47 protein-coding genes and 2 tRNA genes (2 of these 49 only partly in view) are annotated in these 57,671 nt (G+C 61.3%); 35 read left to right on the top strand and 14 right to left on the bottom strand.

Annotated elements, in window-relative coordinates; genetic code table 11:
* The 4 genes from parE to HCF10_RS11620 form a co-directional block, all read left to right on the top strand.
* A protein-coding gene (gene parE, locus HCF10_RS11635; protein ID WP_027604917.1) for a DNA topoisomerase IV subunit B crosses the window boundary here: on the top strand, positions 1-1,585 show its 3' portion. The gene continues 320 nt to the left of window position 1, outside the view; the window shows 1,585 of its 1,905 coding nt (coding positions 321-1,905); its start codon lies beyond the left edge, outside the window; the stop codon is at positions 1,583-1,585.
* Positions 1,585-2,580, top strand: coding sequence for an esterase-like activity of phytase family protein (locus tag HCF10_RS11630; RefSeq protein WP_145336007.1), 996 nt, complete (start codon positions 1,585-1,587; stop codon positions 2,578-2,580). Before parE ends, HCF10_RS11630 begins: the two co-directional genes overlap by 1 nt.
* Positions 2,581-2,653: 73 nt before the next feature.
* Positions 2,654-4,918 carry a DNA topoisomerase IV subunit A gene (parC, locus tag HCF10_RS11625; protein WP_131696780.1) on the top strand — a complete coding sequence of 755 codons (2,265 nt, stop codon included), beginning with the start codon at positions 2,654-2,656 and terminating at the stop codon, positions 4,916-4,918.
* Between the two features lie 173 nt (positions 4,919-5,091).
* Positions 5,092-5,802, top strand: a complete 711-nt coding sequence (locus HCF10_RS11620) for a PqiC family protein (protein ID WP_167655553.1) — start codon at positions 5,092-5,094, stop codon at positions 5,800-5,802.
* A 179-nt stretch (positions 5,803-5,981) separates the two neighbouring features.
* On the opposite strand, the gene HCF10_RS11615 is transcribed toward HCF10_RS11620, so the two are convergent.
* On the bottom strand, positions 5,982-7,514 hold the full coding sequence (locus HCF10_RS11615; protein WP_167655552.1) for an AhpA/YtjB family protein: 1,533 nt from the start codon (positions 7,512-7,514) through the stop codon (positions 5,982-5,984).
* 133 nt (positions 7,515-7,647) lie between these two features.
* Between HCF10_RS11615 and serB the strand changes: the two genes are divergently transcribed.
* Positions 7,648-8,862: a phosphoserine phosphatase SerB gene (gene serB, locus HCF10_RS11610; protein WP_053139356.1), complete on the top strand. Its 1,215-nt coding sequence runs from the start codon at positions 7,648-7,650 to the stop codon at positions 8,860-8,862.
* Between the two features lie 110 nt (positions 8,863-8,972).
* On the opposite strand, the gene asd is transcribed toward serB, so the two are convergent.
* Genes asd through HCF10_RS11595 form a run of 3 tightly spaced genes read right to left on the bottom strand, consistent with a single transcriptional unit; the run spans position 8,973 to position 12,258 of the window.
* Complete coding sequence (asd, locus tag HCF10_RS11605; protein ID WP_131696777.1) at positions 8,973-9,833, bottom strand: archaetidylserine decarboxylase; 861 nt, start codon at positions 9,831-9,833, stop codon at positions 8,973-8,975.
* A gap of 16 nt (positions 9,834-9,849) precedes the next feature.
* Complete coding sequence (locus tag HCF10_RS11600) at positions 9,850-10,665, bottom strand: rhodanese-like domain-containing protein (protein ID WP_131696776.1); 816 nt, start codon at positions 10,663-10,665, stop codon at positions 9,850-9,852.
* 57 nt (positions 10,666-10,722) lie between these two features.
* A complete protein-coding gene (locus tag HCF10_RS11595; RefSeq protein ID WP_167655551.1) occupies positions 10,723-12,258 on the bottom strand; it encodes an HDOD domain-containing protein in 1,536 nt (511 codons plus the stop codon).
* Positions 12,259-12,425: 167 nt separating this feature from the next.
* Here HCF10_RS11595 and motA point away from each other — a divergent pair, with 167 nt between their 5' ends.
* Positions 12,426-13,277 (top strand): flagellar motor stator protein MotA, encoded by an 852-nt coding sequence (motA, locus tag HCF10_RS11590; RefSeq protein ID WP_099583685.1) that lies wholly within the window; start codon positions 12,426-12,428, stop codon positions 13,275-13,277.
* Positions 13,278-13,280: 3 nt separating this feature from the next.
* Positions 13,281-14,303: a flagellar motor protein MotB gene (gene motB, locus HCF10_RS11585; protein ID WP_167655550.1), complete on the top strand. Its 1,023-nt coding sequence runs from the start codon at positions 13,281-13,283 to the stop codon at positions 14,301-14,303.
* Between the two features lie 49 nt (positions 14,304-14,352).
* On the opposite strand, the gene rsgA is transcribed toward motB, so the two are convergent.
* On the bottom strand, positions 14,353-15,384 hold the full coding sequence (gene rsgA / locus HCF10_RS11580; protein WP_053139368.1) for a small ribosomal subunit biogenesis GTPase RsgA: 1,032 nt from the start codon (positions 15,382-15,384) through the stop codon (positions 14,353-14,355).
* A gap of 108 nt (positions 15,385-15,492) precedes the next feature.
* On the opposite strand from rsgA, the gene orn reads away from it, so the two are divergent.
* Positions 15,493-16,035, top strand: a complete 543-nt coding sequence (gene orn / locus HCF10_RS11575) for an oligoribonuclease (protein ID WP_010213620.1) — start codon at positions 15,493-15,495, stop codon at positions 16,033-16,035.
* 182 nt (positions 16,036-16,217) lie between these two features.
* Entirely contained in the window at positions 16,218-16,835 is a 618-nt protein-coding gene (locus tag HCF10_RS11570) for a trimeric intracellular cation channel family protein (RefSeq protein WP_184745712.1), read from the top strand.
* Here HCF10_RS11570 and queG read toward each other — a convergent pair.
* Entirely contained in the window at positions 16,832-17,896 is a 1,065-nt protein-coding gene (gene queG / locus HCF10_RS11565) for a tRNA epoxyqueuosine(34) reductase QueG (RefSeq protein ID WP_131696773.1), read from the bottom strand. The genes HCF10_RS11570 and queG overlap by 4 nt on opposite strands.
* Before the next feature lie 63 nt (positions 17,897-17,959).
* Between queG and HCF10_RS11560 the strand changes: the two genes are divergently transcribed.
* From HCF10_RS11560 to HCF10_RS11505, 12 genes are all read left to right on the top strand, one after another.
* Positions 17,960-18,820 (top strand): NAD(P)H-hydrate dehydratase, encoded by an 861-nt coding sequence (locus HCF10_RS11560; protein ID WP_167655548.1) that lies wholly within the window; start codon positions 17,960-17,962, stop codon positions 18,818-18,820.
* Positions 18,808-19,278 carry a tRNA (adenosine(37)-N6)-threonylcarbamoyltransferase complex ATPase subunit type 1 TsaE gene (gene tsaE, locus HCF10_RS11555; RefSeq protein WP_131696771.1) on the top strand — a complete coding sequence of 157 codons (471 nt, stop codon included), beginning with the start codon at positions 18,808-18,810 and terminating at the stop codon, positions 19,276-19,278. The genes HCF10_RS11560 and tsaE overlap by 13 nt, the downstream gene beginning before the upstream one ends.
* Positions 19,279-19,293: 15 nt before the next feature.
* Positions 19,294-20,715 carry an N-acetylmuramoyl-L-alanine amidase gene (locus HCF10_RS11550; RefSeq protein ID WP_131696770.1) on the top strand — a complete coding sequence of 474 codons (1,422 nt, stop codon included), beginning with the start codon at positions 19,294-19,296 and terminating at the stop codon, positions 20,713-20,715.
* On the top strand, positions 20,715-22,628 hold the full coding sequence (gene mutL, locus HCF10_RS11545; protein ID WP_131696769.1) for a DNA mismatch repair endonuclease MutL: 1,914 nt from the start codon (positions 20,715-20,717) through the stop codon (positions 22,626-22,628). The genes HCF10_RS11550 and mutL overlap by 1 nt, the downstream gene beginning before the upstream one ends.
* Positions 22,628-23,599 (top strand): tRNA (adenosine(37)-N6)-dimethylallyltransferase MiaA, encoded by a 972-nt coding sequence (gene miaA / locus HCF10_RS11540; protein WP_053139381.1) that lies wholly within the window; start codon positions 22,628-22,630, stop codon positions 23,597-23,599. The genes mutL and miaA overlap by 1 nt, the downstream gene beginning before the upstream one ends.
* Positions 23,600-23,693: 94 nt before the next feature.
* Positions 23,694-23,954 carry an RNA chaperone Hfq gene (hfq, locus tag HCF10_RS11535; protein ID WP_003171355.1) on the top strand — a complete coding sequence of 87 codons (261 nt, stop codon included), beginning with the start codon at positions 23,694-23,696 and terminating at the stop codon, positions 23,952-23,954.
* Positions 23,955-23,966: 12 nt separating this feature from the next.
* Positions 23,967-25,268 (top strand): ribosome rescue GTPase HflX, encoded by a 1,302-nt coding sequence (hflX, locus tag HCF10_RS11530; protein ID WP_027604899.1) that lies wholly within the window; start codon positions 23,967-23,969, stop codon positions 25,266-25,268.
* Positions 25,269-25,364: 96 nt separating this feature from the next.
* Entirely contained in the window at positions 25,365-26,540 is a 1,176-nt protein-coding gene (gene hflK, locus HCF10_RS11525; protein WP_131696767.1) for an FtsH protease activity modulator HflK, read from the top strand.
* Positions 26,540-27,406, top strand: coding sequence for a protease modulator HflC (hflC, locus tag HCF10_RS11520; RefSeq protein ID WP_122538372.1), 867 nt, complete (start codon positions 26,540-26,542; stop codon positions 27,404-27,406). The genes hflK and hflC overlap by 1 nt, the downstream gene beginning before the upstream one ends.
* A gap of 293 nt (positions 27,407-27,699) precedes the next feature.
* Complete coding sequence (locus HCF10_RS11515; RefSeq protein WP_053139387.1) at positions 27,700-28,887, top strand: ATP phosphoribosyltransferase regulatory subunit; 1,188 nt, start codon at positions 27,700-27,702, stop codon at positions 28,885-28,887.
* Between the two features lie 54 nt (positions 28,888-28,941).
* Complete coding sequence (locus HCF10_RS11510) at positions 28,942-30,231, top strand: adenylosuccinate synthase (protein WP_027604896.1); 1,290 nt, start codon at positions 28,942-28,944, stop codon at positions 30,229-30,231.
* Between the two features lie 139 nt (positions 30,232-30,370).
* On the top strand, positions 30,371-32,305 hold the full coding sequence (locus HCF10_RS11505) for a methyl-accepting chemotaxis protein (protein WP_167655547.1): 1,935 nt from the start codon (positions 30,371-30,373) through the stop codon (positions 32,303-32,305).
* 93 nt (positions 32,306-32,398) lie between these two features.
* Here HCF10_RS11505 and HCF10_RS11500 read toward each other — a convergent pair whose 3' ends face one another.
* The 4 genes from HCF10_RS11500 to HCF10_RS11485 form a co-directional block, all read right to left on the bottom strand.
* Entirely contained in the window at positions 32,399-33,964 is a 1,566-nt protein-coding gene (locus HCF10_RS11500; RefSeq protein ID WP_131696764.1) for an ABC transporter permease, read from the bottom strand.
* On the bottom strand, positions 33,964-34,989 hold the full coding sequence (locus tag HCF10_RS11495) for an extracellular solute-binding protein (RefSeq protein ID WP_145336016.1): 1,026 nt from the start codon (positions 34,987-34,989) through the stop codon (positions 33,964-33,966). Before HCF10_RS11495 ends, HCF10_RS11500 begins: the two co-directional genes overlap by 1 nt.
* A gap of 144 nt (positions 34,990-35,133) precedes the next feature.
* A tRNA-Leu gene (locus HCF10_RS11490) sits at positions 35,134-35,220 on the bottom strand.
* Positions 35,221-35,374: 154 nt separating this feature from the next.
* Positions 35,375-35,461 (bottom strand) — tRNA-Leu (locus HCF10_RS11485).
* Between the two features lie 224 nt (positions 35,462-35,685).
* Between HCF10_RS11485 and rnr the strand changes: the two genes are divergently transcribed.
* The 13 genes from rnr to HCF10_RS11420 all read left to right on the top strand — a co-directional run bounded on the left by rnr (position 35,686) and on the right by HCF10_RS11420 (position 53,954).
* The gene (rnr, locus tag HCF10_RS11480; protein ID WP_131696762.1) at positions 35,686-38,319 is read left to right on the top strand and encodes a ribonuclease R; all 2,634 of its coding nucleotides are present in this window, start codon (positions 35,686-35,688) and stop codon (positions 38,317-38,319) included.
* Positions 38,316-39,071 (top strand): 23S rRNA (guanosine(2251)-2'-O)-methyltransferase RlmB, encoded by a 756-nt coding sequence (gene rlmB / locus HCF10_RS11475; protein WP_131696761.1) that lies wholly within the window; start codon positions 38,316-38,318, stop codon positions 39,069-39,071. Before rnr ends, rlmB begins: the two co-directional genes overlap by 4 nt.
* A gap of 311 nt (positions 39,072-39,382) precedes the next feature.
* Entirely contained in the window at positions 39,383-39,805 is a 423-nt protein-coding gene (gene rpsF, locus HCF10_RS11470; RefSeq protein WP_003171371.1) for a 30S ribosomal protein S6, read from the top strand.
* Between the two features lie 29 nt (positions 39,806-39,834).
* On the top strand, positions 39,835-40,065 hold the full coding sequence (gene rpsR, locus HCF10_RS11465; protein ID WP_003171373.1) for a 30S ribosomal protein S18: 231 nt from the start codon (positions 39,835-39,837) through the stop codon (positions 40,063-40,065).
* 36 nt (positions 40,066-40,101) lie between these two features.
* A complete protein-coding gene (locus HCF10_RS11460) occupies positions 40,102-40,995 on the top strand; it encodes a hypothetical protein (protein WP_131696760.1) in 894 nt (297 codons plus the stop codon).
* An 18-nt stretch (positions 40,996-41,013) separates the two neighbouring features.
* Positions 41,014-41,460 carry a 50S ribosomal protein L9 gene (rplI, locus tag HCF10_RS11455; protein WP_003171376.1) on the top strand — a complete coding sequence of 149 codons (447 nt, stop codon included), beginning with the start codon at positions 41,014-41,016 and terminating at the stop codon, positions 41,458-41,460.
* A gap of 110 nt (positions 41,461-41,570) precedes the next feature.
* Entirely contained in the window at positions 41,571-42,968 is a 1,398-nt protein-coding gene (dnaB, locus tag HCF10_RS11450; protein WP_017526410.1) for a replicative DNA helicase, read from the top strand.
* Positions 42,969-43,064: 96 nt separating this feature from the next.
* Positions 43,065-45,368 carry a YgiQ family radical SAM protein gene (locus tag HCF10_RS11445; protein ID WP_131696759.1) on the top strand — a complete coding sequence of 768 codons (2,304 nt, stop codon included), beginning with the start codon at positions 43,065-43,067 and terminating at the stop codon, positions 45,366-45,368.
* 211 nt (positions 45,369-45,579) lie between these two features.
* Positions 45,580-46,497, top strand: coding sequence for an NAD synthetase (locus HCF10_RS11440; RefSeq protein WP_131696758.1), 918 nt, complete (start codon positions 45,580-45,582; stop codon positions 46,495-46,497).
* Complete coding sequence (locus tag HCF10_RS11435; protein ID WP_145336021.1) at positions 46,497-46,940, top strand: hypothetical protein; 444 nt, start codon at positions 46,497-46,499, stop codon at positions 46,938-46,940. Before HCF10_RS11440 ends, HCF10_RS11435 begins: the two co-directional genes overlap by 1 nt.
* 187 nt (positions 46,941-47,127) lie before the next feature.
* Entirely contained in the window at positions 47,128-50,418 is a 3,291-nt protein-coding gene (locus HCF10_RS11430) for a transglutaminase family protein (protein WP_167655546.1), read from the top strand.
* Between the two features lie 159 nt (positions 50,419-50,577).
* The gene (locus HCF10_RS11425) at positions 50,578-53,064 is read left to right on the top strand and encodes a circularly permuted type 2 ATP-grasp protein (protein ID WP_167655545.1); all 2,487 of its coding nucleotides are present in this window, start codon (positions 50,578-50,580) and stop codon (positions 53,062-53,064) included.
* Positions 53,064-53,954 carry a transglutaminase family protein gene (locus HCF10_RS11420; protein WP_131696754.1) on the top strand — a complete coding sequence of 297 codons (891 nt, stop codon included), beginning with the start codon at positions 53,064-53,066 and terminating at the stop codon, positions 53,952-53,954. The genes HCF10_RS11425 and HCF10_RS11420 overlap by 1 nt, the downstream gene beginning before the upstream one ends.
* A gap of 31 nt (positions 53,955-53,985) precedes the next feature.
* Here HCF10_RS11420 and HCF10_RS11415 read toward each other — a convergent pair whose 3' ends face one another.
* Positions 53,986-54,168: a hypothetical protein gene (locus HCF10_RS11415; RefSeq protein ID WP_092490350.1), complete on the bottom strand. Its 183-nt coding sequence runs from the start codon at positions 54,166-54,168 to the stop codon at positions 53,986-53,988.
* 331 nt (positions 54,169-54,499) lie between these two features.
* Here HCF10_RS11415 and azu point away from each other — a divergent pair, with 331 nt between their 5' ends.
* Positions 54,500-54,946: an azurin gene (azu, locus tag HCF10_RS11410; protein WP_090400850.1), complete on the top strand. Its 447-nt coding sequence runs from the start codon at positions 54,500-54,502 to the stop codon at positions 54,944-54,946.
* A gap of 75 nt (positions 54,947-55,021) precedes the next feature.
* On the opposite strand, the gene nadE is transcribed toward azu, so the two are convergent.
* From nadE to HCF10_RS11395, 3 genes are all read right to left on the bottom strand, one after another.
* On the bottom strand, positions 55,022-55,849 hold the full coding sequence (gene nadE / locus HCF10_RS11405) for an ammonia-dependent NAD(+) synthetase (RefSeq protein ID WP_131696753.1): 828 nt from the start codon (positions 55,847-55,849) through the stop codon (positions 55,022-55,024).
* 3 nt (positions 55,850-55,852) lie between these two features.
* Positions 55,853-57,067 carry a nicotinate phosphoribosyltransferase gene (gene pncB / locus HCF10_RS11400; RefSeq protein WP_116627318.1) on the bottom strand — a complete coding sequence of 405 codons (1,215 nt, stop codon included), beginning with the start codon at positions 57,065-57,067 and terminating at the stop codon, positions 55,853-55,855.
* Positions 57,068-57,274: 207 nt separating this feature from the next.
* On the bottom strand, positions 57,275-57,671 hold the 3' portion of the coding sequence (locus HCF10_RS11395) for a LysR family transcriptional regulator (RefSeq protein WP_131696752.1). Its footprint extends 494 nt past the window's final position; the window shows 397 of its 891 coding nt (coding positions 495-891); the start codon falls outside the window, past its right edge — the gene reads right to left on this strand; its stop codon occupies positions 57,275-57,277.

Here is a 57,671-nt window from a genome sequence, read left to right as displayed (position 1 = left end):
GAACTACCAGTTCTCCGGTGGCTTGCACGGTGTGGGTATTTCCGTGGTCAACGCCCTGTCCACGCTGGTACGGGTCAAGGTCAAGCGCGACGGCAACGAGTACGAGATGACCTTCGCCGATGGCTACAAAGCCACCGACCTGCAGGTGATCGGCACCGTTGGCAAACGCAACACCGGCACCAGCGTGTACTTCGCGCCGGACCCTAAATACTTCGACTCGCCGAAATTCTCCATCAGCCGCCTCAAGCACGTGCTCAAGGCCAAGGCCGTGTTGTGCCCGGGCCTGTTGGTGACCTTTGAAGACAAAGGCACTGGCGAAAAGGTCGAGTGGCACTACGAAGACGGTCTGCGTTCCTACCTTGAAGACTCCGTCAGTGATTTCGAACGCCTGCCCAACGAGCCGTTCTGCGGCAGCCTGGCCGGCAACAAGGAAGCCGTCGACTGGGCGCTGCTGTGGTTGCCCGAAGGCGGCGACAGCGTGCAGGAAAGCTACGTCAACCTGATCCCCACCGCCCAGGGCGGCACCCACGTCAACGGTTTGCGCCAGGGCTTGCTGGATGCCATGCGCGAATTCTGTGAATACCGCAGCCTGCTGCCGCGTGGCGTGAAGCTGGCGCCGGAAGACGTGTGGGAGCGCATTGCGTTCGTACTGTCGATGAAAATGCAGGAGCCGCAGTTCTCCGGCCAGACCAAGGAGCGCCTGTCGTCCCGCGAAGCGGCGGCATTTGTTTCCGGTGTGGTCAAGGATGCCTTCAGCCTGTGGCTCAACGAGCACCCGGAACTGGGCCTGGCCCTGGCGGAACTGGCAATCAACAACGCCGGCCGTCGCCTCAAGGCCAGCAAGAAAGTCGAGCGCAAGCGCATCACCCAGGGTCCGGCATTGCCCGGCAAGCTGGCCGATTGCGCCGGGCAGGACCCGATGCGCTCCGAACTGTTCCTGGTCGAAGGTGACTCCGCCGGTGGTTCCGCCAAGCAGGCGCGGGACAAGGAATTCCAGGCGATCCTGCCGTTGCGCGGCAAGATCCTCAATACCTGGGAAGTCGATGGCAGCGAAGTCCTTGCCAGTCAGGAAGTGCACAACATCGCGGTGGCCATCGGCGTCGACCCGGGCGCGGCGGACATGAGCCAGTTGCGCTACGGCAAGATCTGCATCCTCGCCGACGCCGACTCCGACGGCCTGCACATCGCGACCCTGCTGTGCGCGTTGTTCGTGCAGCACTTCCGCCCGTTGGTGGATGCCGGTCACGTCTACGTCGCCATGCCGCCGCTGTACCGTATCGACCTGGGCAAGGAGATTTTCTACGCCCTTGACGAAGCGGAGCGCGATGGCATCCTCGACCGCCTGGTCGCCGAGAAGAAACGCGGCAAGCCGCAGGTCACGCGATTCAAGGGCCTGGGTGAAATGAACCCGCCGCAACTGCGTGAAACCACCATGGACCCCAACACCCGGCGCCTGGTGCAGTTGACCCTGGAAGACTTCGCCGCTACCTCGGAAATGATGGACATGCTGCTGGCGAAGAAACGCGCACCGGACCGCAAGTCCTGGCTGGAATCCAAAGGCAACCTCGCCGAGGTTCTGGGCTGATGCGCACAGGTTTCGCCCTGGCGATCCTGATGTTGAGCGGGCTGGCAGCGACTCAGGTCGCCGCCGCGCCCGTGGCTGAGCTCAAGCTGGTGTCCGAACACCCGGTGGACGGCATGCGCGGCGGTAACCTGTCGGGCCTGGCGCAGTGTGGCAAGGAGTTGTGGACGGTTTCCGACCGCGATGACGACCAGATCTATCGTCTCGATACCCGTGCGCCGACCTGGCAAGCCGAAGCGGTAAGCATCGATGTACCGCCGGTGCCGGAATCCGGGCTGCCCTGGGGGCTGCGTTCGCGCACCAAGGCTGCGTCGTTCATTCGCGGCGGCGACCTGGATTTTGAAGGCATCACCTGCGATGCCGCCGGCAATCGCTATATTGTCAGCGAAGCCCATGCGGCGGTGCTGCAAGTGCCGGTGAACGGTGCGCCTGAATGGTTGAAGATCGCCCCGGGCATGGTGCGTGAAGCACGGGCCAGTGGCATGTTGCTGCACTTCAATGCGTTGTTCGAAGGCCTGGCAATCAACCCCGGGGGTAATCAGATCTGGCTGGCTGCGGAGCGTGAGCGGCGCGGCCTCATCTCCATCAAGCGTCCGCAAAGCCTGTGGGATTGCGATGGCCCTTGCGTATTGCTGAGCGAGGCCGGCCAGGAGATGCAGCCGGCCAAGTTCATCGGTGCCAAGGCGGTGTCCAAGGATTTCGCCGATCTGTCACTGTTCAACGGCAAGCTGTTTACCCTGGAACGCAATGCGTTCCAGATCTGCCGGCGCGATGCGGTCACGGCCAAGGTCGAGCTGTGCTGGTCGTTCGCTGACGAAACCCTGACGCCCGAGCGGCGTTACGCCCAGCCCTATGGCCTGGCCGAAGCCCTGGTGGTGGACGCAGACGGTGCCTGGCTGGGCATCGACAATAATTTCGGCCCCCGCGCCGATGGTGAAAAACGCCCCATGGTCTATCGTTTCGCCGCCCCCGCCGGCGGCTGGAGCGCCCAGCCATGAGCCGCTACTTTTTTGAATCGATCCGGTGCGGCGGCATTTCCGCTGCGCCTTACCAAACAATGATGAGGCCCGCATGAGTGACATCCTCGCAGACAGCTTAGATGGCGTAGAACGCCGGTCGCTGGCTGACTTCACCGAAAATGCCTACCTCAACTACTCCATGTACGTGATCATGGACCGTGCCTTGCCGCATATCGGCGACGGCCTCAAGCCCGTACAGCGGCGCATCATCTACGCCATGAGTGAGTTGGGCCTGGACGCCGACTCCAAGCACAAGAAGTCGGCGCGTACCGTCGGTGACGTGCTCGGTAAATTCCACCCCCACGGCGATTCGGCCTGCTACGAAGCCATGGTGCTGATGGCTCAGCCGTTCAGCTACCGCTACACCCTCGTCGATGGCCAGGGCAACTGGGGTGCGCCGGATGATCCCAAGTCCTTCGCGGCCATGCGTTACACCGAGGCGCGCCTGTCGCGCTATTCGGAAGTGTTGCTCAGCGAACTGGGCCAGGGTACCGCGAACTGGGGACCGAACTTCGACGGCACTCTCGACGAGCCGCTGGTGTTGCCCGCACGTTTGCCGAATATCCTGCTCAATGGCACCACCGGTATCGCGGTCGGTATGGCCACCGACGTACCGCCGCACAACCTGCGCGAAGTCGCCACCGCCTGCGTGCGCTTGCTGGATGAGCCCAAGGCCACGGTCGAGCAGCTTTGCGAGCATATCCAGGGCCCGGATTACCCGACCGAAGCGGAAATCATCACGCCGCGCGCCGACCTGCTGAAGATGTACGAAACCGGCAAGGGCTCGGTGCGCATGCGTGCCGTGTATCACATTGAAGACGGCGACATTATCGTCACCGCGCTGCCGCACCAGGTGTCCGGTGCCAAGGTGCTGGAGCAGATTGCTGCGCTGATGCAGGCCAAGCCATCGAAATTGCCCCAGGTCGCTGACTTGCGTGACGAGTCCGACCACGAAAACCCATGCCGCATCGTGATCATCCCGACCAACAGCCGGGTCGACCACGAAGTGCTGATGCAGCATCTGTTTGCCAGCACGGAGCTGGAGTCCAGCTACCGGGTCAACGTCAACATCATTGGCCTGGACGGTAAGCCGCAGCTGAAAAACCTGCGCAACCTGCTGGTCGAGTGGCTGGAGTTCCGGATACAAACCGTGCGTCGCCGCCTGCAGTTCCGCCTCGACAAGGTCGAACGCCGCCTGCACCTGTTGGACGGCTTGCTGATTGCCTACCTCAACCTGGATGAAGTGATCCACATCATCCGTACCGCCGAGCATCCGAAAGCCGAACTGATCGCGCGCTTCGAGCTGAGCGAGATCCAGGCCGACTACATCCTCGACACCCGCTTGCGTCAGTTGGCACGCCTGGAAGAAATGAAGCTGCGCGACGAGCAAGACGCGCTGCTCAAGGAACAAGCCAAGTTGCAGGCCCTGCTGGGCAGCGAAGCCAAGCTGAAGAAGCTGGTGCGCACCGAGTTGATCAAAGACGCCGAAACCTATGGTGACGACCGCCGTTCGCCAATCGTGCAGCGTGCCGAAGCCAAGGCGCTGACAGAGACCGAACTGCTGCCGAACGAGAAAATTACCGTCGTTCTGTCGGAAAAGGGTTGGGTTCGTTCAGCCAAAGGGCATGATATTGACGCCACTGGCCTGTCGTACAAGGCGGGTGATGGCTTCAAGACTGCCGCAGCCGGGCGTTCCAACCAGTTTGCGGTGTTTATTGACTCCACCGGGCGCAGTTATTCGGTTCCGGCCCATACCTTGCCCTCGGCGCGGGGGCAGGGCGAGCCGTTGACCGGTCGCCTGACGCCGCCACCTGGGGCGAATTTTGAATGTGTGCTGCTGCCGGATGACGATTCGCTGTATGTGATCGCTTCCGACGCGGGCTACGGGTTCGTGGTCAAGGGTGAAGACCTGCAGGCCAAGAACAAGGCGGGCAAGGCATTGTTGAGCCTGCCGAACAACGCCAAGGTCATCCTGCCGCGTCCGGTGGAAGACCGCGAAGGCAACTGGCTGGCGTCGGTGACCACCGAAGGGCGCTTGCTGGTGTTCAAGATCAGCGATCTGCCGCAGTTGGGCAAAGGCAAGGGCAACAAGATTATTGGTATTCCCGGCGAGCGGGTGGCCAGTCGCGAAGAGTACGTGACCGACATCGCAGTGATCCCGGAAGGTTCCACCCTGGTGCTCCAGGCCGGCAAGCGCACGTTGTCATTGCGCCCTGACGACCTCGAACACTACAAGGGCGAGCGTGGTCGTCGCGGTAATAAATTGCCTCGCGGCTTCCAGCGTGTGGATGCTTTGCTGGTGGAAACGCCGGTTTAAGGCGTATTAGAGCCCTCGATCTACGATTTAAAGCGTAGATCGACGCTTTGGCGCTGGAGTCATGGCGCATATTCACGGATGATATGGCCTTTCCAGCGCCGGCGTGGCCGAGCGTGTTTAGGTTATTTTTAGTATTACATTGTGGTTCGCCTTGTGGCAGCCACCTGGATGGGATGATGACTGCTCCACGCGTTCCTCTATTTTTGATGCTCGCTGGCCTTTTGGGGTTGGCGGGTTGCAGCACACACAAGCCTGTGTCGCTGTACCAGCTGGACAGCGGAAGTCCAGCTCAGCCAGCCCAAACCGCTGGCATGGCCGTTTTGCTCGGGCCGGTGGTCGTGGCCGACTACCTGCAACGCGAAACCCTGCTGCAACGTCAGAACGATGGAAGCCTGCAAGGTTCCACCGATGGTCGTTGGGCAGGCAGTTTGTCGTCTGACATCAGCCAGTTGATGTTGCGTCAGGTGGCCGGTCAGTTGGACAGCCAGCGTGTGGTCCTGGCGCCCGCGCCCACCGGCTTCAGCCCGGATGTGCAGGTCTTGCTGACCATTACCCGGCTTGATTCCGGTAAATCGCAACCGGCGATCCTCGATGCGCAATGGCGCTTGATCGACCGTCGCGGCCAGGTGCGTGATAACCGCATCGTGCACCTGCAGGAAGAGCACGCCGGCACCACCGCGTCCCAGGTTCAGGCCCAGGGCGTGCTGCTGCAGCAATTGGCGCAGCAGTTGTCGGTGGCCCTCAAGCCATTGGCCAACCAGCCGCCGATTGCCGAGGCGCCACGCAGGCAGGCTCCGGCCCAGGCCAAGCCGGCAGAACCGCAAAAGCCGAAGATGCCGATGGCTACGCCGATCCGTACGGATATGGAAGTGTTCAGGTTCTGATCTGAAAAAGCTCCAACAAAAAAGGCCCGCTGACTCAGCGGGCCTTCTTGTGTGTGGAGATATAAGTCACGGCGCAGATCAAGTGTGGGAGGGGGCTTGCCCCCGATAACGGTGGTTCAGTCAATGATGTGCTGACTGATACTCCGCAATCGGGGGCAAGCCCCCCTCCCACATGTTCTTCAGGGCTTTGCGCGGGTCTCATGCATTCGCGCCAACTGCCGCTCCAGCATCGAGGGATACGGCTCCATCAGCCTTTCCACGCAGCTTGCCCCCTCAGGGCTGGCAATTGGGCGGATACGCGCGCGCTGGCGGATCAGCGTGTCTTCACTGATCTTGCGCTCCACCAGCAGCAGGTTACGGCTGTGTTGGGACAAGGCCAGTGCGTCCTGGGCGTTTTCAGTCAACAGCAGGTCGATCTGGCTCATGCCGAACAGATCATCGCCCACGGTGAGGCCCAGTTGCAGTTGCAGGGTGATGCCGCTGTCGGCGACTTCGATCTGCAATTCATGGCCCAAGGCGCGCAGCAACTCACCGCAGCAAATCGCATTGGTCAGGTAATCTTCGCCGCTGTCTTCGCTGTGGAACAGCATCAGCGTGCTGCCGTCGTTCAGGGTGTGCAGTTCGCTCTGGTACAGCGAGGCGGCCTGGTCGAGGCAGTCACGGTAGCGCTCCAGCAGTTCGGTCAGGCGAGCACGGGGCAGGCGGCGCAATTGGTCCTGGGCACCCAGTTGTACGGCGAGCACAGCGCTGTACTGCGGCTCGCTGCTGCGTACCGGCGGCGCCTTGGGGGCGATTGCGGGGCTGTCGGCTGACGTATCGCGCAGGTCGGCGAAGGGGTCTTCATCGTCCAGGTCGTCTTCTTCGGCCTTGAAGGCATGACGCGGTGCAGGCTTGAGGCCCGCCACCGGCGGACGCTCGTCGAAGCCAGGGTCACGCAGGTTGCGCACCTCGAACTCTGGCTCGTCGTCGTAATCGGTGTCGTCGTATTCAGGCTCTGGCTCGACTTCGGGCACCACCGGTTCCGGGGCGAAGCTGGCGTGCAGCTGGCGGGCAAGGTCGCCGATTTCATCCTGGCGGTCGGTAGCCGGGGTGTGTTCGTCGATGTCCCGCAGCCAGATGCGCAGTTGCATGAGCGGCGTGGAGATATGCCGGCCCAGACGCAAGCTCAGGGCCAGGGCCAACGCCAGCAGGATGGCGCTGAGGATACCCATGCTTTGCAGGCTGATGGTCATCGGCTGCTGGAACTGCTGCATGTCGAGGCTGATACGCAGTTGGCCGGCCTTCACGTCCTGAAACGTGATATTGCTCTGGTACAGGCCTTCGGCTTCGCCCAGCAGGCCGTTTTTCGGGCGCTGCCCGGCTTCGGCCATGATGCGGTTGTCCACGCTGTAGATGGCGGCATGGGCCACGAGCGGGTTCTTTGTCAGGTTGTTGAGCAGCACGTTGAGGCTGAGGATGTCGTTGGACACCAGCAGCTCGGTCGCCGAGGTGGCGGTTTGCGTGGTCAGGCTCTCGCCCAGGGCGTCGGCTTGCTCGTGCATGGCCTGCTTGAATTGCAAACCCATCACGCAGGCGTAGATCACCAGGGCCAGGGCGACCAGGATCACGTTATGGCTGGCGATGCGTAATGCGATCGGTACACGGCGGTGGCGCAGTGCCCGGAAGATCAGCAGGAAGAAGTTGTCGGTTTTTACTGGCGTGGGCCGGTTCACTTGAGCTCGGCTCTTGGTCCGTGAAGTTGACGCGCAGTATAGCGACAGGCCCAAGACCGGCAAAGCGCTGGCTGTGCCCGATGGTCACTGAAAGTGGGTAGAATGCGGTTTTTTTCCAGCCTGGGGGTGCGCCTTGCGCGAAATTGTCCTGATTAACATCACTGGGGAAGACCGCCCGGGTCTTACCGCAGCCATTACCGGCGTTCTGGCCCAGGGTGGTGTGAACATTCTCGACATCGGCCAGGCGGTGATCCACGACACGCTGTCGTTCGGCATCCTGGTGGAAATTCCCAGCACCGAGCAGGCCTCGTCGGTGCTCAAGGACATCCTGTTTACGGCGTACAAGCTCGATCAGCAGGTGCGTTTCACCCCGGTATCCGAAGAGGATTACCAGCAGTGGGTGGCCGGCCAAGGCAAGAAGCGCCATATCGTGACGCTGCTGACCCGCAAGGTCACCGCCGAACAACTGCAGCGCGTCAGCTCCATTACCGCGCAATATGGTTTGAATATTGACCATATCGACCGTCTGTCGGGTCGCATGCCATTGGACACCCCGGCCGACAAGGGCAAGGGCTGCATCGAGTTCTCCGTGCGTGGTGAGCCGGCCGACCCGCAGGCCCTGCGCGCCGAATTCCTCAGCGTGGCCCAGGAACTGAATGTCGATATCGCCTTCCAGGAAGATTCGCTGTTCCGTCGTAACCGTCGCCTGGCGGTGTTTGACATGGACTCCACGCTGATCGAAGCCGAAGTCATCGACGAACTGGCCAAGGCGGCCGGCGTTGGCGAGCAGGTTTCCGCGATCACCGAGCGCGCCATGGCCGGGGAATTGGATTTCCGCGCCAGCTTCAAGGAACGCCTGGCCTTGCTCAAGGGCCTGGATGTGAGCGTGCTGGACTCCATCGGTGCGTCGCTGCGCCTGACCGAAGGCGCCGAAACCCTGTTCGCCGAACTCAAGCGCCTGGGCTACAAGACGGCGATCTTGTCGGGCGGCTTCACCTACTTCGCCAAGCAGTTGCAGGCCAAGCTGGGCATTGACTATGTGTTCGCCAACGAGCTGGAAGTGGTCGATGGCAAGGTGACCGGCGTCGCGGTCGAGCCGATTGTCGACGCGCAGCGCAAGGCGGATCTGCTGAAGGAATTGGCCCACAAGGAAGGTTTGCGTCTGGAACAGACCATTGCGGTCGGTGACGGCGCCAACGACTTGCCGATGCTGGCAATCGCCGGTTTGGGCGTGGCGTTCCGCGCCAAGCCATTGGTCAAGCAATCGGCCAAGCAGGCGATTTCGACCTTGGGGTTGGATGGCGTGCTGTATCTGCTGGGCTTTCGCGACCGCGACGGTCAGCTGTAACTGACTAAATGTGGGAGGGGGTTTGCCCCCGATGGCAGTGGTTCAGTCACTGATGTGTTGACTGATACCCCGCTATCGGGAGCAAGCCCCCTCCCACATTGGGTTCGGCGTCAGGCTTTAGGTAAAGCGATGCCTTGGCCCATCTGCACCGGCGAACCCGCCACCAGTTCCTCAGCCCACTTCACCTGATCCGGCCCGAACAGCACGATCGCAGTGGAGCCCAGCTTGAAGCGACCCAGCTCCGCACCCTTCTCCAGGTGAATCGGCGCGCGGGCGGCTTCGTCATAGCGGAAGGTTTTCAGCTCGCGCTTCGGCGGAGTCACCAGGCCGGCCCATACGGTTTCAATCGACGCGACAATCATCGCCCCCACCAATACCACCGCCATCGGGCCGCGTTCGGTGTCGAACAGGCAGACAACACGCTCGTTACGCGCAAACAATTCCGGCACGTTTTCGGCGGTGGTCTGGTTTACCGAGAAAATCCGCCCAGGCACGTAGACCATCTCACGCAGGGTACCGGCCAGTGGCATATGCACCCGGTGGTAGTCCTTCGGCGACAGGTAAATGGTGGCGAAATCGCCGCCCATGAACGGCGCAGCGACCGCGGCATCACCGCCCAACAGTTCCAGCACGCTGAAGCTGTGGCCTTTGGCCTGGAACACACGACCGTGCTCGATGGGGCCAAGCTGGCTGACTGCGCCATCGGCTGGGCTCAATACTGCGCCAGGGGTCTGGTCCAGTGGGCGGGCGCCGTCTTTCAGGGCGCGGGTGAAGAAGGCGTTGAAGTGCTCGTAAGCGGTCACGTCCTCCACCAGCGCCTGGGACATGTCCACTTCGTAGCGCTTGGCAAACCAGGTGGTGAAGGCATTCTTGAACCAGCGCACGCGGCACTCGGCGATGCAGCCGGCCAACCGCGACAGCAGGTGGTGCGGCAGCAGGTACTGGCTGAGGATAAACAACTGCTTTTTCATTGACTGTCCTTAAACCTTAAATCTCGACGGGGGTGTCGGGGTGGTTGCCCCATTCGCCCCAGGAACCGGCATAACCTTTGACTCGCGGATAACCGAGCGCCTTGGCCACCAGGTAGGTGAAGCCAGAGCGGTGATGAGTCTGGCAGTGGGTGATGATTTCTTTGTCTTTGGTCAGCCCGAGGCCTTCGAGAATCTGCGGCATGTCACGGCGGATGCGCAGGTTGCGCTCTTTGTCCATGCCGGCCGTCCATTCGAAGTTCACCGCGCCGGGGATATGGCCGCCTTTGGCCGCAAGCACCTTCTCGCCGGAATATTCCAGCGGGCCGCGCGCATCCCAGATCCCCAGGTCGGCAGCGCCGAGACGGCTTTGCAGGTATTCGCGGGTAGCGGTGGGGCCGTCGTGCAGCGTGAGACTGACCGGGCCGCCAGCCGGGGCGGGCACGTCGGTGGAGAGCGGGTGCTTGCCCTCCAGCCACGCCAGCAGGCCGCCGTCCAGGTAGTGGTATTTCTGGTGGCCGATCACGTCGAGCATCCAGATAAAACGCCCGGCCCAGCCACCGCCTTCGTCGTCATAGACGACGTAGGTAGCGTCGGGCGTGTGGCCCAGTTCGCCGAACAGTTTCTCAAGATCGGCCTTGCCGGGCAGCAGGCCGGGTGCCGGCGCCTGGCCCAGTTGGGTGCGCTTGGGGTCAACGAAATGCGCGCCGGGGATGTGCCCTTCGGCGTAGCGGGCGGCACTGGTGAGGTCCACCAGAATCAGGTGTTCGGCATCCAGTTGACCGAGCAGGTCACTGGATTCGATCACCAGCGGCAAGCCAGAGAAGTCAGGCATGTGAGGTCTCCTGGGCACAAATGTTGGCGATAAAGGACGGCGATTGTAGCGCAAGCATCAAGCGCTGCGGTTGGTAAAGCTGTGCAGGGCTTTCTCGATGCATTGGGCGGTTTTACCGAAGGCCTGCACGGTGGTTTCCGAGAACGGCCCGCCGCCTTGGTCGGCGACCATCACCATCACCACGCGCCCGTTGCAGCTCATGGAGCGCAACAACAGGTGCTCGCCGGTGAACAGGCGGCGCAGGATCGGCGGCAGCAGTGCCGAGAACTGGGCGTGGTTTTCCGGTGTGAGGCGCACCTGGGCGGACTTTTCCAGCAGGCGCTGCAGCAGCGTGCTGTTGACCACATCCAGGCTCAGGTTGGCGGCGTCCTTCGGCAGGCCGTCGGCCTGATGCACACGCAAGGTGCTCAGGGCACGATCGGCCATGAACAACAGGACGCGCTGCATGCCGCTGGCCACCAGGGCTTCCTTGGCGCACGTAGTCAAATGCATGGCGTTGGCAAAGCGGCTCGGCTCCACCAGCAGTTCGGTACAACGCTTGCGCCAGACGGCCAGGGCTTCGGCGGTGGGCGGTGGTGCGGGCAGCAGGCCGCGATGAATCTTGTGTACATGCCAGGGCCAGATCAGCGACAGCGCCGGGTGCCAGAGATCGGGCATCAAGGTGTCGCGGGCACTGGTGACGGCTTGCTGGTGCACCTGTTGCTGCACGTCGCTCAGGGGCTGTTGCAGGTACAGCGCGGAGAGGTATTGCCAGCGCTCGGTGTGGGGGCAGGTCCAGGATTCCTGGGCCGACATCGCCAGGCCGTTGGCCAGCAGCACCGTATTGGCCGGCTGATTCAGCCAGCGGCGCAGGTTGGGTTCGGCGTCGAGCAATTGCTGGTGGCGCAGGGGGTCGTCTTCGCGGGCGATATGCAGGGCCTTGACCAGCAAGCGCTGCTCGGTCCGCAGCAGGGTATACCCCTGGGACACCCAAATCGGCAGGTGCCAGGTCTCGGTCAGGCCGAGGCACAGGTCCAGCAGGCGCACGCCGAACAATGCCTGTTCGACCTTGCGTGCCGACTCGCCCTTGTGGATGACCCGCAGTTCCCACTCCTCCAAAAGCTTGGGGTAGGCAACGGCCATCGGCCACAGCGGTGAAAGAAACAGCAGGCTGCCCCAATGAATGTCCTGCCACAGCCGCGCCAGGCGGCTGCCGAACAATCCATTGGCTTGTTGCGAGGCGTGCTGGCTGACCAGCAACAACTGGCGCAGCGCTACGGGAATTTCATGGGCCGGCACCGACGGCAGGCGTGCCAGCAGTTCCTCGGCGCGTTTGAGGCCCAGACGGTTAAGCGCCACTTCGAGGTTTTCCGCCGGTGCTGTCAGGCTGCCATGGGTGTGACTGTTGGCCTCGCGCATGACGCTGAGTACGAGGGCCGGGCTGTTTTGCATCAGCTCGGCAATATCTCGCAACGAACTGCGGCTATCGCGGATGGCTTTGCATACGCGGTCATGGCTGGCCTGTGGAACAGGCAGCAGCACCTCGTCCAGGCGCTTGATCCAAGCGGCTAGAGAAGTAGGTTTTGCAGTTGGGACTGTCGTTTCATTAGCCATGATTGGGGCGCGATCATCACTTGCGGTCAACACACCCGGAGCGGGCCGAACTGGCTTTTCGCCTTAACGGGCTATAGTCTGGCGCAGTTTTGCCGATAAGAGGAACAAGAGTTTTTCAGTTCCCCCAAATATGTCCATGAACCCGACGGCGCAAGTACTCATCTCCTATGGCTAAAATTATCGGCATTATCGTCGTCTTCGCGAGCGTGCTCGGCGGCTACGTCCTGTCCCACGGTAAAATTGCGGCACTGATCCAGCCTTTCGAGGTGCTGATTATTGGTGGTGCGGCACTGGGTGCCTTTCTGCAGGCGAACCCCGGCTACATGACCATGCACGTGGTCAAGAAGTCGCTGGCAATGTTCGGTTCGCGTTTCACCCACACCTTCTACCTGGAAGTGTTGGGCCTGGTTTACGAGATCCTCAACAAGAGCCGCCGCGAAGGCATGATGGCCATCGAGGCCGATATCGAAGACGCTGCGGCCAGCCCGATTTTCGCCAAGTACCCGGCCGTGCTCAAGGATGAGCGCATGACCGCCTACATCTGCGATTACCTGCGCATCATGTCTTCCGGCAACATGGCCCCCCATGAGCTGGAAGGCCTGTTCGACATGGAATTGTTCAGCCTCAAGGAAGAGCTGGAGCATCCCTCCCATGCAGTCACCGGTATCGCCGACGGCATGCCCGGCTTCGGTATCGTCGCGGCGGTACTGGGTATCGTGGTGACCATGGCCTCCCTGGGCGAAGGTGATCAGGCGGCTATCGGCATGCACGTAGGTGCGGCGCTGGTGGGGACCTTCTTCGGTATTCTCGCGGCTTACGGCTTCTTCGGCCCGCTGGCGACCTCCCTGGCCCATGACGCCAAGGAAGAAATCAACCTGTACGAATCGATCAAGGCCAGCCTGGTGGCATCCGCTTCCGGCATGCCGCCATCGTTGGCGGTGGAGTTCGGTCGCAAGGTCCTGTACCCGAAGCATCGCCCAAGCTTCGCCGAGCTGGAACAAGCGGTTCGCGGTCGCTAAGCCATGGAAAACAACCAGCCGATAATCATCAAGCGCGTCAAGCGCTTCGCTGCGGGGCACCATGGCGGTGCCTGGAAAATCGCCTTCGCCGACTTTGCCACGGCGATGATGGCGTTCTTCCTGGTGCTGTGGCTGATGTCCACGGCCACGCCCGAACAGAAGATCGCCATCGCCGGCTACTTCAAAGACCCGATTGGCTTCTCGGAAAGCGGTACGCCGTTCGTGATCGACCTGGGCGGCTCGCCGCAACTGGCGCCTGAGCGCACCATCAACCCGGAAGTCAAAACCGAAGCGCCGCAGGAAAAAATCCCGATCGAGCGCGATACCGTCGAAGCCATGGCCGAGCAGGTCGAGCACGAACGCCTTGAACTGTTGCTGCAAGAGTTGCAGAACAAGGTCGAGGAAAACCCGCAACTGCTGAAGTTCAAGGATCAGATTTCGTTCGAGATCACTCCGGATGGCTTGCGCATCCAGATCACCGACGCCGCCAACCGGCCGATGTTCGACTCTGGCAGCGCACGCTTGAAACCGTACTTTGAGGACATCTTGTTGGCCATGGCCGACACCATCAAGGCGGTGCCGAACAAGATCAGCATCAGCGGCCACACCGATGCCAAGCCTTACTCGGGCCAGGGTGACTTTGGCAACTGGGAGCTTTCCGCCAACCGCGCCAACGCGGCGCGTCGTGCGCTGGTGGCCGGCAGCTATCCGGACCCGCAAGTGGCGCGGGTGGTGGGTTTTGCGTCCTCGCAACTGTTTGATGCGAAGGATCCGTTCAACCCGATCAACCGTCGCATCGATATCGTTGTGCTGACCAAGAAGGCTCAGCGTGCGATTGAAGGTGATCAGCCCGCGCCACCACCGGTCCCAACTCCGGGAGCGGGTGCGCCAGGTGAGGTGCCGGCCGACCCAAACGCCATTCCGCCCGGCCAGGAGCCATTGCCGGCCCATGAGCTGCGGCAGAAGCTGAACCTGTTTGATGAGGGTGGGGTGAAAGACCCTACGGTGCCTGGGACGGGTTCCTAAGTCACCTACAATAAGGCCGCGATGATCGCGGCCTTATTGTTTCGCAAGTTTAGTAACTACTTTCCGGCAAGCTCGCAATAATCGACCGATAGCTGTTCATGCGCTGCTGCTGCACGCGGCCATCTTCCAGCGCCTTGAGCAGGGCGCAGCCCGGCTCGCGATCGTGTTTGCAATCGCGGAAGCGGCAGGTGCCGATCAGGTCGTTGAATTCGATAAAGCCCGCTTCCACGTCGCTGCGGCTGACGTGGCCGAGGCCGAATTCACGGATACCCGGGGAGTCGATCAACTCACCGCCGCCCGGGAAGTGGAACAGCCGCGCCGTGGTGGTGGTGTGGGTGCCCTGGCCGGACAGCTCCGACAGCGGCCCCACGCGGGTATCGACTTCCGGCAGCAGGCTGTTGACCAGCGAGGATTTGCCCACGCCCGACTGGCCGACAAATACGCTGATACGCCCGTCCAACTGCTGTTGCAGCTGTTCCATGCCGTTGCCGTGGTGGGCCGAGACTTCCAGCACCGGGTAGCCCAAGGTGCGGTAGACCGCCAGCAGCGCGTTGAGCGCGGGGGCATTCTGCTCGTCGATCAGGTCGAATTTGTTCAGCAGCAACAGCGGGCGAATGCCGGCATGCTCGGCCGCCACCAGGTAGCGGTCGATCAGGTTGGCATGGGGCTCGGGCAGCGGTGCGAACACGATCACGATCATGTCGACGTTGGCCGCTACCGGCTTGAGCTGGCCGCGGCTGTCGGGGCGGCGCAGTTCGGTGGTGCGCGGCAGCTGGGCGACGATCACGCCGATGCCTTGGTTGCCGGCACGCCAGACCACCTTGTCGCCGGTGACCAGCGCAGGCAGGTTGGCACGCAAGTGGCAGCGGAACACCTGGCCCGCGAGTTCGCCTTCCAGCGCCTCGACTTCGACCTGTACACCAAAGTGCGCGATCACCAGGCCCGTCTGTTCGGGGCCCAGGTCGCCGCCCTCGAGCGCGTCCACGGCGGAGGATTCACGTTTGGCGGCGCGTGCAGCGCGTTCACCTTGAATCTTTTCGATGCGCCAGTTTTGGCGACGATTGAGCTGGCGTTTGGCCATTGGTGTTCCGTGTCGATAATGCAAAGGTTAGGTAAAACGGTCGCGAGTCTAGCACGGCCCCGCCTGCTAAACTGCGCAGCTACGCCAAGGTGCCAAGAGAATCAAGCCATGCAAAACCCACAGAACCTGATTTGGATCGATCTGGAAATGACCGGTCTGAACCCTGACACCGACGTCATCATCGAGATGGCGACCATTGTCACCGACAGTAATCTCAATACCTTGGCCGAAGGTCCGGTGATCGCCATCCACCACAGCGATGCCGTGCTCGCCACCATGGACGAGTGGAACACCCGCACCCACGGCAACTCCGGCCTGACCCAGCGTGTGCGTGACAGCCGCATCAGCATGGCCGAAGCCGAAGCCGAAACCATTGCCTTCCTGGAAAAGTGGGTGCCGAAGGGCAAGTCGCCGATCTGCGGCAACAGCATCTGCCAGGACCGCCGCTTCCTTTATACCCACATGAAGGCGCTGGAAAGCTACTTCCACTACCGCAACCTGGACGTGTCCACCCTCAAGGAGCTGGCCGCGCGCTGGGCGCCGGAAGTCAAAGACAGCTTCCATAAAGGCAGCACCCATCTGGCGCTGGATGATATTCGCGAGTCGATCGCCGAGCTGCAGCACTACCGCAAGCATTTCATCAAGGCTTGAAACGCAGGCTGCTGACCGGGCGCCTTCGCAGGCAAGCCAGCTCTCACACTTGAATGTATTCCCAGGTCCAAGTGTGGGAGGGGGCTTGCTCCCGATGGCAGGCAACTCGATTTATCGCCAGGCGCCCCCTTTTGGTGCCATCAGCAAATGATTAGACTGCCGGCCTCTTTGCAAGGATCGCCATCATGCTGCTGATGCTCTACCTCATCGCCATCACCGCCGAAGCCATGACCGGCGCCTTGTCCGCCGGCCGGCGCGGCATGGACTGGTTTGGTGTGGTGCTGATCGCCTGCGTGACGGCGCTGGGCGGCGGCTCGGTGCGCGATGTGCTGTTGGGGCATTACCCGTTGACGTGGGTCAAGCATCCGGAATACCTGGTGCTGACCTCCGTCGCGGCGCTGGTGACGATCTTTATCGCACCGTTGATGCGTCACCTGCGCTCGCTGTTCCTCGCGCTGGATGCCGTGGGCCTGGTCGCGTTCACGCTGATCGGCTGCATGACCGCCCTGGAAATGGGCCACGGCATGCTGGTGGCATCGGTCAGCGGGGTGATCACCGGCGTCTTCGGTGGCATTCTGCGGGATATTTTCTGCAACGACATTCCGCTGATCTTCCGCCGTGAACTGTACGCCAGCGTGTCATTCCTCGCCGCCTGGTTCTACCTGCTGTGCCTCTACCTGGAACTGCCCAGCGAGCAGGCAATTCTACTGACGCTGTTCAGCGGCTTTCTATTGCGCCTGCTGGCGATTCGATTTCACTGGGAAATGCCCAAGTTCGTCTACAGCGACGACGTGCACTAGCGCGCCGCGTGCTGGTTCAGCGCCCATTCCACATGCTCGCGCACCAGCTCCGACGGATAATCCCGACGCGCCTTCAAGGCTTCCAGTACCGGGATGCTCGACGGCGCGTTGCCCAGGCCCACCGCCAGGTTGCGCAGCCAGCGTTCATAACCGGCACGGCGCAAAGGTGAACCTTCGGTACTGCTGAGGAATTTATCCTCATCCCACAGGAACAGCTCCGCCAGTTCTGCGTTATCCAGGTTGTGCCGTGGCTTGAAATCGCTTTCGGCGGTAGGTCGCGCGAAACGATTCCACGGACAAACGATCTGACAGTCATCGCAGCCGAATACCCGGTTGCCGATCAGCGGGCGCAGGTCTTCAGGGATTGCGCTCTTGAGTTCGATGGTCAGGTAGGAAATGCAGCGCCGGGCGTCCAGCACATAGGGGCCGACAAACGCATTGGTGGGGCAGATATCCAGGCAGGCGGTGCAGCGGCCGCAGTGTTCGGTACTGTGCGGTGGATCGACCGGTAGCGGCAAATCCACAAATAGCTCGCTCAGGAAGAAATAACTGCCGGCCTTGCGATTGAGCACCAGGGTGTTTTTACCGATCCAGCCAAGACCGGCTTGTTCGGCAATGGCTTTTTCCAGCACGGGCGCGCTGTCGACAAAGGCACGAAAGCCGAAAGGCCCGATCTGCGCCTGGATACGGTCGGCCAACTGTTGCACGCGTTTGCGGATCAGCTTGTGGTAGTCGCGGCCCAGGGCGTAGCGCGAGATGTAAGCCTTTTCCGGTTTTGCCAGCAGTTGCGCCATCTGGGTATCGCCGGGCAGGTAGTCCATGCGCAGCGACACCACGCGCAGGGTGCCCGGCACCAGTTCGTCCGGGTGCGAGCGTTTGCTGCCATGGGCGCCCATGTAGTCCATCTCGCCGTGGTAGCCCGCGTCGAGCCAGCGTTGCAGATGGTGTTCATGCTCAGCCAGGTCAAGGCCGCTGATGCCGACTTGTTGAAAGCCCAGCTCGCGCCCCCAGTCTTTGATCGATTGGGCGAGGGCGGGCAGATCGGAGGTAATAGCGGGCATGAGACACGGGAAACCACAGGTTAGATGCGTATAATTCTGCCAGACATCGGAGCTTGAAGACGCATGCCGCAGACAAAACACGAAATAACCGACGTTCAGCCTTTGTTGCATGGCCATTTGCCGCAACTGGCTGCGCGTTCACCGGACGCCCATAAAGGCCAGTTCGGTCACCTGCTGATGATTGGCGGCGACCGGGGCTTTGGCGGCGCCGCGCTGCTCGGCGCCGAAAGCGCCTTGCGCAGTGGTGCGGGCATGGTGTCCCTGGCCACTCGCCTTGAGCATGTGCCGGCCGCGCTGGCCCGTTTGCCGGAAGTCATGACCGTCGGCGTGAGTTCGGCCAACCAGTTGATGGGCTTGCTGGAAAAAATCTCGGTGATCGTCATTGGCCCCGGCCTGGGCGAAGCCGCCTGGGGTAAAAGCCTGTTGTCTGTCGCAGCCAATGCACGGCAGCCGCAGGTCTGGGACGCCGATGCACTCAATCAACTGGCGACTGGCAGCGTGAGCTTGCCAGCCCATTGCGTGATCACCCCGCATCCGGGGGAGGCGGCGCGATTGCTGGGGATTTCGACAGCCGAGGTTCAGGCCGGCCGTCTTAAGGTGGCGCGCGCGTTGAGCCAGAAATTCAAGGCAGTGGCCATCCTCAAGGGTGCTGGCAGTTTGATTGCCAGTCCGGACGGGCGCGTTTCGCGCTGCGATCAAGGCCATCCGGCGATGGCGACGGCGGGCCTCGGTGATGTTTTGGCCGGCCTGGTGGGTGCGCTGCTGGCCCAGGGCATGCCGGCCTATGAAGCAAGCTGCCTGGCCGTCTGGTTGCACGCCACGGCAGGGGATCGCCAGGGCAGCTTTGGTCGCGGGCTGGCCGCCAGCGACCTGATACCCGCCATTCGTCAATTGCTGGAGGAACAGTCGCCGTGTCTGAAGTAATCCTTTTCCTGGCCGATGAAGAGGCCATGGTGGCGTTAGGTCAGCGTATTGCGCAGGTCACGGCCGGGTCAGGGCTGATTTTTCTTGAAGGCGACTTGGGGGCAGGCAAGACCACACTGTCCAGGGGCATCATTCGCGGGTTGGGCCACACGGGGGCGGTAAAAAGTCCCACGTTCACTCTGGTTGAACCCTACGAGATCGGCGCAGTGCGGGCTTTCCACTTCGACCTCTATCGCCTGGTGGATCCCGAAGAACTCGAGTTCATGGGCATCCGTGATTACTTCGATGAGGACGCGCTGTGCCTGATTGAGTGGCCAGATAAAGGCACAGGCTTTTTGCCAAAGCCGGACCTGACCATTACCATTACGCCGCATGATCACGGACGTCAGCTGAAGTTGTTGCCCCAGAGTGCGCGCGGTGAGTCGTGGTGCGCTGCTCTGGCTTTGGAATTCAAATAATTGGTGGGGTTAGGTATGCGCTTTCGCGCGTTGGTTGCTGTCGTAGGGGTGTTGCTTGCGGCAATGACTGTCAATGCTCTGGCTGCTTCACAGGTGAAGAGTGTTCGCCTGTGGCGAGCGCCGGATAACACGCGACTGGTGTTCGACCTGTCTGGCCCGGTCCAGCACAGTGTCTTTACCCTAACGGCGCCTGATCGGCTGGTGATCGACATCAACGGTGCGACCCTGGCCGCGCCGTTGAACGTGTCCACCGCCAATACGCCGATTACCGCCATGCGCTCGGCGCAGCGCACGCCGACTGACCTGCGGGTAGTCATCGACCTGAAAAAGGTCGTGACCCCGAAAAGCTTCTCCCTGGCGCCAAACGCCCAATACGGCAACCGGCTGGTAGTCGATCTGTTCGACAACGCCGCCGATGCCGCGCCGCCGCCTGCGCCAACTCCAGCCGTGGCAACAGTGCCGGCAGTACCGGTCAACCCGTCCCAACCCCAGGTCAAGCTGCCACCGCCGCCGCCAGCCCCGGCCGGCAAGCGTGACATCATCGTGGTGATCGATGCCGGCCACGGCGGCGAAGACCCGGGCGCCTCTGGTTCGCGCGGCCAGCATGAGAAAGACGTGGTGCTGGCCATCGCCCGTGAACTGCAGCGCCAGGTCAACGGCATGAAAGGCTACCGCGCCGAACTGACCCGTACCGGCGACTACTTCATTCCGTTGCGCGGTCGTACCGAAATCGCCCGTAAGAAGGGCGCCGACCTGTTTGTCTCGATCCATGCCGACGCCGCACCTTCGGCCGCCGCCTTCGGTGCTTCGGTGTTTGCCCTGTCGGATCGCGGCGCCACGTCCGAGACCGCCCGCTGGCTGGCCGACAGCGAAAACCGTTCCGACTTGATCGGCGGGGCTGGCAACGTGTCCCTCGATGACAAGGACAAGATGCTCGCCGGTGTACTGCTTGATCTGTCGATGACGGCTTCGCTGACCTCCAGCTTGAACGTCGGCCAGAAGGTGTTGAGCAACATCGGCCGTGTGACCTCGTTGCACAAGCAGCGCGTGGAACAAGCCGGGTTCATGGTGTTGAAGTCGCCGGACATCCCATCGATCCTGGTGGAAACCGGGTTTATCTCCAACGTCAACGAAGCCTCGAAGCTGGCCAGTGCCAGGCACCAGCAGGCCTTGGCGCGTTCCATCAGCGCCGGTGTCCGCCAGTTCTTCCAGCAGAACCCGCCGCCGGGCACCTACATTGCCTGGTTGCGCGATTCCGGCAAAATCGCCCAGGGCCCGCGTGATCATCGCGTGCAACCGGGCGATACGCTGGCCATGCTGGCGGTGCGGTTCCAGGTTTCGGCCGCGTCCTTGCGCAGCGCCAACAACCTGAAGACCGATGAGTTGAAGGTCGGCCAGGTGTTGACCATCCCTGGCACTGAATTGGCGGCACAGTAATGAGCGAATCAACCTTGAACAGCGGGTCGCGCATTGAATTGCTCAGCCCGCGCCTCGCCAACCAGATTGCGGCGGGCGAGGTCGTCGAGCGCCCGGCATCGGTGATCAAGGAGTTGCTGGAGAACAGCATCGACTCCGGCGCCAAGCGCATTGATGTCGACGTGGAGCAGGGCGGCGTGAAACTGTTGCGCGTGCGCGACGACGGCAGCGGGATCTCCTCCGATGACCTGCCGCTGGCCCTGGCCCGCCACGCCACCAGCAAGATTCGCGACCTGGAAGACCTTGAGCGCGTGATGAGCCTGGGCTTTCGCGGTGAAGCATTGGCCTCCATCAGCTCCGTGGCGCGCCTGACCCTGACGTCGCGCACCCGTGATGCCGAGCAGGCCTGGCAGGTGGAAACCGAAGGCCGCGACATGGCGCCTCGGGTCCAGCCGGCTGCGCACCCGGTGGGCACCTCGGTGGAAGTGCGCGACCTGTTCTTCAACACCCCGGCGCGGCGCAAATTCCTCAAGGCCGAAAAAACCGAATTCGATCACCTGCAAGAAGTCATCAAGCGTCTGGCCCTGGCGCGTTTCGATGTGGCGTTTCACCTGCGCCACAACGGCAAGACCATCCTCAGCCTGCACGAAGCCCACGACGACGCCGCGCGCGCTCGCCGGGTGTCGGCCATCTGCGGAGCGGGTTTCCTGGAGCAGGCGCTGCCGATTGAGATCGAACGCAATGGCCTGCGCCTTTGGGGTTGGGTGGGCTTGCCGACCTTCTCCCGCAGCCAGGCGGACTTGCAGTATTTCTTTGTGAATGGCCGGGCGGTACGCGACAAACTGGTGGCCCACGCAGTGCGCCAGGCTTATCGCGATGTGCTGTTCAACGGGCGGCATCCGACCTTTGTGCTGTTTTTCGAGGTCGACCCTTCGGTGGTCGACGTCAACGTGCACCCGACCAAACACGAAGTGCGCTTCCGTGACGGGCGCATGGTGCATGACTTCCTCTATGGCACCTTGCACCGTGCCCTGGGCGATGTGCGCCCGGATGACCAGTTGTCTGCGCCCATCGTGACGGCGGTGGTGCGTCCGAGCGGCCCCGAAGCGGGCGAGTTTGGCCCTCAAGGCGAAATGAGCCTGGCGGCAAACCTGCTGCAATCGCCGCAACCCCAGCCGAGCTACACAGCGCCGGGCTCTGGCTCGGGAGCGGGTTATCAGTACCAATACACACCGCGTCCGCAATCGGCTGTGCCGGTCGCCGAAGCGCAGGCTGCCTATCGTGAGTTTTTTGCGCCGTTGCCAGGGGCCGAGCCGGGCGCAGTGGCCTTGCCGGAAGGTGGCGGTGATATTCCACCGCTGGGCTACGCGTTGGCGCAGCTCAAGGGCATCTACATCCTCGCGGAAAATGCCCATGGCCTGGTGCTGGTGGACATGCACGCCGCTCACGAGCGGATCATGTACGAGCGCCTGAAGATCGCCATGGCCAGCGAAGGCCTGAGTGGCCAGCCGTTGCTGGTGCCCGAATCCCTGGCCGTCAGCCAGCGTGAGGCCGATTGCGCCGAAGAGCATCACGCTGTGTTTCAAAAACTGGGCTTCGAGTTGCAGCGCCTGGGTCCGGAAACCCTGGCCATTCGCCAGATTCCCGCACTGCTCAAGCAGGCCGAGGCCAACCGGCTGGTCGCCGATGTGTTGGCTGACCTGATGGAGTACGGCACCAGCGACCGTATCCAGGCACACATCAATGAACTGCTCGGTACCATGGCCTGTCACGGCGCCATCCGCGCCAATCGCCGCCTGGCCTTGCCGGAAATGAACGGCCTGCTGCGCGACATGGAAAACACCGAACGCAGCGGTCAGTGCAACCATGGCCGTCCGACCTGGACCCAGATGGGCCTGGACGATCTGGACAAACTGTTTTTGCGCGGCCGTTGATGAGCGCCTTGCCCCCCGCGATCTTCCTGATGGGCCCCACGGCCGCCGGCAAGACCGACCTGGCCATCGAGCTCACCAAGGTGCTGCCGTGCGAACTGATCAGTGTCGATTCTGCCCTGGTTTACCGGGACATGGACATCGGTACCGCCAAGCCCTCAAAAGAGCTGCTGGCGCAGTATCCGCACCGGTTGATCGACATTATCGACCCGGCCGAGAGCTATTCCGCAGCGGATTTCCGCACTGACGCCCTGGCCGCCATGGCAGAGATCACCGCGCGGGGCAACATCCCGTTGCTGGTGGGCGGCACGATGCTCTACTACAAGGCTTTGCAGGAAGGGCTGGCCGACATGCCGCCCGCCGATGCCCAGGTGCGCGCCGAGCTTGAAGAAGAGGCTGCGCGCCTTGGCTGGCAAGCCCTGCACGACCAATTGGCAGTGGTTGACCCGGTATCTGCCGCGCGCATTCACCCCAATGATCCCCAACGCCTCAGTCGCGCCCTGGAAGTCTGGCGGGTCAGCGGACAGACCATGACTGAACTGAGGCTGAAACAAACTGCGCAAAGTGCTGACGCAGGCGCATCTGGACAGTCACAATTGCCCTATACTGTGGCGAATCTGGCCATCGCTCCGGCAAATCGCCAGGTGCTGCATGAACGAATTGCACAAAGATTCACAATTATGTTGGAACAGGGGTTTGTGGACGAGGTCGTAGCACTGCGTTCAAGAGGTGACCTGCATCCAGGGTTACCTTCGATACGTGCTGTAGGCTACCGCCAAGTCTGGGATCATCTGGATGGCAAGCTGACGTCAGCTGAAATGCAGGAGCGCGGCATCATTGCCACGCGCCAATTGGCGAAGCGCCAGTTCACCTGGCTGCGCAGCTGGAGCGATTTGCACTGGTTGGACAGCCTGGACAGCGACAATCTGTCACGCGCCTTGAAATACTTGGGAACGGTCTCCATATTGAGCTGAGTCCTTGCAATTGCCGTCTATCCTTGGGGGTGTGGCGGCCATAAGCTATCTATTTTCCGATTTTTTATTATTGATCCTTAAAGGAGTGCGGCACATGTCAAAAGGGCATTCGCTACAAGACCCTTACTTGAATACTTTACGTAAAGAGAAAGTGGGGGTTTCCATCTACCTGGTCAACGGTATCAAGCTGCAAGGTACGATCGAGTCGTTCGACCAGTTCGTGATCCTGCTGAAAAACACCGTCAGCCAGATGGTCTACAAGCACGCTATCTCGACAGTGGTTCCAGTTCGTCCAATCCGTCTGCCGAGCGCAGCCGGTGATGATGCAGCTGACGCTGAGCCAGGTAACGCCTGATAGGAGTCTCCTTTGTTCTTTGAGCGCCACGGTGGTGGTGAGCGAGTAATCCTCGTTCACTTGGATGGACAGGACCCTGAGGCGCGCGAAGATCCGCAGGAGTTTCAGGAGTTGGCAAATTCGGCCGGCGCCGAGACCGTTGCGTTTTTTAACGTGCCGCGTCATCGGCCAACCGCCAAATTCCTGATTGGCAGTGGCAAGGTCGAGGAACTGCGCGACCTGGTCCATGCCGAAGAAGCCGATCTGGTGATCTTCAACCATACCCTCACGCCCAGTCAGGAACGTAACCTCGAACGTGTATTCGAGTGTCGCGTGATCGACCGCACCGGTCTGATTCTCGATATTTTCGCCCAGCGCGCCCGTACCCATGAGGGCAAGCTCCAGGTCGAACTGGCCCAGCTTGACCACATGAGCACCCGGCTGGTTCGCGGTTGGACTCACCTTGAGCGTCAGGGTGGCGGTATTGGCATGCGGGGCCCGGGTGAAACCCAGTTGGAAACCGACCGGCGCCTGCTGCGGGTTCGCCTGCGTCAGATCAAGGGCCGGCTGGAGAAGGTGCGTAGCCAGCGCGAGCAATCGCGACGTGGCCGTTCACGTGCCGATATTCCCACCGTGTCCCTGGTGGGCTATACCAACGCCGGCAAGTCCACGCTGTTCAACAACGTGACGAAATCGGACGTGTATGCGGCTGACCAACTGTTCGCTACCCTCGACCCGACCTTGCGCCGTCTGGATATTGACGACCTGGGGCCGATTGTCTTGGCCGACACCGTGGGTTTCATTCGTCATCTGCCCCATAAGCTGGTCGAGGCGTTTCGGTCTACGCTCGAAGAGTCGAGCAACTCCGACCTGCTGTTGCACGTGATCGATGCGGCCGAACCGGATCGCATGTTGCAGATTGAACAGGTCATGGTCGTGCTGGGCGAGATTGGCGCCCAGGACTTGCCGATCCTTGAGGTCTATAACAAACTCGATTTGCTTGAAGGCGTTGAGCCACAAATCCAGCGCGACGAGAACGGCAAGCCCCAGCGGGTCTGGCTGTCGGCGCGCGATGGCAGTGGTTTGGAGCTGCTTGAACAAGCCATTGCCGAGTTGCTCGGCAGCGATTTGTTCGTCGGCACCTTGCGCTTGCCTCAGCGTTTTGCTCGACTGCGTGCACAGTTTTTCGAGCTGGGCGCGGTACAGAAAGAAGAACACGACGAAGAAGGTGTCAGCTTGCTGGCCGTTCGGTTGCCGCGCTCGGAGCTCAATCGGCTGGTCAGCCGTGAAGGCGTAGTACCGACAGAGTTCATCGAACAACACACTTTGCAATAAAAGCCTGAGAAAGCGGTTGTGCCGCAGTAGCAGGCATTCTGTAGCATTGGTCGGCGCGCCGTGGGTGCGTCTTTGCTTTATCAGATGGAGAGCGCTATGGCTTGGAATGAGCCGGGTGGCAACTCGAATAATCAGGATCCTTGGGGTGGTAAACGCCGCAATAATGGCGACCGCAAGGGGCCACCAGATCTCGACGAGGCCTTCCGAAAGCTGCAGGAAAGCCTGAATGGGTTGTTCGGTGGTGGAAAAAAACGTGGTGGTGACGAGGGCGGTCGTACGAGCAAGGGCGGCGGCTATGGCCTGCTGGGCCTGGGTCTTGTCGTGCTGGCGGCCGTATGGCTGTACAGCGCCGTATACGTCGTGGACGAGCAGGAGCAAGCCGTGGTGCTGCGCTTCGGTAAGTACTACGAGACTGTCGGTCCTGGCCTGAACATCTATTTCCCGCCGATCGACAAGAAGTACATGGAGAACGTCACGCGTGAGCGTGCCTACACCAAGCAGGGCCAGATGCTGACCGAAGACGAGAACATCGTCGAAGTGCCGCTGACCGTGCAGTACAAGATCAGCAACCTGCAGGACTTCGTGCTGAATGTAGATCAGCCGGAAATCAGCCTGCAACACGCAACCGAAAGCGCCCTGCGCCACGTGGTGGGTTCCACCGCCATGGACCAGGTGCTGACCGAAGGTCGTGAGTTGATGGCCAGCGAAATCAAGGAGCGCCTGCAACGGTTCCTCGATACCTATCGCACCGGTATCACCGTCACCCAGGTGAACGTACAGAGCGCAGCGGCACCGCGTGAAGTGCAGGAAGCCTTCGACGACGTGATCCGCGCCCGTGAAGACGAACAGCGTTCGCGCAACCAGGCTGAAACCTACGCCAACGGCGTCGTGCCGGAAGCCCGTGGCCAGGCCCAGCGTATCCTTGAGGATGCCAACGGTTACCGTGACGAAGTGGTCTCCCGTGCCAAGGGTGAAGCGGATCGCTTTACCAAGCTGGTCGCTGAGTACCGCAAGGCACCTGAGGTGACTCGTGAGCGTCTGTACCTGGACACCATGCAGGAAGTCTTCAGCAATACCAGCAAGGTCCTCGTGACCGGCAGCAAGGGTGGGCAGAACAACCTGCTGTACCTGCCGCTGGACAAGATGATCGAAGGTGGTCGTAGCAGCTCCAATGCACCGTCCACCGGCTCCAATGCCGCTGCCAACGAAGCGAGCGCCCGTGCGGCCGCTGACTTGTTGCAACAGCAAACACGTACCAGGGAGAGTCGTTGATGAGCAATAAATCGCTGACCGCCCTGATTGTGGGCGTCGTCGTGGTCATCGCTGCCTGGAACTGCTTCTACATCGTGGCTCAGACCGAGCGTGCGGTGCTGCTGCAATTCGGCCGTGTGGTCCAGGCGGACGTCCAGCCGGGCCTGCATGTGAAAGTCCCCTACGTCAACCAGGTGCGTAAGTTCGACGGCCGCCTGATGACGCTGGATGCACCGACACAGCGCTTCCTGACCCTGGAAAAGAAAGCCGTGATGGTTGACGCCTACGCCAAGTGGCGCGTCAAGGATGCCGAGCGCTTCTACACCGCCACCTCCGGCCTCAAGCAGATTGCCGACGAGCGTTTGTCGCGTCGTCTGGAATCGGGCCTGCGTGACCAGTTTGGTAAGCGCACCCTGCACGAGGTGGTGTCTGGTGAGCGTGATGCGCTGATGGCGGATATCACGCGTTCGTTGAATACGATGGCGGAAAAAGAACTGGGCATCGAAGTTGTCGATGTTCGGGTCAAGGCCATCGATTTGCCGAAGGAAGTGAACCGCAGCGTGTTCGAGCGTATGAGCACCGAGCGTGAGCGTGAGGCCCGTGAGCACCGTGCCAAGGGTAACGAGCTGGCTGAGGGTATCCGTGCGGATGCCGACCGTCAGCGCCGTGTACTGCTGGCAGAAGCCTATCGCGAGTCTGAAGAGGCCCGTGGTGATGGTGATGCTCAAGCCGCGTCGATCTACGCCAAGGCTTACGGCCAGGACCAGGAGTTCTACGCGTTCTACCGTAGCCTGCGTGCCTACCGTGAAAGTTTCGCGAATAAAACCGACGTCATGGTGCTGGACCCAAGCAGCGACTTCTTCCGCTACCTGGAAAAGTCCAAGTAACCAGCCCGTGATTTTGTAGGGCGCACTCCGTCGGGCGGCTAAAACGCCTGGCGGGGTGATCCTTTCAGAAAACGGGTGTATGATGCGGCAGCCGGGAAATTCCCGGCTTTTTTGCGTCTGCATGTTTGATTCGGCAGGCGTGACAGGTTTTTCGAGGAAAGTGCCCGACGAGGCCGTTAACAGGTCGTTCGTCACGTCGCTCTTGCGCGTGGTTTATGCAGGGGGCGGGTATTTTCTGCTTCACTCAAGGCTCGGCCGAGGGCTGGCCGCCCGGATCATAGGGGAATGGCGTAATGGCAACGGTAGACCGCTGGCTGCTGCCAGATGGCATCGAAGAAGTACTGCCACCAGAAGCTGCGCGCATTGAAGTAGCGCGTCGCCAGGTGTTGGATCTGTTCCAGAGCTGGGGTTACGAGTTTGTCGTGACCCCCCATATCGAGTACCTGGAATCCCTGCTGACCGGCGCGGGCCAGGACCTGGATCTGCGCACCTTCAAGGTCATCGACCCGCAATCGGGCCGGCAAATGGGGTTCCGTGCCGACATCACGCCGCAAGTGGCGCGCATCGATGCGCACACCCTGCGCCGCGAAGGCCCGAGCCGCCTGTGCTACGCCGGCAGCGTGCTGCACGCTCAACCGCGTGCCTTGTCGTCTTCCCGCAGCCCGATCCAATTGGGTGCGGAGTTGTACGGTGATGCCAGCCCGAGCAGCGACGTTGAAGTGATCAGCCTGATGCTGGCCATGCTGCAACTGGCTGATGTCCCAGATGTCCACATGGACCTCGGTCACGTGGGGATCTACCGTGGCCTGGCCCGTGCGGCCGGTTTGTCCGGTGAAGTCGAGCAACAGCTATTCGATGCTCTGCAGCGTAAGGCGATCGATGAAGTCATTGCCCTGACCGCTGGCGTGCCTGCGGATCTGGCCGACATGCTGCGTGCACTGGTCAACCTGTGTGGCGGCCGTGAAGTGCTGGTGGCTGCACGTGAGCGCCTGGCCAAGGCGCCGGCGCCGGTATTGGCTGCACTCGATGACGTGCTGGCGATTGCTGAGCGGTTATCGGCGCGGTTCCCGCAGTTGCCGCTCTATTTTGATCTGGGCGAGCTGCGCGGCTACCACTACCACACCGGTGTGGTGTTCGCGGTGTTTGTACCGGGTGTTGGCCAGGCCATCGCTCAAGGTGGCCGTTACGACGACATCGGCGCCGACTTCGGTCGTGCGCGTCCGGCCACCGGCTTTTCCACCGATTTGAAAACCCTGGTGACCCTGGGGCGTGCTGAGGTCGAGCTGCCGTCTGGTGGCATCTGGATGCCCGACAGTACGGACGCAGCACTCTGGCAGCAGGTTTGCCAGTTGCGCAGTGAGGGTCAGCGAGTTGTCCAGGCATTGCCCGGGCAGCCATTGGCCGCCGCCCGTGAAGCGGACTGCGACCGGCAATTGATTCTGCAGAACGGGCTTTGGCAAGTATCGCCACTGGCTTCTTGAGTTTTCCTGCCGGCCATCGCCGGCACCAAGTTTGCGCGAATGAGGACAAGTGTTATGGGTAAGAATGTCGTAGTCCTGGGCACCCAATGGGGTGATGAGGGCAAAGGCAAGATCGTTGATCTGCTGACCGAACATGCTGCCGCCGTAGTGCGCTACCAAGGCGGCCACAACGCTGGCCACACCCTGGTCATCGATGGCGAAAAAACCGTCTTGCACCTGATCCCGTCGGGCGTCCTGCGCGAAGGCGTGCAGTGCCTGATCGGCAATGGCGTCGTGGTTGCACCGGATGCCCTGCTGCGTGAGATCACCAAGCTGGAAGAGAAAGGCGTACCGGTGCGCGAGCGCCTGCGTATCAGCCCGTCCTGCCCGCTGATCCTGTCCTTCCATGTTGCGCTGGACCAGGCCCGTGAAAAGGCCCGTGGCGAGCTGAAGATCGGTACCACCGGTCGCGGCATCGGCCCGGCCTACGAAGACAAGGTCGCACGTCGCGGCCTGCGTGTGGGCGACCTGCTCAACATGCCGCGCTTTGAAGACAAGCTGCGTGAACTGGTGGATTACCACAACTTCATGCTGGTGGGTTACTACAAAGAGCCGGCCATCGAATTCGACAAGACCCTGGCTGAGTGCAAGGAATACGCTGAGCTGCTCAAGCCGCTGATGCTGGATGTGACCGCAGAGCTGCACGACCTGCGTCGCGCCGGCAAGGACATCATGTTCGAAGGCGCCCAGGGTTCGTTGCTGGACATCGACCACGGTACCTACCCGTACGTGACCAGCTCCAACACCACTGCTGGCGGCGTTGCTACCGGTTCGGGCGTTGGTCCTATGTTCCTGGACTACATCCTCGGCATCACCAAGGCCTACACCACCCGTGTAGGTTCTGGCCCGTTCCCGACTGAACTGTTCGACGAAGTCGGTGCGCACCTGGCCAAGCAAGGTCACGAGTTCGGCGCGACCACCGGCCGTGCTCGTCGTTGTGGCTGGTTCGACGCCGTTATCCTGCGTCGCGCTATCGATGTGAACAGCATCTCGGGCATCTGCTTCACCAAGCTGGATGTACTCGATGGCCTGGAAACCATCAACATCTGCGTCGGCTACAAAGATGCCGAAGGCAAGGACGTTGCCCCGGTTGATGCCGACAGCTACGTGGGCCTGCAGCCAGTGTACGAAGAAGTGCCGGGCTGGAGCGAGTCGACCGTGGGCGCCAAGACCCTGGAAGAGCTGCCAGCTAATGCCCGCGCCTACATCAAGCGTGTCGAAGAGCTGATCGGCGCGCCGATTGACATTATTTCGACGGGCCCGGACCGCAACGAAACCATCGTTCTGCGTCACCCGTTCGCTTAATAAGCTGTTGATGTAAAAAGCAAAGGGCTCCTTCGGGAGCCCTTTGTCGTTTCTACTGCCTGAGCGGCACGACCCTTGCTTCGCTTCTCTCTTTCGCGGTGCTATCAAATTAATGGCACCCGTGGTGGAGGGATTCCCGATGTCTGCCGTTCTCTCATTGTTACAAAGCCGTCTGTTGCGGCCGGTGTTCGTTACCCTAGGTATCGCTCTTTTGGTGCAAGTGCTGGTGGCGGTTGCCCTCACCCGGAGCACAGTCACGGCGCTGGAAGCCGATTTAGGCAGTCGCCTGGGCATCGACAGCCAGAAGCTGTCCGGTGAATTGGCCCAGGCCGGCAAGGAAGTCACGTCGAGCCTGGACAGCTTGTCCAACAGTACCCGTCAGCGTCTGACCGCCGGGCTTTCCGAGCGCCTGCAGGCTGAGCAGAAGCAATTGCGTGCCACGCTGGAAAAAGATCTGCAAGACTCCGCCAACGATATGGCGCAACTGCTGGCCTCGGTGGCGCCCCGCGCTATGTGGGACAGCGATGTGCCAACGCTGTCCGAGTTTGCCCGGCGCGCTCAGCGCAATCCTAACGTGCTGTTTGTGGTTTATGACGACGCGGCGGGTGAGCACCTGACTCGTTATCTGAATCGCGAAAATCCGATCAACAAGGCGTTGCTGGAAAAAGGCCAGGGCGATCGCGCCCTGGACAAAGTCCTGAACGCTGCGAAGAACGATCCTTCGGTGTTCTACGTCGAGGCTTCCATCAGCCCTAACGGCGTGGAGATTGGCAAGGTGCTCATGGGGGTGTCGACCGCGTCGGTCGAGGCCGATCTGCAAGCGCTGGACAAGCGTTTTGCCGCACTGATTGCCAGCGGTGATAAGTTGGTCGGTGACAGTCTCAAAGGTGCCGCGGCGGATAGCGCGGCGGCCATGGGCGCTCGCCTGCAGTCGGCGCAAGCCACTGCGACCCAGATGACCGTCAACACCACCGGCGCCGTGCAGGAGGCTGCCGGCACCTTGCGTTGGCGCATCGGCATGGGGCTGGCGGGGGTTGGTTTCGGCGTATTGCTGCTGATCGCCGTGGTTCTCGGCCGTCGCGTGGTCAATCGCCTGAAACTGCTTATCGCGGCCATGGATGACCTGGCCGCGGGCGAGGGCGACCTCACCAAGCGCGTTCAAATCAACAGCAAAGACGAAATCGGCGACATGGCCTCGGCGGTCAATCGCTTTGTGGATAAGTTGCAACCCATCGTGCGCGAGGCGGGCGATGTGGCGCAGCGTACCGGCGTGGAAATCGGCGCCATGACCTTGCGCAATGCCGGCGCCGATGCGGCAGCTGGCTTGCAGCGTGATGAGGTGGCGGAGAGTTTGCGCGCGCTGTCGCAAATGGCCGACGAGGCCCAGGCCGAAAGTCACGCCATGCAGGCGGCGTTGCAACAGGTGGTGGATATTCGTCAGGCGACGGACGAGAACTCGCGCACTTCGGCTGAAGTCGGCAGTTTGATCGAGGCGTTGGCGGGGCAGGTCCAGGCCGGTTCCCTGGTCATCGAGCGTCTGGCCCAGCAAAGCGAGCAGATCGAAGTGGTGCTGACGGTCATCCATGGTATCGCCGAGCAGACCAACCTGCTGGCGCTCAACGCGGCCATCGAAGCCGCGCGTGCCGGCGAAACGGGGCGTGGCTTTGCGGTGGTGGCGGACGAAGTGCGTGCGTTGGCCAGCAAGACCCAAAGTTCTACTGGCGATATCCAGGCGCATATCGTCGCGTTGCAGCAGGGCGCACGCGAAGCGGTCGAAACCATCGGCAAGGCCGGGCGTCAGGCCAATGAAGGCTTGCTGGTGCTGCGCGACAGCGTGCGCTTGCAGCAGACGGTGCAGGCCTCGGTGGAGCAGGTGCATGCGGCGATTGGCCTGGCTACCCGCGCCGCCGAGCATCAAGCCCAGGGTGCCCATGCGGTGCGAGGCCGGGTCGAGGTGATCCATGCCCAGGCCGAGCGTGCGGCGCAGGCGGTGGTGGAGACTACCGCCAGTGGCAAGGTGCTGGACGGGTTGGCGGCGCAGTTGAAGGCGAGTCTGGGGCAGTTTCGGGCTTAGCGTCGTCTGTTCTGGCCTCATCGGGAACAAGCCCCCTCCCACGGGTTGAAGTGCATTCAAAATGTGGGAGGGGGCTTGTCCCCGATACCGATCTCAGCGGCTCAAGTACATCCGAGTTGTTAACAGATAGACCGGCAGCCCCGACACCACTATCAACAACGCCGCATAAGGCGCCGCCGCCGCAAACTCCACATTCGAGGTATGTGCCCACACGGCAGTCGCCAAGGTATTCAGTCCGGTCGGACTGAGCAGCAACGTCGCCGTCAATTCCTTCATGGCGTCCAGGAACACCAGCGCAAATGCCGCCCCCAATGCCGGAAAAATAATTGGCAGCGTCACTCGGCAAAATGCACTGAACGACGATGCCCCCAGCGTGCGTGCAGCCTCTTCCAGCTGCGGTGCGGCTTTGTTCAAGGCTGTGCGGATCGGCGCCTGGGCCAATGGAAGAAACAACAACGCATAGGCGATCAGCAACAACGCCGACGTCTGGTACAGCGCCGGCACGTAATGCAGGGCGAAATACACCAGCGTCAACGCAATCACCAGGCCGGGCAGGGCGTGCAGCAGGTACGGCAGGCGTTCGGCCCAGATCGCCAGTTGGCCTTTGTAGCGCACCACCAGCAGTCCCACCGGCACCGCCAGCACCAGGCATAGTGCCGCGCCCCCCAGCGACAGCGTCAGGGAGGACAGCAAAGCCTCACCAATCTCGGCCACCGGAAACGCCGCCGAGGAACCTACCGCCAACCAATAGCCGAGCATGCCCAAGGGAATGCCGCTGCCAATGATCGCCAGCGTCAGGCAATACACCTGGCCCAGTGGCGCCCACTTGCCCAGTCGCACCTGCGCCGCATGTCGCGCCGCGCCCTGCCCGATGCGCACGTGCCGGCCCTTGCCGCGCACGCGCAGTTCCAGCCATAGCAGGGTCAGGCACATCAGCAGCAATACCGCCGAAAGCATCGCGGCATTGGCGTTACTGAATTCCAGTTCGAATTGCTGGTAGATCGCAGTGGTAAAGGTTTGCAGGCCAATGATCGACAGCGCGCCGAACTCCACCAGCATATGCAGCGCGATCAAAAGTGCCCCGGCCAGCAGCGACGGCCACAGCAAGGGCAGGGTGATGCGAAAGAATACGCCCCAGCGATTCAGGCCCAGAGTGCGGGCCGATTCTTCAAGGGAGGGGTCCAGGTTGCGCAAGGTCGCTGCCACCGGCAAAAACACCAGCGGGTATTTGGACAGGGTCATCACCAGGATCGCTCCGCCGAGCCCTTCGAAGTTGGCGCTCAGCGATACCCAGGTGAAGCTGCTGACAAACGCCGGCACCGCGAACGGCAGGCACAGGATTACGCCCCAGATGCGGCGCCCCGGCAGATTGCTGCGTTCCAGCAGCCAGGCCAGGGATAGGCCGATTACGCCGCACGCCACCGTCACACCGATCATCAGCGCCAGGGTGTTGCGCAGCAGTCCGAATACGTAGGGTCGCCATAGCAGATGCACCGCCTGCGCCCAGCCCGCCTGCCAGGCCTTCAGCCCGACGTACACCAGTGGCAGCAGGCTCAGGCCAACCAGTAGCAGGACGGGGAGCAGTAGCCAGATCGAAGGGCGCTTGCGGCGTGGGCTGAACCCCCCGCGCAAGGCGGGGGTGGGTAGCGATGGGTTCATCAGTTCAAGCCAACCTCACGTTCCAGCTCCAGGGCTTCTTCCGCGTTGCCCAGGTCGGCGGGGGTGACTTTCGGCGGTTGCAGTTCGCTGAAAGGCTTGAGGCCGCGGTTGGATTCCATGCCCTTGCGCAGCGGGTACTCGGCCGAGGTGTTGGTGATCACGCGCTGGCCTTCTTCGCTGGCCATGAACGCCAGCAGTTGCTGGGCTTCTTTTGGATGCTTGCTGGATTTCAGCGCGGCCGCCGAAGACACGGTGATCAGGCCGCCGGCATCGCCGTCGGTGAAGTAGTGCAGTTGGGAGTCCAGGTTGGTTTTTTCTTTCTTCAGGGCAAACCAGTAGTAGTTGTTCACCAGTACGGTGGCGACTTCGCCATTTTCCACGGCTTTAAGGGCAACCATGTTGTTGCTGTACACCTTGCCGAAGGCGCGCAGACCGGTCAGCCATTCTTCAGCGGCTTCGCGACCGTGCAACTTGATAATTGCCACGGCCTGTTCCTGGAACGCGCCGCTGGTGGGTACGAAGCCGACCTTGCCTTGCCACTCGGGGCCGGCGAAATCCAGTACCGACTTGGGCAGGTCTTTCTCGGCAATCAATTTCGGGTTGAAGGCCACGACGCGCGTGCGTGCGGTTACGCCCATCCAGTCGCCTTTGCGGCCGACGTAATCCTTGGGGAGCACGTCGAGCGTGCCAGCGTCGATCTTGGCCAGCAGGCCTTGCTCGCCAAGTTTGTTCAGTGGCGGCGATTCTTCGGTGTAGATCACGTCGGCAGGGGAGCGGTCGCCTTCTTCCACGACCTGGCTGGCCAGTTGGTTGCTGCTGCCTTTGCGTACGTTGACGTGAATGCCTGTCTTGGCTTCGAAGGCCTTGGCGAGTTCGTCGCCGACTTCTTTGTGTTGGCCGTTGTACAGGGTCAGGGAGACCTTGTCGGCGGAATAGGCGGCGGGGGAGAGTAGGGTCAGGCCGAGCAGGGTGATGGTCAGGCCACGCAGAAGGGACGTCTTGAGATGGGTATCGCGGATCATCATCCGGGGTTTTCCTCACTTGAGTGCAACAAATCATTGCAAGGATAAACGATAAAACTTCTCAAGTGCGCCGAAGGGGGGAATTGCCGGTGGCGTTTTCAAACCCCGGAAACGAAAAAACCCGCTTTAGCGGGTTTGATCTGAATTTGGTGCCCAGGAGAAGACTCGAACTTCCACGACCTTGCGATCACCAGCACCTGAAGCTGGCGTGTCTACCAATTTCACCACCTGGGCATTATCAAACAACGTTGCCGCTGTTGATGGGGCGAACTATACGGCGGGCTTTTTAATCTGTAAACCCCTGATTCAAAAAATATAAATCGATTTTCTCGTTAAAAATCAAAAGCCTGAAACGAAAAAACCCGCTTTCGCGGGTTTGATCTGAATTTGGTGCCCAGGAGAAGACTCGAACTTCCACGACCTTGCGATCACCAGCACCTGAAGCTGGCGTGTCTACCAATTTCACCACCTGGGCAGCATCAACAACGTTGCCGTCGTCGATGGCGCGCACTATACGGAGCCGTTTTTTAGCTGTAAACCCCTGCTATGAAAAAAACCTGGAAAATTTCGCCAATGGTCGTGCAAGGTGCGCGGCGAGGGCTGTAAAAGGCTTTTAAACGCTTGTTGATGCCTGAAATTTCCCGTTTCAATACGCGTATGCCAAACTAACCCGCATATAGACAAGGTGAAAAATCTCTAATGGCCGATTGGCAGTCCCTCGATCCCGAGGCCGCTCGTGAAGCGGAAAAATATGAAAACCCTATTCCTAGCCGCGAACTGATCCTGGCGCACCTCGCCGATCGGGGTTCGCCTGCTAGCCGCGAGCAGTTGGTTGAAGAGTTCGGTCTGACCACCGAAGACCAGCTCGAAGCCCTGCGCCGCCGCCTGCGTGCCATGGAGCGCGATGCTCAACTGATCTACACCCGCCGTGGCACCTACGCGCCTGTGGATAAGCTCGACCTGATCCTCGGCCGCATTGCCGGCCACCGTGATGGTTTCGGCTTCCTGATCCCGGATGACGGCAGTGATGACCTGTTCATGAGCCCAGCGCAAATGCGCCTGGTGTTCGATGGCGACCGTGCCCTGGCGCGCGTTTCCGGTCTGGACCGTCGCGGTCGCCGTGAAGGCGTGATCGTCGAAGTGGTGTCCCGTGCCCACGAGTCCATCGTCGGCCGTTACTTCGAAGAAGGCGGTATCGGCTTTGTTGTGCCGGATAACCCGAAGGTCCAGCAGGAAGTGCTGATTACCCCGGGCCGCAATGGCGCTGCCAAGGTCGGCCAGTTCGTCGAGGTGAAAATCACCCACTGGCCAACTGCGCGCTTCCAGCCTCAGGGCGATATTGTTGAAGTGGTCGGCAACTACATGGCGCCGGGCATGGAAATCGACGTCGCGCTGCGCACCTACGACATTCCTCACGTCTGGCCTGACGCTGTGCTCAAGGAAGCCGCCAAGCTCAAGCCGGAAGTCGAAGAGAAGGACAAAGAAAAGCGCATCGACCTGCGTCATCTGCCGTTCGTCACCATTGACGGTGAAGATGCCCGCGACTTTGACGATGCGGTCTACTGCGAAGCCAAGCCCGGCAAACTGCGCCTGTTCTCCGGCGGCTGGAAGTTGTTCGTCGCGATTGCCGACGTCTCCAGCTATGTGAAGATCGGTTCGGCCCTGGATAACGAAGCCCAGGTACGCGGCAACTCCGTGTATTTCCCTGAGCGCGTGATCCCGATGCTGCCTGAGCAGCTGTCCAACGGCCTGTGCTCCCTGAACCCGAAAGTCGACCGTTTGGCCATGGTGTGCGAGATGACTATCTCGAAAACCGGCGAAATGACCGATTACCAGTTCTACGAAGCGGTGATCCACTCCCAGGCGCGCCTGACCTACAACAAGGTCAGTACCATTCTGGAGCAGCCGAAAACCGGCGAAGCCAAGGCGTTGCGTGGTGAGTACGGGCATGTCGTGCCGCACCTCAAGCAGCTTTACGCGTTGTACAAGGTGTTGCTGGGTGCCCGTCATGTGCGTGGTGCGATCGATTTTGAAACCCAGGAAACCCGGATTGTCTTCGGTTCCGAGCGCAAGATCGCCGCGATCACTCCGACCACCCGTAACGATGCGCACAAGCTGATCGAGGAATGCATGCTGGCGGCCAACGTGGCCACCGCTGAATTCCTGAAAAAGCACGAAATCCCTGCGCTCTACCGTGTACACGATGGTCCGCCACCGGAGCGCCTGGAAAAACTGCGCGCGTTCCTCGGAGAGCTGGGCCTGTCCCTGCACAAAGGCAAGGACGGCCCGACGCCGAAGGACTACCAGGCACTCCTGGCCAGCATCAAGGACCGTCCGGATTACCACGTGATCCAGACCGTGATGCTGCGTTCCCTGAGCCAGGCGGTGTACAGCGCCGACAATCAGGGCCACTTCGGCCTGAATTACGAGGCGTACACCCACTTCACCTCACCGATTCGCCGTTATCCGGATTTGCTCACGCACCGCGCAATCCGCAGCGTGATCCATTCCAAGCAGAACACCCCGCACGTCAAGCGTGCCGGTGCCATGACCATTCCAAAGGCGCGGATCTATCCGTACGACGAAGCGGCCCTGGAACAGTTGGGCGAGCAGTGCTCCATGAGCGAGCGCCGCGCCGACGAAGCCACCCGCGACGTGGTGAACTGGCTCAAGTGCGAGTTTATGAAGGACCGCGTGGGCGAGTCGTTCCCGGGCGTGATCACTGCCGTGACCGGCTTTGGCCTGTTTGTCGAGCTGACCGACATCTACGTCGAAGGCCTGGTGCACGTCACTGCCTTGCCGGGCGACTACTACCACTTCGATCCTGTGCACCACCGCTTGGCGGGTGAGCGTACCGGTCGCAGCTTCCGTCTGGGCGATACCGTCGAAGTGCAGGTCATGCGCGTCGATCTCGACGAGCGCAAGATCGACTTCGGTATGCCTGACAAACCTGCCGAGCCGGCGGGCCGTAAAAAACGAGGCAGCGAACCTGCTGCGCCAGCAAGCAAAGGCAAGGGCGTTCCTGCGAAAGCTGCTGCCGCCGAGCCTGCGCCAGCCAAGGCAGGTCGTCGTTCGTCTTCCAAGGACAAGGCTCCCGAAGCCTACCGCCCAAGCGACGCGGCGGCGAAAAACGCCGAACTGCGCAAGAGCCGTGAGTTGAAGCAGCAGTTGCTCAACGAAGCCAAAAGCGGTGGTAAAGCGGCGTCTGGGGGAAAGTCCCAAGGGGCGGAAAAGCCGTCGAGCAAGCCAAGTAAACACCGTAAAGGCCCGCCAAAAGCGGGTTCGGCCCCCGCGAAAAGCGGCGGGTCGCGCAAACCTAAGGCCAAGTCATGAGTCTGGAAAAAATCTACGGCGTCCACGCCGTAGAAGCACTGCTGCGTCACCACCCTAAGCGCGTCAAGCAAGTGTGGCTGGCCGAAGGCCGCAGCGAGCCGCGCGTGCAGGCGTTGGTCGAGCTGGCCAACCAAAACAAAGTCGCCATCGGTCAGGCCGAGCGTCGTGAAATGGACGTGTGGGTCGAAGGCGTTCACCAGGGTGTGGTGGCGGACGTCAGTCCGAGCCAGGTCTGGGGCGAAGCGATGCTCGATGAGCTGCTCGACCGTACCGAAGGTGCGCCGCTATTACTGGTGCTGGACGGCGTGACCGACCCGCACAACCTCGGCGCGTGCCTGCGTTCGGCCGATGCTGCGGGTGCGCTGGCGGTGATTGTGCCTAAAGACAAGTCGGCTACCTTGACGCCGGTTGTGCGTAAGGTCGCCTGTGGCGCGGCGGAAGTGATTCCGCTGGTGGCCGTGACCAACCTGGCGCGCACCTTGGAGAAACTCCAGCAGCGCGGCCTGTGGGTCGTGGGCACGGCGGGAGAGGCTGAGGTCAGCATTTATGACCAGGACCTCACCGGCCCGACCATCCTGATCATGGGGGCCGAAGGCAAGGGCATGCGTCGCCTGACCCGTGAACATTGCGATTACCTGGTGCACCTGCCGATGGCCGGTAGTGTCAGCAGCCTGAACGTGTCGGTCGCGACCGGCGTGTGCCTGTTTGAGGCCCAGCGTCAGCGTGGGGCCAAGCCCAAGGCGAAGAAGTAGTTCTAAGCCTGGAATAGAACCAACATGTGGGAGGTGGCTTGCCCCCGATAGCGGTGTTTCAGCTACAGATGCTGTGACTGACCCACCGCTATCGGGAGCAAGCACCCTCCCACATTTGCTTTTGAGGTGTTTGGGGAGATTGTTCAAATAATCACCAATCACCTTGCGCCCGTTCTTCCCCTTCTCTACAATTGCGCCCCTTGCCTTCCTGGCAGGCACCGATGTGCCTCCCTGCGGCAAGATCCATAAGTGTCATTCACTCCTTGTCTGACCGTTTTTGAGCGGCAGGCTACAACCCGTAAGGAGCATTCATGCGTCATTACGAAATCATCTTTTTGGTCCACCCGGATCAAAGCGAGCAAGTCGGCGGCATGGTTGAGCGTTACACCAAGCTGATCGAAGAAGACGGCGGCAAAATCCACCGTCTGGAAGATTGGGGTCGTCGTCAACTGGCCTACGCAATCAACAATGTTCACAAGGCTCACTACGTGATGCTGAACGTTGAGTGCACTGGCAAGGCCCTGGCCGAGCTGGAAGACAACTTCCGCTACAACGATGCAGTGATCCGTAACCTGGTCATCCGTCGCGAAGAAGCCGTTACCGGCCAATCCGAGATGCTCAAGGCTGAAGAAAACCGCAGTGAGCGCCGTGAGCGTCGCGACCGTCCTGAGCACGAAGGCGCTGATAGCGCTGATAGTGATGACAGCGACAGCAGCGATAACGCTGACGAGTAATCCACGGACCTTATTAAGGAGCCTATCAAATGGCACGTTTCTTCCGTCGTCGTAAGTTTTGCCGCTTCACCGCTGAAGAAGTGAAGGAGATCGATTACAAAGATCTCAACACTCTGAAAGCCTACGTATCCGAGACCGGCAAAATTGTTCCAAGCCGTATCACCGGTACCAAAGCACGTTATCAGCGTCAGCTGGCCACCGCTATCAAGCGCGCCCGCTTCCTGGCCCTGCTGGCCTACACCGACAGCCACGGCCGCTGAGACCGGGCAGTCGACAAGTAGTAAGGGATTGAATGCATGCGCGCCTTAGCTGAGTTCATCATGCGCGGTCGTGTGCAGGCCACTCTGGTAGTGGCTGGATGTGCGGCATTGCCGTTGCTTTATTGGTTGGGTGCTGCCGCAGGTTGCCTTGTGCTGCTGCGGCGCGGTTTGCAGGATGCCTTTGGCATCCTGGCCCTGGGACTGGTAGCCGCCTTGATCTGGTGGCTGCAATTGGGCGAACCCAAGGTACTTTTGGTGCTGCTGGGGTCGACGAGCCTTGCGTTGGTTTTGCGCGCAAGTGAGTCCTGGGTCCGCACGCTGCTGGTCAGCGTGGCATTGGGGTTGGTGTTTTCGGTGTTGATTGACGCGGCTTTCCGCCCGCAAATCGAGGCGCTGGCGCAGGAGATCGTCAAGATCCTGCCGCTGGCCCTCGGGGAACTCTACCAGCAGCTTTCGGTAGATGAGCGAGCGCGTCTTGCGACACTGGTTGCACCGGCCCTGATCGGCCTGATGGCGGTAATGATGCAGATCGTCAGCGTGCTGAGCCTGATGCTTGGGCGTTATTGGCAGGCGTTGTTGTACAACCCGGGTGGTTTTGGTCGCGAATTTCGCAGTATCAGAATCCCTGTGGGCCCGGCGATGTTGCTGCTGGCACTCATGGTTGTCGGACCGAACCTCGGTTCGCAGATGGCCTTGACCGTGCTGTTTTGCAGCGTACCGCTGGTGTTTGCCGGGCTGGCCCTGATTCACGGGCTGGTCGCGCAGAAGCGCCTGGCCAGGTTCTGGCTGGTGGGGTTGTACGTAACGATGTTGCTGTTCATGCAGCTGATCTATCCGTTACTCGTGGTTCTGGCCATTGTCGACGGCCTGATTGATTTTCGCGGTCGTCTGGCGCCGAAAGACGCCGATAACGCGAACGGTGAAGGTTAAAAGTTAGAGGATTTTCACATGCAACTGATCCTTCTGGAAAAAGTCGCCAACCTGGGCAACCTGGGCGACAAAGTGAACGTTAAGGCCGGCTACGGTCGTAACTACCTGCTGCCTTACGGCAAAGCCACCGCTGCAACCGCTGCCAACCTGGCTGCGTTTGAAGAGCGTCGTGCTGAGCTGGAAAAAGCAGCAGCAGACAAAAAAGCTTCGGCCGAAACTCGCGCTGCCCAACTGGCTGAGCTGGAAGTGACTATCACTGCCACCGCCGGTGACGAAGGCAAGCTGTTCGGTTCGATCGGCACCCACGACATCGCTGATGCACTGACCGCCTCCGGCGTTGAAGTGCAGAAGAGCGAAGTTCGTCTGCCGAACGGCACCATCCGCAACGTAGGCGAATTCGACGTAGCCGTGCACCTGCACGCCGAAGTTGAAGCCACCGTACGCGTTGTCGTGGTAGCAGCTTAAGCAACACCTAACTGACTGGCACCTCGCGTGTCAGGCAGTTAACATCGGGCACGATCCTGTTTACAGGTCGTGCCTTTTGTTTTTCTACAATCCCCTAATTCCAAGTGGCCATGAACGATATTTCAGCTCCTGAGCAATACGATCTGCAAACCGCTGCCCTGAAGGTGCCGCCGCATTCCATCGAGGCCGAACAGGCCGTGCTCGGTGGCCTGATGCTGGACAACAACGCCTGGGAACGCGTGCTGGATCAAGTCTCGGACGGTGATTTCTATCGTCATGACCACCGCCTGATCTTCCGTGCCATCGCCAAACTGGCCGACCAGAACTCGCCAATCGACGTGGTGACCCTGGCCGAGCAATTGGACAAGGAAGGCCAGACATCCCAGGTCGGTGGCCTGGGCTACCTTGGTGAATTGGCAAAAAACACGCCGTCCGTCGCCAACATCAAGGCCTATGCCCAGATCGTTCGCGAGCGCGCCACCCTGCGCCAACTGATCGGCATCAGCACCGAAATCGCCGACAGCGCCTTCAACCCCGAAGGCCGCACCGCCGCCGAAATCCTCGACGAAGCCGAGCGCCAGATTTTCCAGATCGCCGAGGCGCGCCCGAAAACCGGTGGCCCGGTCAGCGTCAACGACCTGCTGACCAAGGCCATCGACCGCATCGACACCTTGTTCAACACCGACAACGCCATCACCGGTATTTCCACCGGCTACACCGACCTCGACGAGAAGACCAGCGGCCTGCAGCCTTCCGACCTGATCATCGTCGCCGGCCGTCCATCCATGGGTAAGACCACCTTTGCGATGAACCTGGTGGAAAACGCCGTGTTGCGCAGCGACAAGACCGTACTGGTGTACTCCCTCGAGATGCCAGGCGAATCGCTGATCATGCGTATGCTGTCGTCCCTGGGCCGTATCGACCAGACCAAGGTCCGTGCCGGCCGCCTGGAAGACGACGACTGGCCGCGCCTCACTTCGGCGGTCAACCTGCTCAACGACCGCAAGCTGTTTATCGATGACACCGCCGGTATCAGCCCGTCCGAGATGCGCGCACGTACCCGTCGCCTGGTACGTGAGCACGGCGACATCGCCCTGATCATGATCGACTACCTGCAGTTGATGCAGATCCCAGGTTCCAGCGGCGATAACCGCACCAACGAGATTTCCGAGATATCCCGGTCCCTCAAGGCCCTGGCCAAGGAATTCAACTGCCCGGTAGTTGCCCTGTCCCAGCTCAACCGTTCTCTGGAGCAACGCCCTAACAAGCGTCCGGTGAACTCCGACTTGCGGGAATCCGGAGCGATCGAGCAGGATGCTGACGTGATCATGTTCGTGTACCGCGACGAGGTGTATCACCCCGAGACCGAACACAAAGGCATTGCTGAAATCATCATCGGCAAACAGCGTAACGGCCCGATCGGCTTTATCCGCTTGGCCTTCATCGGCAAATACACGCGTTTCGAGAACCTGGCGCCGGGCAGCTACAACTTCGACGACGACGAATAACCCTTCTGTTCAATTCCGACCATTACCGTCGGAATTGGTCAAAATTTGTGCTATATTCCGCGCCCGCGATTTTTCATCTCAACACCGGTCACCGTCATGCAAACAGCCAAGCCGTTATTTGACTATCCCAAGTACTGGGCCGAATGTTTCGGTCCTGCGCCATTCCTGCCGATGAGCAGGGAGGAGATGGATCAGCTTGGCTGGGATTCCTGCGACATCATCATCGTCACCGGTGATGCCTACGTGGACCACCCATCTTTCGGCATGGCCATCATCGGCCGGCTGCTGGAGTCCCAGGGCTTCCGCGTCGGGATCATTGCGCAGCCGAACTGGCAGTCCAAAGACGACTTCATGAAGCTCGGCGAGCCGAACCTGTTCTTCGGTGTCGCGGCCGGCAACATGGACTCGATGATCAACCGCTACACCGCCGACAAGAAAATCCGTTCCGACGACGCCTACACCCCAGGCGGCATGGCCGGCAAGCGTCCGGACCGCGCCAGCCTGGTGTACAGCCAGCGTTGCAAGGAAGCCTACAAGAACGTGCCGATCGTACTCGGCGGCATCGAAGCGTCCCTGCGCCGTATCGCCCACTACGACTACTGGCAGGACCGCGTGCGCAACTCGATCCTGATCGACGCCACCGCCGATATCCTGCTGTACGGCAACGCCGAGCGGGCCATCGTTGAAGTCGCCCAGCGCCTGTCGTGGGGCCACAAGATCGAAGACATCACCGATGTGCGCGGTACCGCGTTCATTCGCCGTGACACGCCCGAAGGCTGGTACGAGGTGGACTCCACCCGTATCGACCGTCCGGGCAAGATCGACAAGATCATCAACCCGTACGTGAATACCCAGGATACCCAGGCCTGCGCCATCGAGCAGGAAAAGGGCCCGGTTGAAGACCCGGAAGAAGCCAAGGTCGTACAGATCCTGGCCAGCCCGCGCATGACCCGCGACAAGACGGTCATTCGTCTGCCGTCCGTGGAAAAAGTCCGTGGCGACTCGGTGCTGTATGCCCACGCCAACCGCGTACTCCACCTGGAAACCAACCCAGGCAACGCCCGCGCCCTGGTGCAGAAGCACGGTGACGTGGACGTGTGGTTCAACCCGCCGCCCATTCCGATGACCACTGAAGAAATGGACTACGTGTTTGGCATGCCTTACGCCCGTGTTCCGCACCCGGCGTACGGCAAGGAGAAGATCCCGGCCTACGACATGATCCGTTTCTCGGTGAACATCATGCGTGGCTGCTTCGGCGGCTGCACCTTCTGCTCGATCACCGAGCACGAAGGCCGGATCATCCAGAACCGTTCCGAAGAGTCGATCATTCGCGAAATCGAAGAGATCCGCGACAAGGTGCCTGGCTTCACCGGTGTGATCTCCGACCTCGGTGGCCCGACCGCGAACATGTACCGCATCGCCTGCAAGAGCCCGGAAATCGAATCCGCGTGCCGCAAGCCGTCGTGCGTGTTCCCCGGCATCTGCCCGAACCTGAACACCGATCACTCGTCGTTGATCCAGCTGTACCGCAGCGCCCGTGCGTTGCCGGGTGTGAAGAAGATCCTGATCGCTTCCGGCCTGCGTTACGACCTCGCGGTCGAGTCGCCGGAATACGTCAAGGAGCTGGTGACCCACCACGTCGGTGGCTACCTGAAGATCGCCCCGGAACACACCGAGGAAGGTCCGCTCAACCAGATGATGAAGCCGGGCATTGGCAGCTATGACAAGTTCAAGCGCATGTTCGAGAAGTACACCAAGGAGGCGGGCAAGGAGCAGTACCTGATCCCGTACTTCATCGCGGCCCACCCCGGCACCACCGATGAAGACATGATGAACCTGGCCCTGTGGCTCAAGGGCAACGGCTTCCGCGCCGACCAGGTGCAGGCGTTCTACCCGTCGCCAATGGCCACCGCCACCGCGATGTACCACTCGGGCAAGAACCCGCTGCGCAAGGTCACCTACAAGAGCGACGCGGTGACCATCGTCAAGAGCGAGGAGCAGCGCCGTCTGCACAAGGCGTTCCTGCGCTATCACGACCCGAAAGGCTGGCCGATGCTGCGTGAAGCGTTGACTCGCATGGGCCGTGCCGACCTGATTGGGTCGGGCAAGGACCAACTGATCCCGCTGCACCAGCCGACCACCGACAGCTACCAGAGCGCCCGTCGCAAGAACTCGACGCCGGCCGGCAGCCACAAGGTCGCCAAGGAAACCACCACCAGGATCCTTACCCAGCACACCGGCCTGCCGCCCCGTGGCAGCGACGGCAGCAACCCGTGGGACAAGCGCGAACAAGCCAAGGCTGCGGCGCAGGCACGTAACAAGCAGGCAGCTAAAGAACGTAGCGATGCAGCCAAGGGCAAGGGCGGCAAGCCAGCCCGCAAGCCGGTCGTGCCGCGTTGATCGCAGCGTGAATATGCAAGACGCCAGCCTCGTGCTGGCGTTTTGCTTTCTAGGCGGTGGGGAGTCTGTTTGTTAAGGTGGCGCCCATTAAATCGCTATCGGGGGCAAGCCCCCTCCCACATTTTGAATGTATTCACACATCAAGTGTGGGAGGGGGCTTGCCCCCGATAGCATCAGTCCAGTCACCACCCCTTCAAGGATGAACACCCCCATGAGCAACCCCCTGCTCAACATCGGCATGGACTCCAACCGTTCCCAGTTCATGGCCCGCCAGCGCATTGAAAGCCAGATCAACCTGCCGAGCCTGTTCGCCGCCATCGACGCCGACCCCGGCATCGTCGGCGCGGGGGTGGTGTATATCGACGCTGACTTCAATGTCATTACCCTGCGCGAATTCAAGCCGATCTGCAGCATCAAGCCCAAGCGCATCATTTTGCGTGAGGCGCAGAGGTACATTTCGCCGGCGCAGTTTGCCAATCAGGTGGCTAACAACCCGCGTGAGTCCCGGTTGGTGGGCGAAGCAGTCAATACGACCCTGTCTTGTGCGGGCGCAATCCTCGGTTGGATTGTTGTGTTCAGCGGTACAGTCGCCGTGCCTTTCACGGGTGGCGCGAGCCTGGTGGTGGCGGGCATCGGTGCAACGGCTGCAGCGGCCAGCACTGCGCAATGTGTCGTCGGGGGGGTGAGAACTATCAACGAACTCAATGACCCGGCAGCCAACGACGATATGGATAGCGAGGACTGGTATCGCTATGCAATGCCGGTATTGGACGCCGCTTCACTGCTGGGTGCCGGCGCCTCTACTCTGACCACTCTTCGGCTCCTGCAGGCTCGAAAGGTGACCACTGGCAGAAGTTGGTACGAGTTATCCAAGGGGTTGACCCGCCAGCAACGCAAGGCGCTCACCAAAGAGTTGCTGAGCCTGAAAGATCCAAGACTGAGCAATAAACTCTTGAAGCTGCGCCAACGCTCCGGTGAGCTGGCCAAGCGCTATTCAGCTAGCGAGATCAATCACGCTACTGTGACGCAGATCAGAGACTCCCTCGGGGCTGCCGTTGGTCTTACCGGGAGCGCTATATCAGGCAACATTCGAACGATTGCAGTTGGCCTCTATGAGGAGGTTGAGTGATGGATCGTCCGGGTTCATTGAGAGCTTTTTTGGCGCAATATTTTCCAGCGTTTATATGCGCGTTCTTCCTTGCCTGCTTCTCTCTCTCCGCCGCTATTTCATTGGCATCAAGTACATTTTTTCGCAGTGACCCAGAGCGGGCGCGTTACTCTTTTCTGGCGGCAGTTTTATTGGGCTTGCTCTTGGCGTTCAGCCATTTCGTCATGATCAGAGGGCGAGAATGGGGGGCTTGGGCTATCGCAGCCTTCTACGTTGTATGTTTGCTGGTCGTGTTGCCAACCTATAGCTATCGGCCACATATGGCAGCGTATGTAATAGGGCTGCTGTTTCCGCTGTTGGGGTTACTGCTGCTCAATAGCAAACGCCACCGCGAAATGCGCAAAAAACTGTCCGAGATACGCCACCTGCGCCAAGCCGTAATCGCAAAGCGCAAAACCCGTTGATTGGGTAGATTCGCCACCCATCCTCACATTAACGCCACAAATATGTGCGGCGCCTGCACCACGACACCACCGTTGGCGCCGTTTTGGTGCTGTACTGCACCGGGTCTTACGATAAAGCGCAATGACCGCCGCTCTGGCATAAGTCTTGCGCGCTTTGTGTCCATGCCCTGGCTCGCAGGAGGCCGCCGTGTCGATTCATGTCGCGTTGCACCACGTTACGCATTACCGCTACGACCGCGCGGTCGAACTCGGCCCGCAGATCGTACGTCTGCGCCCGGCGGCCCACAGCCGCACGCGGATTTTGTCCTATGCACTCAAAGTGCTGCCCGAGCAGCATTTCATCAATTGGCAGCAGGACCCCCAGGGCAATTACCTGGCGCGTCTGGTGTTCCCGGAAAAGACTGACGAGTTGCGCATCGAAGTCGACCTGGTCGCCGAGATGGCGGTGTTCAACCCGTTCGACTTTTTCCTTGAGCCCTACGCCGAAAAAATCCCCTTCAGCTACGCCGCCGATGAGCAGCGCGAGCTGGCGCCGTACCTGGAAACCCTACCGCTGACGCCGAAGTTTGCCGCCTACCTGGCCGGCATCGACCGCACGCCGCTGCCGGCCGTGGATTTCCTGGTGGGCCTCAACCAGCGCCTGGCCGCCGACATCGGCTACCTGATCCGCATGGAACCGGGGGTGCAAACCCCGGAATTCACCCTGGAAAACGCGTCCGGCTCCTGCCGTGATTCGGCCTGGTTGTTGGTGCAGTTGCTGCGCAACCTCGGGTTGGCGGCGCGGTTTGTGTCCGGTTATCTGATTCAGTTGACCGCCGACGTCAAAGCCCTTGACGGCCCCTCCGGCACCGACGTCGACTTCACCGACCTGCATGCCTGGTGCGAAGTGTATTTGCCCGGCGCCGGCTGGATCGGCCTGGATGCCACTTCCGGGCTGTTCGCCGGTGAAGGGCATATCCCGTTGGCCTGTAGTCCTGATCCATCGTCTGCCGCACCGATCAGTGGGCTGGTGGAGCCGTGCGAGTGCGAATTTACTCACGAGATGTCGGTTGAGCGCATCTGGGAAGCGCCACGGGTCACCAAGCCCTACACCGAAGAGCAATGGCTGGCGATCCAGGCCCTGGGCCGGCAGATCGATGGCGACCTGCTCAAGGATGATGTGCGCCTGACCATGGGCGGCGAGCCGACCTTCGTCTCCATTGACGACCCTGACGGCGCCGAGTGGAACACCGCTGCCCTCGGCCCGGATAAACGACGCTTGTCCGCCGAACTGTTCCAGCGCATGCGCAAGCACTACGCACCCAAGGGCCTGGTGCACTTCGGTCAGGGCAAGTGGTACCCCGGCGAACAATTGCCGCGCTGGTCGCTTAACTGCTACTGGCGCCGTGACGGCGTGCCCATCTGGCACAACAGCGCGCTTATTGCCGATGAACAGCAGGACTACGGCGCCGATGGCGTAATGGCCGGGCGCTTCCTGGCCAGCGTCGCCGAGCGCCTCAAGCTGCCGGCGCGCTTTGTATTCCCGGCCTTCGAAGACAATTTCTACTACCTGTGGCGCGAAGGTGCGTTGCCACAAAACGTCACGGCCCAGGACCCGCGCTTGAGCGACGACCTGGAGCGCGAGCGCTTGCGCAAAGTGTTCAGCCAGGGCCTGGATAAAGTCATCGGCCAGGTGTTGCCGCTGGCACGCACCGCCGCCAATGATCGCTGGCAGAGTGGGCGTTGGTACCTGCGCGATAACCATTGCCGCCTGGTGCCGGGGGATTCGCCGCTGGGCTATCGCCTGCCGTTGGCCTCGCAGCCGTGGGTGACGGCGGCTGAGTATCCGTTCGTGCACCCCACCGACCCTAACCAGGATCAGCCGGAACTGCCGACCAGCACGCAACTGCAAAGCCATGGCGAACCTGCGCCGAGCGACGAGCGTGTGCCCAAGGTCGACGAGTCCGCCGACTGGCTGACCCGCACCGCCCTCTGCGCCGAAGCGCGGGAAGGGCGCCTGTACCTGTTTATGCCGCCGCTGGAGCGCGTCGAGGATTACCTGGAGTTGGTGGCCGCCATCGAAGCCACCGCCGAGGAGCTGCACTGCCCGGTGCTGCTGGAAGGCTACGAACCACCGTTCGATATGCGCCTGAGCAACTTCCGTGTTACGCCGGATCCGGGTGTGATCGAGGTCAACGTGCAGCCGTCTGCGACCTGGGACGAGTTGGTGGAGCGCACCGAATTCCTCTACGAGGAGGCGCGGCAAACCCGGCTGACCACCGAGAAATTCATGATCGACGGCCGCCACACCGGCACCGGCGGCGGTAACCACTTTGTGCTGGGGGGCGCGACGCCCAAGGATTCGCCGTTCCTGCGCCGGCCCGACCTGCTGCGCAGCCTGATCAGCTATTGGCACAACCACCCCTCGCTGTCGTACCTGTTTTCCGGCCTGTTTATCGGCCCGACCTCCCAGGCTCCGCGGGTGGACGAAGCACGTAACGACGCGCTGTATGAGCTGGAAATCGCCTTTGCCCAAATGCCGCAGCCGGGTGAAGAATGCCCGCCGTGGTTGGTGGATCGCCTGCTGCGCAACCTGTTGATCGACGTGACGGGCAACACCCACCGCGCCGAATTCTGTATCGACAAACTCTACTCGCCCGACGGTGCCACTGGCCGCCTGGGCTTGCTCGAGTTGCGCGCCTTCGAAATGCCGCCCCATGCGCGCATGAGCCTGACCCAGCAACTGCTGCTGCGGGCGCTGGTCGCGCGCTTCTGGCGTGAACCCTATGCACCACCGAAATTGGCGCGCTGGGGCACCGAGTTGCATGACCGCTTCCTGTTGCCGCACTTTATCGAGCAGGATTTTGCCGATGTGATCGTCGAGTTGAACGCCGCCGGTTACCCGTTGCGCGCCGAATGGTTCGCCGCGCACCTGGAGTTCCGCTTCCCCAAGGTGGGCGATTACGCCGTCAGCGGGATCGAACTGGAACTGCGCCAGGCCCTGGAGCCTTGGCATGTACTGGGCGAAGAGGGTGCGGTGGGCGGCACGGTGCGTTATGTGGATTCGTCCCTGGAGCGCTTGCAGGTGAAGTTGAGCGGGCTGCCGCCGCAACGCTACCTGTTGACCTGCAATGGCATCCCGGTGCCGCTGCAACCGACCGGGCGCATCGGTGAGTTCGTCGCCGGCGTGCGTTACCGCGCCTGGCAACCGGCCAATTGCCTGCAACCGACTATCCCGGTCCATGCGCCGCTGGTGTTCGACCTGCTGGACACCTGGATGCAGCGCTCGTTGGGCGGCTGCCAGTGCCATGTTGCACATCCGGGCGGGCGTAACTACGACAGCTTGCCGGTGAACGCCAATGAGGCTGAGAGTCGGCGCATGGCACGGTTTTTCCGTCTCGGCCACACGCCTGGGAAGCTCACCGTGCCGAGTGTTGTGATCAATGACGAATTCCCGATGACCTTGGATCTACGGCGTCACCCCAATAATAATGACTAAATGCGATCCAAATGTGGGAGGGCGCTTGCTCCCGATTACGGTGAATCAGCCGATACATAGGTTGACTGACCCACCGCGATCGGGAGCAAGCTCCCTCCCACGAGGATTTGCAGTGTTTGTTAGGTTAATCTGAGCCCCTTTGCCTCTGCCGAGCGTTCCATGCCCGACTTGCTCGACCAATACCCGCTGACCGCGGGTACTTATCACGAACTGCTGGACGACAGTGGCGCGGTGCGCGCCCATTGGCAGCGCTTGCTTGATCACCTGCAACGCAGCACGCCCGCGCAACTGGCCCAGCGCCAGGCGCTGCTGACCCGGCAGATCCAGGAAAACGGCGTGACCTATAACGTCTACGCCGACCCCAAGGGCGCCGATCGCCCGTGGGAACTGGACCTGCTGCCCCATGTGCTGGCGGCCGATGAATGGCAGCAGCTGTCAGCCGGTATCGCCCAGCGTGCGCGCTTGCTCAACGCCGTACTGGCGGACCTCTACGGGCCGCAACGTTTGATCAAGGAAGGCCTGCTACCGGCCGAGCTGGTGTTCGGGCATAACAATTTCCTGTGGCCGTGCCAGGGCATCCAACCGCCTGACGGTGCGTTTCTGCACCTGTATGCGGTGGACCTGGCGCGTACCCCGGATGGCCGCTGGTGGGTCACCGCCGACCGGACGCAGGCGCCTTCGGGCGCCGGTTATGCGTTGGAAAACCGCACCATCGTGTCCCGCGCCTTCCCGGACCTGTACCGTGATCTGCAGGTGCAGCACCTCACCGGTTTCTTCCGCACGCTCCAGGAAACCCTGGCCCGCCAGGCACCGAGCGACGACCAGCCACCGCTGATCGTGCTGCTCACCCCTGGGCGTTTCAACGAGAGCTATTTCGAACACCTGTACCTCGCGCGCCAGCTCGGCTACCCGTTGGTGGAAGGCGGCGACCTCACGGTACGCGACAGCACGGTGTTCCTGAAAACCCTGAGTGGCCTGCGTCGGGTGCACGCGATCATGCGTCGCCTCGATGACGACTTCTGCGACCCGCTGGAGCTGCGTACCGACTCCGCCCTCGGCGTACCCGGCCTGCTCGACGCCGCGCGCCAGGGCAATGTGCTGGTGGCCAATGCCTTGGGCAGCGGCGTGCTGGAGTCCCCCGGATTGCTCGGCTTTCTACCCAAGATCAACCAGTTCCTGTTTGGCGAAGAGTTGATCCTGCCGTCCATCGCCACCTGGTGGTGCGGTGAGGCGCCGGTGCTCGCCGAGGCCCTGGAGAAGCTGCCCGAACTGCTGATCAAACCCGCGTTCCCGTCGCAAAGTTTCACGCCGGTATTCGGTCGCGACTTGAGCGACGAACAACGCCAGGCCCTGGCCGAACGCATGCGTGCTCGGCCGTACGCCTACGTCGCCCAGGAGCTGGCGCAACTTTCCCAGGCACCGGTGTGGCACACCGTGGAGGATCATTTGCAACACCGCGCCATCGGCATGCGCGTGTATGCCGTGGCCAGCGCGGAGGGCTACCGTGTACTGCCCGGCGGCCTGACCCGCGTGGCGGCCGATGCCGATGCCGAAGTGGTGTCGATGCAACGCGGCGGCGCCAGCAAGGACACCTGGGTGCTGGGCGAACGTGCCACCGGTGGCGAGCATTGGCGCGCCCAGCGCGCGATTAGTGCGCATGACCTGGTGCGCCGCGACCCTTATCTGCCGTCCCGCGTGGTGGAAAACCTGTTCTGGTTCGGCCGTTACTGCGAACGCTGCGACAACAGCGCCCGCTGGCTGCGGATCGTGCTGGCGCGTTATGTCGACGGCGATGACCCACTGGCGTTGCAGGCGGCGGTCGAGTTGGGTGAAAACCTGCGCCTGCTGCCGGAGGAGGGCGAGTTGCCCGAGCGTTTGCAGGCGGCCTTGCTCGGTGATGATTGGCCGTCGAGCCTGCGCGCCAACCTGCAACGCTTGCAGTGGGCGGCGTCCCAGGTGCGCGGCAAGTTATCCCGTGAGAACTGGCAGGCCCTGGTGGAGCTGCAGCGTGAAGCCCTGGAGCTGGAAAGCGAAAGCCCTGACTTTGGTGAGTTGCTGGATTTCCTCAACCGCCTGGTGATGTCCCTGGCGGCGCTGTCCGGGTTTGCCCTCGACGACATGACCCGCGACGAAGGCTGGCGTTTCCTGATGATGGGCCGGCGCATCGAGCGTCTGCAATTTCTCAGCAGCAGCCTGGCGGCATTCCTGCGCGGCGTGGCGGTGTTCGACCAGGCGGGGCTGGAGTGGTTGCTGGAGCTGGGCAACAGCAGCATCACCTACCGCTCGCGCTACCTGGCGGTGCCGCAGCTGATTCCGGTCCTGGATTTGTTGTTGCTGGATGAACAGAACCCCCACGCGGTGCTGTTCCAGCTGAAACTGGTGAGCCGTACCCTGCGCCGTCTTAACGATGATTTCGGTGTGCCACGGGAGGCCGGCTTGGCGCCGTTGGTGGAGCGCCTGGCGCGTTTCGACCTGAGTTGCCTGGAGAACCCGTTGTTTGGCGAATCCAGCGTGCATGCCGCGCTGGAAGGCCTGGCCGACCTGCTGCAAGCGGTCGCCGATGAGAGTGGGCAAGTCTCGGATCGCCTGGCCTTGCGCCACTTTGCCCATGTGGATGATGTCAGCCAGCAAACGGTGTCGGTGTGATGAGTGCGCGCTACCAGATTTTCCACGATACCCATTACCACTACGACAGCCCGGTGTCCCTGGCCCAGCAGCTGGCGCATTTATGGCCGAGGCCGTGCGCCTGGCAGCGTTGCAGCGACCAGCAACTGGATATCAGCCCGCAGCCGTCTTCACGCCGGGATGAGCTGGACGTGTTCGGCAACCCGATTACCCGCCTGGCGTTCGAACGGCCCCACGATGAATTGCTGGTCAATGCCGGTTTGACTGTGGAAGTACTGGCGCGGCCGGTGCTGGATTTCCAGCACTCGCCCGCCTGGGACCAGACCCGCGACAGCCTGACCTACAGCAGCCAGCCGCTGTCGCCCGAGTTGATTGAAGCCTGCCGTTATCGCTTCGAATCGCCCTACGTGCACCTGAAGAAAACCTTCGTCGAGTTCTCGGAAAGCTGTTTTCCCCCTGGCGCGCCCTTGTTATTGGGTGTGCAGGCCTTGATGGAAAAAATCTTCAGCGAATTCACCTTCGATGCCGAAGCCACCCAGGTTGCCACGCCACTGGTGGAAGTGCTGGAGCGCCGCCGCGGCGTGTGCCAGGACTTCGCCCACCTGATGCTCGCCTGTCTGCGCTCGCGCGGCCTGGCGGCGCGTTACATCAGCGGCTACCTGCTCACCCAGCCACCGCCCGGCCAGCCACGGCTGATCGGCGCCGACGCGTCCCACGCCTGGGTCTCGGTGTATTGCCCGGTATCGGGCTGGGTGGATTTCGATCCGACGAACAATGTGCAGCCGGCACTGGAGCACATCACCTTGGCCTGGGGCCGGGATTTCTCCGATGTGTCGCCGTTGCGTGGGGTAATTCTGGGGGGAGGGAGCCATGACCCTGAGGTACGGGTGACGGTGATGCCGCTGGTGTAGGAGCGAGCAAGCTCGCTCCTACAGTAAATAATTATTCAGCTGGATCTTTTGGTGTTTCAGTCTCGTCGCTCGTTACTTCACCATCAGCATCCGGGTTGAGTGCGCCGGCTTCTTCATCTACCGCGGCTTTCTTGCGTTGCAGCTTTTCCTCTTTCTTCTGTTCCTTGGCCAAGTCTCTCTGACGTTTGGCGAAGGAGTAATTAGGTTTGGCCATGGGCGATCCTCTAGGGTCGAAGGTGAGGGTGGCGGCGCGCAGCTGCCTTGGGACGACATGGTAGCAGCTTCAAGGGGCGCTTGGCCTTCACTTACCGCAGGCGTACGCGGCCAGAAGGCCATTGAACAGTTGGTTGAGGTGCATGGCTCGGACTCCAGTGGGTGATGGGCCGATCATAGGCAGGTGCTGCGACTTTAGCTGGTAGATTGTGTCGATAAGTCTGATAGCCTAAAGTTGTATACAATCTGTTGATTCAGATCATAAGAATTTCAGCCTGCTTGAGGCACCCTTGTCGCAATACGCGTTTTTAAACCCTGCCTTGGAGATTCACATGTTTGCCAAACTCGTTGCTGTTTCCCTGCTGACGCTGGCTAGCGGCCAGTTGCTTGCTGCAGAGTGCAAGGTCACCGTCGACTCCACCGATCAGATGTCCTTCAACACCAAGGAAATCACGATCGACAAGAGCTGCAAGACGTTCACCGTCGAGTTGACTCACTCCGGCAGCTTGCCGAAAAACGTCATGGGTCATAACTGGGTGCTGACCAGCGCCGCCAACATGCAGCCGGTTGCCACTGACGGCATGGCCGCTGGCATCGACAAGAACTACCTGAAAGAGGGTGACGACCGCATCATCGCCCACACCAAGATCATTGGCGCCGGCGAGAAGGATTCGGTGACCTTCGATGTATCGAAACTGGCCGCCGGTACGGATTACGCATTCTTCTGCTCGTTCCCGGGCCACATCTCGATGATGAAAGGCACTGTGGTCGTCAAGTAAGACCGCGTTATCGTTCATCGGGGGCTTGCCCCCCGATGACTGCCTGCCAATCAACACACCACTATCTGGCCCACCTCACGGCGCAAACGGCATCACCCGTTTGTGTTCGGTCTTGCGGTACGTCTCGCAAATAATCCGGAACGCTTCTTCACGCACCGGCTCACCGTGCAGGAATGCATCGATCTCGGCATAGGTCACGCCATGTGACGCCTCATCCGGCTTGCCCGGCGACAGGTCTTCCAAGTCGGCCGTCGGCACCTTCTCCACCAACGACTCCGGTGCTCCAAAGAACCGCGCGATGGCGCGTACCTGATTTTTCACCAGCCCGCTCAACGGTGCCAAGTCGCACGCGCCATCACCGAACTTGGTGAAAAAGCCCATCACCGCTTCCGCCGCATGGTCGGTGCCGATCACCAGGCCGCTGGCCGCGCCGGCGATGGTGTACTGCGCCACCATGCGCATGCGCGCCTTGGTGTTGCCGAGCACGAAGTCGCGGGACACCGCTGCCTTGCCTTCAAACGCCGCCACTTCATTGGCCAGGGATTTCACCGCCGGGCCGATGTTCACGGTGTGGCGCTCGTCCGGGTCGATAAAATCCACCGACGCCTGGGCATCGATTTCATCGAACTGGGTTTCGTAGGGCAGGCGTACGGCGATAAAGCGGTAGGCCTCGTCGCCGGTGCTGGCGCGCAGTTCCTGTATCGCACGTTGGGCCAGGAGGCCTGCGGTCAGGGAGTCGACGCCGCCGCTGATGCCCAGCACCAATGTCTTGAGCCCGGAATTGCGCAGGCAGTCCTGGATAAACGCCACGCGCCGGGCAACTTCGGCCTCGAGGGCGGCCTGGTCCTTGAACGGTGCTTGGACCTTGAGCTGCTGCGCAATCTCACGCTGTACGGCTTGCATGATTCACTCCTTGCTGGAAAGGGCAGGTACTTTGAAAACATGACGCAAATAGGCGACAAAATTCGGGTCGGTGCAGTGGGTCTTGCCCGCTTCATCGGAGATCTTCGCGACGGGCTGGCCATTGCAGGCGGTCATTTTAAGCACGATGCTCATCGGTTCCACCCCTGGAATATCGCAGGTCAGGTTGGTGCCGATGCCGAAGCTCACATTAATGCGACCACGCAGCGCCCGGAATATTTCCAGGGCCTTGGGCAGCGACAGGCTGTCGGAGAACACCAGGGTCTTGCTCATCGGCTCGATGCCCAACTTATGGTAGTGGGCGATGGCTTTTTCCGCCCACTGTACCGGGTCGCCGGAGTCGTGGCGCAGGCCATCGAACAGCTTGGCGAAGTACAAGTCGAAGTCGCCGAGGAAAGCGTCGGTGGTGATGCAATCGGTCAGGGCGATACCGAGCAGGCCACGGTATTCGCGGACCCAGCAGTCGAGAGCGGCGATCTGGCTGTCGATCAGGCGCGGGCCGAGTTGCTGGTGGGCCATGATCCATTCGTGGGCCATGGTGCCAAGCGGCTTCATATCGAACTCGCGGGCTAGGTGCACGTTGCTGGTGCCGACGAAGCGCCCGGGGAAGTCATGCTTGAGCACGCTGACCACTTCTTCCTGCACGCGGTACGAGAAGCGCCGGCGCGTGCCGAAGTCGGCCACTTGCAGCTCGGACAGCTCTTCGCTGCTGGCGTTGGCGGTCAGCCAGTCGAACTTGCGGTACAGCTGCTCGCGTGCCTGTTCGAGGATCACGGTCTGGTAGCGGTAGCGGTTGCGCACCTCGCTGACGATCGCGAGCATCGGCACTTCGAAGAGGATTACATGCAGCCACGGCCCTCGCAGGCGGATAAACAGCTCGCCGTTCTCGATGCCGGTCTGCACATAGCGCAGGTTGAAACGAAACAGTCCAAGGAAGCGCAAAAAATCCGGCTTCATAAAGCTGATACGTTCCAGGAAGCCCAGTTGGTCCGGGCTCAGGCTCAACTCGGCAAGGCGCTCGATCTGGTAGCGGATCTCCGCCAGGTACGGGCGCAGGTCTTCGCTGTTACGGCAACGAAACTCCCATTCAACTTCCACATTGGGGTAGTTGTGCAGCACCGCCTGCATCATGGTCAGCTTGTAGAAGTCGGTGTCGAGCAGGTTCTGCACGATGCGATCGGCAAACACACTCTCGCTCATAACGGGAATCTCCAGACGGGTCGGCGATGGGCGCCGGCCTTTACGCACAATTAAGGAAGGGGGCTAGTGGCGCATAGACCTGTAGGGTTTTGCCAGTGATTTTTTTCGGTTAGACCACTGGCCTCATCGGGAGCAAGCCCCCTCCCACACGTGGAATGCATTTCAAATGTGGGAGGGGGCTTGCTCCCGATAGCGGTATTCCAGGCACTAAAGAACCTGCTCCATCATCCACTTCACAAACTCCCGCACCTTGGGCACTTCCGCCGAATGCTCCGGATAGGCCAGGTAATACGCGTCCTGGCTCGGCATCGCATGCTGCCAGGGGATCACCAGCTTGCCATCGGCCAGTTCCTCTTCCACCAGGAAGCGCGGTAGCAGCGCCACGCCACAGCCCACCTGCGCCGCACGAATGCACATATAAAAGGTGTCGAAACGCGGGCCGTGGTAGCTGTGCTCGGTGTGATACCCCTGATCGGCAAACCAGTCATGCCAGCCCTGGGGCCGCGAGGCGTTTTGCAGCAGCACCAGGTCGCTCAGTTGCGTGGGGTCGGTGAACGGCTGCGCCGGCAGGCTTTCCGGGGCGCACACCGGGACCAGCTCTTCG

It is taken from the genome of Pseudomonas sp. B14(2022) (assembly GCF_012030485.1).
Lineage (GTDB): Bacteria > Pseudomonadota > Gammaproteobacteria > Pseudomonadales > Pseudomonadaceae > Aquipseudomonas.
The sequence above is the reverse complement of the archived record's forward strand: the minus strand, read 5'-3'. Positions and strand labels throughout refer to the sequence as shown.

Excerpts from the sequence above, each read along its gene's own strand:
- HCF10_RS11630 (WP_145336007.1), top strand. The coding sequence starts at position 1,585 with ATGCGCACAGGTTTCGCCCTGGCGATCCTGATGTTGAGCGGGCTGGCA.
- parC (WP_131696780.1), top strand. The coding sequence starts at position 2,654 with ATGAGTGACATCCTCGCAGACAGCTTAGATGGCGTAGAACGCCGGTCG.
- HCF10_RS11620 (WP_167655553.1), top strand. The coding sequence starts at position 5,092 with ATGATGACTGCTCCACGCGTTCCTCTATTTTTGATGCTCGCTGGCCTT.
- asd (WP_131696777.1), bottom strand. The coding sequence starts at position 9,833 with ATGAAAAAGCAGTTGTTTATCCTCAGCCAGTACCTGCTGCCGCACCAC.
- HCF10_RS11600 (WP_131696776.1), bottom strand. The coding sequence starts at position 10,665 with ATGCCTGACTTCTCTGGCTTGCCGCTGGTGATCGAATCCAGTGACCTG.
- HCF10_RS11595 (WP_167655551.1), bottom strand. The coding sequence starts at position 12,258 with ATGGCTAATGAAACGACAGTCCCAACTGCAAAACCTACTTCTCTAGCC.
- motA (WP_099583685.1), top strand. The coding sequence starts at position 12,426 with ATGGCTAAAATTATCGGCATTATCGTCGTCTTCGCGAGCGTGCTCGGC.
- motB (WP_167655550.1), top strand. The coding sequence starts at position 13,281 with ATGGAAAACAACCAGCCGATAATCATCAAGCGCGTCAAGCGCTTCGCT.
- rsgA (WP_053139368.1), bottom strand. The coding sequence starts at position 15,384 with ATGGCCAAACGCCAGCTCAATCGTCGCCAAAACTGGCGCATCGAAAAG.
- orn (WP_010213620.1), top strand. The coding sequence starts at position 15,493 with ATGCAAAACCCACAGAACCTGATTTGGATCGATCTGGAAATGACCGGT.
- queG (WP_131696773.1), bottom strand. The coding sequence starts at position 17,896 with ATGCCCGCTATTACCTCCGATCTGCCCGCCCTCGCCCAATCGATCAAA.
- HCF10_RS11560 (WP_167655548.1), top strand. The coding sequence starts at position 17,960 with ATGCCGCAGACAAAACACGAAATAACCGACGTTCAGCCTTTGTTGCAT.
- HCF10_RS11550 (WP_131696770.1), top strand. The coding sequence starts at position 19,294 with ATGCGCTTTCGCGCGTTGGTTGCTGTCGTAGGGGTGTTGCTTGCGGCA.
- mutL (WP_131696769.1), top strand. The coding sequence starts at position 20,715 with ATGAGCGAATCAACCTTGAACAGCGGGTCGCGCATTGAATTGCTCAGC.
- miaA (WP_053139381.1), top strand. The coding sequence starts at position 22,628 with ATGAGCGCCTTGCCCCCCGCGATCTTCCTGATGGGCCCCACGGCCGCC.
- hfq (WP_003171355.1), top strand. The coding sequence starts at position 23,694 with ATGTCAAAAGGGCATTCGCTACAAGACCCTTACTTGAATACTTTACGT.
- hflK (WP_131696767.1), top strand. The coding sequence starts at position 25,365 with ATGGCTTGGAATGAGCCGGGTGGCAACTCGAATAATCAGGATCCTTGG.
- hflC (WP_122538372.1), top strand. The coding sequence starts at position 26,540 with ATGAGCAATAAATCGCTGACCGCCCTGATTGTGGGCGTCGTCGTGGTC.
- HCF10_RS11515 (WP_053139387.1), top strand. The coding sequence starts at position 27,700 with ATGGCAACGGTAGACCGCTGGCTGCTGCCAGATGGCATCGAAGAAGTA.
- HCF10_RS11510 (WP_027604896.1), top strand. The coding sequence starts at position 28,942 with ATGGGTAAGAATGTCGTAGTCCTGGGCACCCAATGGGGTGATGAGGGC.
- HCF10_RS11505 (WP_167655547.1), top strand. The coding sequence starts at position 30,371 with ATGTCTGCCGTTCTCTCATTGTTACAAAGCCGTCTGTTGCGGCCGGTG.
- HCF10_RS11500 (WP_131696764.1), bottom strand. The coding sequence starts at position 33,964 with ATGAACCCATCGCTACCCACCCCCGCCTTGCGCGGGGGGTTCAGCCCA.
- HCF10_RS11495 (WP_145336016.1), bottom strand. The coding sequence starts at position 34,989 with ATGATGATCCGCGATACCCATCTCAAGACGTCCCTTCTGCGTGGCCTG.
- rnr (WP_131696762.1), top strand. The coding sequence starts at position 35,686 with ATGGCCGATTGGCAGTCCCTCGATCCCGAGGCCGCTCGTGAAGCGGAA.
- rlmB (WP_131696761.1), top strand. The coding sequence starts at position 38,316 with ATGAGTCTGGAAAAAATCTACGGCGTCCACGCCGTAGAAGCACTGCTG.
- rpsF (WP_003171371.1), top strand. The coding sequence starts at position 39,383 with ATGCGTCATTACGAAATCATCTTTTTGGTCCACCCGGATCAAAGCGAG.
- rpsR (WP_003171373.1), top strand. The coding sequence starts at position 39,835 with ATGGCACGTTTCTTCCGTCGTCGTAAGTTTTGCCGCTTCACCGCTGAA.
- HCF10_RS11460 (WP_131696760.1), top strand. The coding sequence starts at position 40,102 with ATGCGCGCCTTAGCTGAGTTCATCATGCGCGGTCGTGTGCAGGCCACT.
- rplI (WP_003171376.1), top strand. The coding sequence starts at position 41,014 with ATGCAACTGATCCTTCTGGAAAAAGTCGCCAACCTGGGCAACCTGGGC.
- dnaB (WP_017526410.1), top strand. The coding sequence starts at position 41,571 with ATGAACGATATTTCAGCTCCTGAGCAATACGATCTGCAAACCGCTGCC.
- HCF10_RS11445 (WP_131696759.1), top strand. The coding sequence starts at position 43,065 with ATGCAAACAGCCAAGCCGTTATTTGACTATCCCAAGTACTGGGCCGAA.
- HCF10_RS11440 (WP_131696758.1), top strand. The coding sequence starts at position 45,580 with ATGAGCAACCCCCTGCTCAACATCGGCATGGACTCCAACCGTTCCCAG.
- HCF10_RS11435 (WP_145336021.1), top strand. The coding sequence starts at position 46,497 with ATGGATCGTCCGGGTTCATTGAGAGCTTTTTTGGCGCAATATTTTCCA.
- HCF10_RS11425 (WP_167655545.1), top strand. The coding sequence starts at position 50,578 with ATGCCCGACTTGCTCGACCAATACCCGCTGACCGCGGGTACTTATCAC.
- HCF10_RS11420 (WP_131696754.1), top strand. The coding sequence starts at position 53,064 with ATGAGTGCGCGCTACCAGATTTTCCACGATACCCATTACCACTACGAC.
- HCF10_RS11415 (WP_092490350.1), bottom strand. The coding sequence starts at position 54,168 with ATGGCCAAACCTAATTACTCCTTCGCCAAACGTCAGAGAGACTTGGCC.
- azu (WP_090400850.1), top strand. The coding sequence starts at position 54,500 with ATGTTTGCCAAACTCGTTGCTGTTTCCCTGCTGACGCTGGCTAGCGGC.
- nadE (WP_131696753.1), bottom strand. The coding sequence starts at position 55,849 with ATGCAAGCCGTACAGCGTGAGATTGCGCAGCAGCTCAAGGTCCAAGCA.
- pncB (WP_116627318.1), bottom strand. The coding sequence starts at position 57,067 with ATGAGCGAGAGTGTGTTTGCCGATCGCATCGTGCAGAACCTGCTCGAC.